At 66.2% G+C, this 45,101-nt stretch carries 37 protein-coding genes, 3 tRNA genes and 1 other RNA gene (1 of these 41 only partly in view); 23 read left to right on the top strand and 18 right to left on the bottom strand.

The window, feature by feature from the left end; genetic code table 11:
- Together F466_RS0112305 and F466_RS0112300 are read left to right on the top strand one after the other, a co-directional pair.
- The coding region (locus F466_RS0112305; RefSeq protein ID WP_018994257.1) for an integrase core domain-containing protein at positions 1 to 286 on the top strand (286 nt) is incomplete at its 5' end.
- Positions 287 to 401: 115 nt separating this feature from the next.
- Positions 402 to 833, top strand: coding sequence for a restriction endonuclease (locus tag F466_RS0112300; RefSeq protein ID WP_018994256.1), 432 nt, complete (start codon positions 402 to 404; stop codon positions 831 to 833).
- Positions 834 to 1,114: 281 nt separating this feature from the next.
- Here F466_RS0112300 and glgB read toward each other — a convergent pair whose 3' ends face one another.
- Positions 1,115 to 3,325: a 1,4-alpha-glucan branching protein GlgB gene (gene glgB / locus F466_RS0112295; RefSeq protein ID WP_026296463.1), complete on the bottom strand. Its 2,211-nt coding sequence runs from the start codon at positions 3,323 to 3,325 to the stop codon at positions 1,115 to 1,117.
- A gap of 68 nt (positions 3,326 to 3,393) precedes the next feature.
- On the opposite strand from glgB, the gene glgC reads away from it, so the two are divergent.
- The 5 genes from glgC (at position 3,394) to F466_RS0112270 (ending at position 8,545) form a co-directional block, all read left to right on the top strand.
- Positions 3,394 to 4,659, top strand: a complete 1,266-nt coding sequence (gene glgC / locus F466_RS0112290; protein ID WP_018139590.1) for a glucose-1-phosphate adenylyltransferase — start codon at positions 3,394 to 3,396, stop codon at positions 4,657 to 4,659.
- 52 nt (positions 4,660 to 4,711) lie between these two features.
- Positions 4,712 to 6,391 carry a glycoside hydrolase family 57 protein gene (locus tag F466_RS0112285; RefSeq protein ID WP_156820971.1) on the top strand — a complete coding sequence of 560 codons (1,680 nt, stop codon included), beginning with the start codon at positions 4,712 to 4,714 and terminating at the stop codon, positions 6,389 to 6,391.
- The gene (gene malQ, locus F466_RS0112280; protein WP_018139592.1) at positions 6,391 to 7,860 is read left to right on the top strand and encodes a 4-alpha-glucanotransferase; all 1,470 of its coding nucleotides are present in this window, start codon (positions 6,391 to 6,393) and stop codon (positions 7,858 to 7,860) included. Before F466_RS0112285 ends, malQ begins: the two co-directional genes overlap by 1 nt.
- Positions 7,861 to 8,153: 293 nt before the next feature.
- Positions 8,154 to 8,243, top strand: a tRNA-Ser gene (locus F466_RS0112275).
- Positions 8,244 to 8,470: 227 nt separating this feature from the next.
- Positions 8,471 to 8,545 (top strand) — tRNA-Val (locus F466_RS0112270).
- A 368-nt stretch (positions 8,546 to 8,913) separates the two neighbouring features.
- Here the strand turns inward: F466_RS0112270 and F466_RS13570 are convergent.
- The 3 genes from F466_RS13570 to pdxH all read right to left on the bottom strand — a co-directional run bounded on the left by F466_RS13570 (position 8,914) and on the right by pdxH (position 9,910).
- Positions 8,914 to 9,044, bottom strand: a non-coding RNA gene (locus tag F466_RS13570) — RtT sRNA.
- 53 nt (positions 9,045 to 9,097) lie between these two features.
- Positions 9,098 to 9,187 (bottom strand) — tRNA-Ser (locus F466_RS0112265).
- A 78-nt stretch (positions 9,188 to 9,265) separates the two neighbouring features.
- Positions 9,266 to 9,910, bottom strand: coding sequence for a pyridoxamine 5'-phosphate oxidase (pdxH, locus tag F466_RS0112260; protein ID WP_018994253.1), 645 nt, complete (start codon positions 9,908 to 9,910; stop codon positions 9,266 to 9,268).
- 129 nt (positions 9,911 to 10,039) lie between these two features.
- Here pdxH and F466_RS0112255 point away from each other — a divergent pair, with 129 nt between their 5' ends.
- The 4 genes from F466_RS0112255 to F466_RS0112240 all read left to right on the top strand — a co-directional run bounded on the left by F466_RS0112255 (position 10,040) and on the right by F466_RS0112240 (position 14,988).
- Entirely contained in the window at positions 10,040 to 11,596 is a 1,557-nt protein-coding gene (locus F466_RS0112255) for a glutamate synthase-related protein (protein ID WP_018994252.1), read from the top strand.
- Positions 11,597 to 11,696: 100 nt separating this feature from the next.
- Positions 11,697 to 12,125, top strand: a complete 429-nt coding sequence (locus F466_RS0112250; RefSeq protein WP_018139595.1) for a hypothetical protein — start codon at positions 11,697 to 11,699, stop codon at positions 12,123 to 12,125.
- A gap of 66 nt (positions 12,126 to 12,191) precedes the next feature.
- The gene (locus F466_RS0112245; protein WP_018994251.1) at positions 12,192 to 12,590 is read left to right on the top strand and encodes a globin; all 399 of its coding nucleotides are present in this window, start codon (positions 12,192 to 12,194) and stop codon (positions 12,588 to 12,590) included.
- Between the two features lie 121 nt (positions 12,591 to 12,711).
- Positions 12,712 to 14,988, top strand: a complete 2,277-nt coding sequence (locus F466_RS0112240) for a YgiQ family radical SAM protein (protein ID WP_018994250.1) — start codon at positions 12,712 to 12,714, stop codon at positions 14,986 to 14,988.
- A 367-nt stretch (positions 14,989 to 15,355) separates the two neighbouring features.
- Here F466_RS0112240 and F466_RS0112235 read toward each other — a convergent pair whose 3' ends face one another.
- From F466_RS0112235 to hpnD, 3 genes are read right to left on the bottom strand one after another with little or no spacing between them, the layout of a single operon-like run.
- On the bottom strand, positions 15,356 to 16,165 hold the full coding sequence (locus F466_RS0112235; protein ID WP_018139598.1) for an SDR family NAD(P)-dependent oxidoreductase: 810 nt from the start codon (positions 16,163 to 16,165) through the stop codon (positions 15,356 to 15,358).
- Positions 16,162 to 17,496, bottom strand: a complete 1,335-nt coding sequence (gene hpnE, locus F466_RS0112230; RefSeq protein ID WP_026296461.1) for a hydroxysqualene dehydroxylase HpnE — start codon at positions 17,494 to 17,496, stop codon at positions 16,162 to 16,164. Before hpnE ends, F466_RS0112235 begins: the two co-directional genes overlap by 4 nt.
- A gap of 12 nt (positions 17,497 to 17,508) precedes the next feature.
- Complete coding sequence (gene hpnD / locus F466_RS0112225) at positions 17,509 to 18,366, bottom strand: presqualene diphosphate synthase HpnD (protein WP_018139600.1); 858 nt, start codon at positions 18,364 to 18,366, stop codon at positions 17,509 to 17,511.
- Between the two features lie 181 nt (positions 18,367 to 18,547).
- On the opposite strand from hpnD, the gene hemN reads away from it, so the two are divergent.
- Positions 18,548 to 19,936, top strand: a complete 1,389-nt coding sequence (gene hemN / locus F466_RS0112220; RefSeq protein WP_018994248.1) for an oxygen-independent coproporphyrinogen III oxidase — start codon at positions 18,548 to 18,550, stop codon at positions 19,934 to 19,936.
- Here hemN and hpnC read toward each other — a convergent pair.
- The 9 genes from hpnC to F466_RS0112175 form a co-directional block, all read right to left on the bottom strand.
- A complete protein-coding gene (hpnC, locus tag F466_RS0112215; RefSeq protein WP_018994247.1) occupies positions 19,933 to 20,811 on the bottom strand; it encodes a squalene synthase HpnC in 879 nt (292 codons plus the stop codon). The genes hemN and hpnC overlap by 4 nt on opposite strands.
- Positions 20,812 to 20,816: 5 nt before the next feature.
- A complete protein-coding gene (gene rmuC / locus F466_RS0112210; RefSeq protein ID WP_018994246.1) occupies positions 20,817 to 22,154 on the bottom strand; it encodes a DNA recombination protein RmuC in 1,338 nt (445 codons plus the stop codon).
- Positions 22,139 to 22,825, bottom strand: a complete 687-nt coding sequence (gene gph, locus F466_RS0112205; RefSeq protein WP_018139604.1) for a phosphoglycolate phosphatase — start codon at positions 22,823 to 22,825, stop codon at positions 22,139 to 22,141. Before gph ends, rmuC begins: the two co-directional genes overlap by 16 nt.
- Positions 22,822 to 23,565 carry a bifunctional 2-polyprenyl-6-hydroxyphenol methylase/3-demethylubiquinol 3-O-methyltransferase UbiG gene (gene ubiG / locus F466_RS0112200; protein ID WP_018139605.1) on the bottom strand — a complete coding sequence of 248 codons (744 nt, stop codon included), beginning with the start codon at positions 23,563 to 23,565 and terminating at the stop codon, positions 22,822 to 22,824. The genes gph and ubiG overlap by 4 nt, the downstream gene beginning before the upstream one ends.
- 11 nt (positions 23,566 to 23,576) lie before the next feature.
- Complete coding sequence (locus F466_RS0112195; protein WP_018139606.1) at positions 23,577 to 24,914, bottom strand: TRZ/ATZ family hydrolase; 1,338 nt, start codon at positions 24,912 to 24,914, stop codon at positions 23,577 to 23,579.
- Between the two features lie 83 nt (positions 24,915 to 24,997).
- Entirely contained in the window at positions 24,998 to 25,618 is a 621-nt protein-coding gene (gene wrbA, locus F466_RS0112190; protein ID WP_018139607.1) for an NAD(P)H:quinone oxidoreductase, read from the bottom strand.
- 99 nt (positions 25,619 to 25,717) lie between these two features.
- Positions 25,718 to 28,516: an EAL domain-containing protein gene (locus tag F466_RS0112185; RefSeq protein WP_018994245.1), complete on the bottom strand. Its 2,799-nt coding sequence runs from the start codon at positions 28,514 to 28,516 to the stop codon at positions 25,718 to 25,720.
- Positions 28,517 to 28,771: 255 nt separating this feature from the next.
- On the bottom strand, positions 28,772 to 29,164 hold the full coding sequence (locus F466_RS0112180; RefSeq protein ID WP_018173970.1) for a DoxX family protein: 393 nt from the start codon (positions 29,162 to 29,164) through the stop codon (positions 28,772 to 28,774).
- 75 nt (positions 29,165 to 29,239) lie between these two features.
- Entirely contained in the window at positions 29,240 to 30,097 is an 858-nt protein-coding gene (locus F466_RS0112175; RefSeq protein ID WP_018994244.1) for a phosphate/phosphite/phosphonate ABC transporter substrate-binding protein, read from the bottom strand.
- Positions 30,098 to 30,331: 234 nt separating this feature from the next.
- On the opposite strand from F466_RS0112175, the gene F466_RS0112170 reads away from it, so the two are divergent.
- Complete coding sequence (locus F466_RS0112170) at positions 30,332 to 31,435, top strand: hypothetical protein (protein WP_019592670.1); 1,104 nt, start codon at positions 30,332 to 30,334, stop codon at positions 31,433 to 31,435.
- Positions 31,432 to 32,193: an OmpA family protein gene (locus tag F466_RS0112165; protein ID WP_018994242.1), complete on the top strand. Its 762-nt coding sequence runs from the start codon at positions 31,432 to 31,434 to the stop codon at positions 32,191 to 32,193. Before F466_RS0112170 ends, F466_RS0112165 begins: the two co-directional genes overlap by 4 nt.
- 64 nt (positions 32,194 to 32,257) lie before the next feature.
- Here the strand turns inward: F466_RS0112165 and glnD are convergent, their stop codons facing one another.
- A complete protein-coding gene (gene glnD / locus F466_RS0112160; RefSeq protein ID WP_018994241.1) occupies positions 32,258 to 34,939 on the bottom strand; it encodes a [protein-PII] uridylyltransferase in 2,682 nt (893 codons plus the stop codon).
- A gap of 10 nt (positions 34,940 to 34,949) precedes the next feature.
- Positions 34,950 to 35,735 (bottom strand): type I methionyl aminopeptidase, encoded by a 786-nt coding sequence (gene map, locus F466_RS0112155; protein ID WP_018139614.1) that lies wholly within the window; start codon positions 35,733 to 35,735, stop codon positions 34,950 to 34,952.
- A gap of 292 nt (positions 35,736 to 36,027) precedes the next feature.
- On the opposite strand from map, the gene rpsB reads away from it, so the two are divergent.
- The 9 genes from rpsB to bamA all read left to right on the top strand — a co-directional run.
- Complete coding sequence (rpsB, locus tag F466_RS0112150; RefSeq protein ID WP_018139615.1) at positions 36,028 to 36,810, top strand: 30S ribosomal protein S2; 783 nt, start codon at positions 36,028 to 36,030, stop codon at positions 36,808 to 36,810.
- A 113-nt stretch (positions 36,811 to 36,923) separates the two neighbouring features.
- Entirely contained in the window at positions 36,924 to 37,793 is an 870-nt protein-coding gene (gene tsf / locus F466_RS0112145) for a translation elongation factor Ts (RefSeq protein ID WP_018139616.1), read from the top strand.
- Between the two features lie 122 nt (positions 37,794 to 37,915).
- Complete coding sequence (gene pyrH, locus F466_RS0112140) at positions 37,916 to 38,653, top strand: UMP kinase (protein WP_018139617.1); 738 nt, start codon at positions 37,916 to 37,918, stop codon at positions 38,651 to 38,653.
- Positions 38,646 to 39,203, top strand: coding sequence for a ribosome recycling factor (frr, locus tag F466_RS0112135; RefSeq protein WP_012982883.1), 558 nt, complete (start codon positions 38,646 to 38,648; stop codon positions 39,201 to 39,203). Before pyrH ends, frr begins: the two co-directional genes overlap by 8 nt.
- Before the next feature lie 14 nt (positions 39,204 to 39,217).
- Positions 39,218 to 39,970, top strand: a complete 753-nt coding sequence (gene uppS, locus F466_RS0112130) for a polyprenyl diphosphate synthase (protein WP_018994240.1) — start codon at positions 39,218 to 39,220, stop codon at positions 39,968 to 39,970.
- Between the two features lie 10 nt (positions 39,971 to 39,980).
- A complete protein-coding gene (locus F466_RS0112125) occupies positions 39,981 to 40,790 on the top strand; it encodes a phosphatidate cytidylyltransferase (RefSeq protein ID WP_018994239.1) in 810 nt (269 codons plus the stop codon).
- 20 nt (positions 40,791 to 40,810) lie between these two features.
- The gene (gene ispC, locus F466_RS0112120; RefSeq protein ID WP_018994238.1) at positions 40,811 to 42,016 is read left to right on the top strand and encodes a 1-deoxy-D-xylulose-5-phosphate reductoisomerase; all 1,206 of its coding nucleotides are present in this window, start codon (positions 40,811 to 40,813) and stop codon (positions 42,014 to 42,016) included.
- Positions 42,013 to 43,374, top strand: a complete 1,362-nt coding sequence (gene rseP, locus F466_RS0112115; RefSeq protein WP_018139621.1) for an RIP metalloprotease RseP — start codon at positions 42,013 to 42,015, stop codon at positions 43,372 to 43,374. The genes ispC and rseP overlap by 4 nt, the downstream gene beginning before the upstream one ends.
- 33 nt (positions 43,375 to 43,407) lie before the next feature.
- Positions 43,408 to 45,101, top strand: the 5' portion of a protein-coding gene (gene bamA, locus F466_RS0112110) for an outer membrane protein assembly factor BamA (protein ID WP_018994237.1). It continues 649 nt past the right edge of the window; 1,694 of the gene's 2,343 nt are visible here — the first part of the coding sequence; its start codon is at positions 43,408 to 43,410; its stop codon lies beyond the right edge, outside the window.

Here is a 45,101-nt window from a genome sequence, read left to right as displayed (position 1 = left end):
CTGGCGGCGTCTGCTGGTGCAGCACGGCGCCCGGGCCAGCATGAGCCGGCGGGGTAACTGCTGGGACAATGCGGTGGCCGAACGCTTCTTCCTAAACCTGAAGATGGAGCGCGTCTGGCGACGGGACTATGCCAATCACGGCGAGGCCACCCGGGACATCACCGACTACATCGTCGGCTTCTACAACGAGCGCCGAAGGCACTCGACCCTGGGCTACCTGTCGCCCAACGCCTACGAGCGAAAATGGACAGCCGAAACACCGATCGAGGTGTCCGAAATCACTTGACCACTACAATGTGTGGGAGATGAAGAGAGTGAGCCTTCGAAGCTTGCAGGGGGTGGGTGGTTTTGTGATGGGGTTTGGATTAGCGTGCGGGGAATTGTGAACTGGAGGGGTTGTGATGGATGAGTGGGTCGATCGGCTGGCGGGGTTGGGGACCGCGAGTATTGGGCGTGTGGTTGAAGGCTTGTTGCGCGGGATGGGGTATGTGCTGGTGGATGCGCCGGCGGATGGTCGCGATGTGTGGCAGGAGTATGTGGTGGCCCCGGCACGCGGCGGTGACGATGCGCCGCGCTTGATTGTGGGAGTGGCGCGCGATCGCGACAGCGAGGTGGAGCCGCCGGAGCTGGAGGCCTTTGTCTCGGGGCGCATGGGTAGTGATCGCGGGATGTATGTGAGCCTGGCCGGCTTTGCGCCGGAGGCGCGCGAGCAGGCGGCGGAGCTGGCGATGCCGGTGATTCTGCTGGAGCCGGCTGATCTGGCGGAGCGGTTGCGCAGCCACTGGGGTGCGCTGGATGGCGAGACGCAGGCGCTGGTTGAGGGGCGTGGTTAGCGGTTTGTGTTTTCTTGGTCGAGTGTGAGAAGGGCCTGTCCTGTTGGGATGGGCCCTTTTTTGTTGGGCGGGTTTGGTGCGGTATTCGGGCGTGGGTATCGCCGAGGGGGCTCGGCTCCTACAGGGGCGGGTGTTGGCATGTGGGTGGGTGGTCTTCTGGCTGATGGGGGTTATGTCTAATGCCGCATCGCGCAGGGGGCTGCGCTCCTACAGACGGGTTGTGGTTGGTGTAGGAGGCCAGCCCTCTGGCCGATTTGGGCCTGTCCGGTAGCAGCGTGCGATCAACCGGCGGGCTCCAGGAGGAGGGCGGTCAGCGGCGGCAGGTGGAGGTAGAGCGTGGCGGGGTGGCCGTTGCGCTCGATGGGTTCGGCGTGGGCGTGGGCGGGGCCGCGGGAGTCGCCGCCGTAGGCCTGGGCGTCGGTGTTGAGCACGACGCGCCAGGGGCCGGGGTGCGGCGCGGGGACCGGGTGGGCGCCGCGTTCGATGGGGGTGAGGTTGAGCACGACGATGCGTTCCTGGCCGTGGATGTCGCGGCGCAGGAAGCTGAGGGTGGAGTGCGAGGCGTCGTCGCAGTCCAGCCAGGAGAAGCCGTCGGGTTCGAATTCGCGGCCGTGCAGGGCGGCGTGGTCGCGGTAGACCTGGTTAAGGTCGCGCACGAGCTGCTGCAGGCCCTGGTGCAGCGGGTATTGCAGGACGTACCAGTCCAGTTCGCGGTCCTCGGACCACTCCGGGCCCTGGCCGAATTCCTGGCCCATGAACAGGAGCTTCTTGCCGGGGTAGAGCCACTGCCAGGCATAGAGCAGGCGCAGGTTGGCGTGCTGTTCCCATTCGTTGCCGGGCATGCGGCCGCGCAGGCTGCGTTTGCCGTGCACGACTTCGTCGTGGGAGAAGGGCAGAACGAAGTTCTCGCTGTAGGCGTAGATCTGGCCGAAGGTGAGCTGGTTGTGGTGATAGTGGCGGTAGATCGGGTCCATGCCGAAGTAGGTCAGGGTGTCGTGCATCCAGCCCATGTTCCATTTCATGGTGAAACCGAGTCCGCCCATGGACGGCGGGCGGCTGACGCCCGGCCACGCGGTGGATTCCTCGGCGATCATCACCACGCCCGGGTGCGCGGTCTGCACGGTCTCGTTCAGGTGGCGCAGGAAGTCGATCGCCTCCAGGTTTTCGTTGCCGCCGTGGATGTTGGGCAGCCAGTCGTGCGGTTCGCGGTCGTAGTCGCGATAGAGCATGGAGGCGACCGCGTCCACGCGCAGGCCGTCGAGGTGGAAGTCCTCGACCCAGCACAGGGCGCTGGAGAGCAGGAAGTTGCGCACCTCGGGGCGGGAGTAGTTGAAGATCAGCGTGCCCCAGCCGCGGTGCTCGCCGATGCGCGGATCTTCGTGTTCGTACAGTGCAGTGCCGTCGAAGCGGGCGAGGGCGAATTCGTCGCGCGGGAAGTGGCCGGGCACCCAGTCGAGCAGTACGCCGAGCCCGGCCTGGTGCGCCTGGTCGACGAAGTAGCGGAAATCGTCCGGGTCGCCGAAGCGCGAGGTGGGGGCGAAGAAGCCGGTGCTCTGGTAGCCCCAGGAGCCGTCGAACGGGTGTTCGGTGATCGGCAGCAGCTCGAGATGGGTGAAACCCATGTCGCGGGCATAAGGCACGAGGCGCTCCGCCAGCTCGCGGTAGTTGGGCCACTGGCCCTCGGGGCTGCGCTGCCAGGAGCCGAGATGCACCTCGTAGATGCTCATCGGGCGGTGCTTCCAGCCCTCGGGGTCGCGGTTCTGGAGCCATTCGTCGTCGCCCCAGGTGTAGTCGCTCTGCGGCTGGATGCGCGCGGCCGTCTCCGGGCGCAGCTGGTAGGCGCGGGCGTAGGGGTCGGTGCGGACGTGGATGGTGCCGTGGTCGCGGTTGCGGATCTCGAATTTGTACAGGGTGTCGCGGTCCAGCCCCGGGATGAACAGCTCCCAGATGCCGCTGCCCGGGTGCACGGTCATCGGGTGGCAACGGCCATCCCAGCGGTTGAAGTCGCCGACGACGGAGGCGCGCTCGGCGTTCGGGGCCCAGACGGCGAAGCGCACGCCGTCGATCCCGTCGCGGGTCTCCGGGTGGGCGCCGAGCATGCGGTGGGCGTGCCAGTGCCGGCCTTCGGCGAACAGGTGGCGGTCGAATTCGGGGATGTCCGGGGTGAAGCTCCACGGGTCAACGGCTTGTAATGTCTGCGTGCCACCCTCGGGCTTCCAGCGGAGCGCCGGGTGCGCGGGGAGGGCATTGCCCTTGCCCTGCCAGGTGAAGAGTCCCGGGATTTTGGTACTGGGCGTGAGCGGTTCTTCGGATCCGCCCGAAAGTGTGATCGAGGCCTCGCTGGCGTGCGGCAGCCAGGCACGGTAGCAGGCAGTCTCTTGATCCAGCGCATGAAGGCCCAGGACGCTGTGTGGATCATGGAGGCGCGCCTCCGGCAAACGCGCGAGGGTTTCGGCAACGGGTGTGATGCATTTGCTGGAGGCTGTTGTCATACTCGAATCACGCTCGGTGTTTGATCGGGGTCACAGCCCCGGAGAGGTTTAATGGCAAGGATGGGTGCATGAATCCGCAACCGCAACGTTTTGTTAGTCGTCTGACCCGCGAGACCCTGGCTCTGATCCTCGCCGGTGGGCGCGGATCGCGGCTGAAGCAGCTGACGCTCTGGCGGGCCAAGCCGGCCGTACCGTTCGGCGGCAAGTTCCGCATCATCGACTTTCCACTGTCCAACTGTATCAACTCGGGCATCCGTCAGGTGGCGGTGCTGACGCAGTACAAGGCGCATTCGCTGATCCAGCATATCCAGCGCGGCTGGAGCTTCCTGCGCGGGGAGTTCGGCGAGTTCATCGAGCTGTTGCCGGCGCAGCAGCGCATCGAGACGTCCTGGTACCAGGGTACGGCGGACGCGGTTTACCAGAACATCGACATCATCCGTCAGCACGCGCCAAGTTACGTGCTAATCCTGGCCGGGGACCACATCTACAAGATGGACTACGGCCAGATGATCGCCTTCCACGTGGAGAGCGGGGCGGACATGACGGTGGGCTGCCTGGAGGTGGAGCGTGAACGCGCCAAGGCCTTCGGGGTGATGGGCGTCGATGCCGCGAGCCGCATTACCTCGTTTGCGGAGAAGCCGGATGACCCGGCGAGCATCCCGGGCAAGAGCACCCATTCGCTGGCCTCGATGGGGATCTACGTGATCAACACGCAGTTCCTGTTCGAGCAGCTGATCAAGGACGCGGATGACACCTTCTCCACGCACGATTTCGGCAAGGACATCATCCCCGGCATCATCGATCGCTATCAGGTGATGGCCTACCCGTTCCGCGACGAGCAGGGCGTGCGCCAGGGCTACTGGCGTGATGTCGGCACGATCGACTCCTACTGGCAGGCGAACCTGGAACTGATCGGCGTGACCCCCGAACTGAATCTGTACGACTCCGACTGGCCGATCTGGACGTATCAGGAGCAGCTGCCGCCGGCGAAGTTCGTGTTTGACGACGACGATCGCCGCGGCATGGCGATCGACTCCATGGTGTCGGGGGGTTGCATCATCTCGGGCAGCACGATCCGCCACTCGCTGCTGTTCTCCAACGTGCAGGTGAACGCCGGTTCGACGGTGGAAGACTCGGTGATCCTGCCCAGCGTGAAGGTGGGCGAGGACTGCGTAATCCAGAAGGCGGTGATCGACAAGGGCTGCAGGGTGCCCGACGGGACCCAGATTGGTGTGGACGACGAGGCGGATGCCCGCGACTACTACATATCGCCCGAAGGTGTACGGGTGGTAACCCCCGAGATGCTCGGACAGGCCACGCATCATGTGCGCTAGTACTGCACTGGTGCCGATCCCACCCAAACTCGATGTGGTGCTGTGCTGGCACATGCACCAGCCACAGTACTTCGAGAGCGGCGCGGGTGAATACGCGCTGCCCTGGACGTACCTCCATGCGCTGAAGGACTACACGGACATGGCCGCCCACCTGGAGGCCTGCCCGAAGGCGCGCGCGGTGGTCAATTTTGCGCCAATCCTGCTGGAGCAACTGGCGGACTATGGCGAGCGCCTGGACGCTTGCGTGCGCGAGCGCCAGCTTGTTGGCGACCCGGTGCTCGACCTGTTGCACATGGATGCGGTGCCGACGGACTCTGCGCAGCGCGAGGAGATCCTGCGGGTATGCCTGCGGGCGCATGCCCCGCGCATGATCGAGCCGTTCCCGCTGTTCCAGCGCCTCGCCGATATCGCGCGCAAGGCGATGGAGGAGCCGCTGCTGCTGGGGCATCTGGATGACCGCTTTTTCCAGGATCTGGCTACCTGTTACCACCTGGCCTGGCTGGGCGAGACCATTCGCTGGGCCTATCCCGAGGTGCGCGGCTGGCTGAAGGCGGATACGAACTTCGAACCTGGCATGCGTCAGCGTCTGCTGACGCTGATCCGCGACGAGGTCAAGGGCATCCTGCCGCGCTATCGGGAATTGGCGGAGAGTGGTCGGGTCGAGTTGTCGTTTACCCCGTATGCCCACCCGATCATGCCGCTGATGATTGACCTGGCCTCTGCCCGCGAGGCGATGCCGGAGGTGGAACTGCCCAAGGCCCCCGCCTATCCGGATGGGGAGGCCCGGGTGCGCTGGCACATCGATCGGGGGATCGAGGTCTTCGAGAAGCATTTTGGCTTCCGCCCGCGCGGGTGCTGGCCCTCCGAGGGCAGCCTGAGCGAGGCGACCATACGCCTGCTGGACGAATACAAGCTGTGCTGGACGGCCAGCGGCCAGACGGTGCTCGCCAACAGCCTGGCGGCGGCGGGCGAGACGGCCGAGTCCAACACCGGCTCCGCCGAAGAGGAAGGCTGGCTGCACCGCCCCTATCAACTGCAGGGCAGTGACATCGAACTGTTTTTCCGTGACGACGGGCTGTCCGATGCGATCGGGTTTCGCTATGCCGACTGGCATGCGGACGACGCGGTGGGGGACTTCATCCACCACCTGGAGAACATCGCCGCCGTTTCGCCCCAGGGTGGGGTGGTCTCGGTGATCCTGGATGGCGAGAACGCCTGGGAGTACTACCCCGAGAACGGTTATCACTTCCTCAATGCGCTGTACGAGCGCCTGGCGCAGCATGCCACACTGAATCTTTGCACCTTTGCCGACGTCTGCCGGCGCAGCGGCAAGGATCGCGATCGTGGCGAGCTGCCAGGGCTGGTCGCGGGCAGTTGGGTATACGGGACGTTCTCCACCTGGATCGGCGACCCCGACAAGAACCGGGGCTGGGACAGCCTGATCGCGGCCCGCAAGGCGGTAGACCAGGCCGTGGCCGAGGACCCCTCGCTGGATACACCGGAACTGCGCGAGCAACTGGCCATCTGCGAAGGGTCGGACTGGTGCTGGTGGTTCGGGGCGTATAACCCGGCCGGTTCGGTCAGTGACTTCGAGCAGCTTTATCGTCGACATCTGGCGCGGCTTTATCAGCTTGCCAACCTCACGGTCCCCGAATCGCTGGGCGAGGTGCTCTCGGTCGGCGGGGGTGATCCGTCCGCGGGCGGCACGATGCGCAAGGGGCAGGGCGACTGATGGTCGGCGAGGGCCATGCCAACCCGCTGATGCAGCGCCGGCGGGCGGGCGTGCTGCTTCATCCCACCTCCCTGCCCGGCAGCGAGCCGGTCGGGACGCTCGGCGGCGAGGCCTACGCCTTTCTCGACTGGGCTCGTCGGGCAGGCTTCACGCTGTGGCAGATCCTGCCGCTACACCCCCCGCATGAGGATGGCTCGCCCTACGCGTGCATCTCCGCCTTTGCGGGTGATGCGCGCCTGATCGATCCCCGGTTGCTGGCCGAGCGGGTTGGGCTGTCGGCGGACAGCGGCACCGGGGAGGCCATGCTGGCCCGGGCGCATGCCCGATTGAATGACACCCCGGCCGTCTGGCGAGAGGCCTATCAGCGGTTCTGTCAGGAGCAGGGGCCGGTCTGGCTGGACGACTACGCCCGCTTCGTGGTGATCCGCGCACGCGAGCAGGATCGGCCCTGGTGGGAGTGGGACCCGGTGCTGCGCGACCGCGACCCGGACGCGATGGAGCGGATCGAGGACGAGGCGCGCGACGAGCTGGAGCGGGTGCGCTTCGCCCAGTTCGTGTTCTTTGACCAGTGGCAGGACCTGCGTCGTCAGGCGAAGGATCTGGATATCCTCATCCTGGGCGATATGCCGATCTTCGTGGCGCACGACTCGGCCGATGTCTGGGCTCATCGTGACCTGTTCGCCCTGGACGAGACGGGCCATCCGGTCACCGTCGCCGGTGTTCCTCCGGACTACTTCTCCGAGACCGGGCAGCGCTGGGGCAACCCCCAGTACCACTGGGACCGGCTGGAGGCCACCGGCTACCGCTGGTGGGTCGACCGCATGCGCTGGGCATTGGAAACCCTGGATGCCGTCCGCATCGACCATTTCCGTGGCTTCGAGGCGAGCTGGGGGATCCCGGCCGAGGAACCGGACGCGACCAATGGCCGCTGGGTGCCGGGCCCGGGCGAGCCGTTCTTTCGCCGCCTGGAAGACGAGCTGGGCACGCTGCCGCTGCTGGCCGAGGATCTCGGGGTGATCACGCCTGAAGTCACCGCGCTGCGCGAACACTTCGACCTGCCGGGTATGCGTATCCTGCAGTTCGCCTTCGAGGGTGGCGAGGACAACCCGTACCTGCCGAACAACCACAACGAGGCCAGCGCCGTCTACACCGGCACGCACGATAACGACACCACGCTGGGCTGGTTTCAATCGCTCGCCCCCGAGATGCAGGAGCACGTGATCAACACCCTGAACGAGGGCGGGGCCGAGGAGATCCCGTGGCCGTTGATCCGCGCCGCCTACCGCTCCGTGGCACAGCTGGCCATCCTGCCGATGCAGGACGCACTCGGCCTGGACAACCGGGCCCGCATGAACCGCCCCGGCACCATGGATGACGGCAACTGGCGCTGGCGCTTCTCCTGGAAGCAGGTGCCCGAGGACCGCGCCGCCGAACTGCAGGCCCTGGCGCGCGAAACGGACCGCCTGTAGCGACTTCCCGCCCGCCATTGCCAGCCCGCCCCACATCCCGGAGAATGCCGGCCACCGGAGGGGTGGCAGAGCGGTTGAATGCACCGGTCTTGAAAACCGGCAGGGATTCACGTCCCTCGTGGGTTCAACAAGGCGGCGCAGCCGCCGCAGGACGTCGCCGCGAGCGGCGACGCCCGAAGGGTGAGGGCGCGAGCCCGAATCAATCCCACCCCCGGGCGCCCGCAGGGCGCCGTGCGCGTACCCGGGCGCCATCATTGCCAGCTTGCCCCGTATCCCGGAGAATGCCGGCCACCGGAGGGGTGGCAGAGCGGTTGAATGCACCGGTCTTGAAAACCGGCAGGGATTCACGTCCCTCGTGGGTTCAAATCCCACCCCCTCCGCCATTTCCCAGGTGTTTCAAGCTTGTACGCGCCAGCCCGCCGCGGGATCGAGTGCGACACTCGTAGGGTGCGGTTGAGCACCGCGAAACGCACCATCCCCTGCGCCGAGCGAAACCCCGATGCGATTCGCTATGCTCATCGCATCCTACGGTGCTGCGGCGGGTTTACTCTCTTGGTAACTGTTCTCCCTTGACGCGGAACCCCGCTGGACGTAATCTTGCCGCCGTTCTGGGCGGTTAGCTCAGCGGTAGAGCACTGCCTTCACACGGCAGGGGTCACTAGTTCGAACCTAGTACCGCCCACCAGAAAATGACGCAAAAAAGGCGACCCACGGATTCCGGGGTCGCCTTTTTTGTGCGCAGGGGCTTCGCGGGCAAGCCCGCCCCCACAAGTCCCCCTCAAGATACTTCCCACAGGCTTCGGTTTCGAATTCCAGAAGGCTGGGGCCAGACGTGCGAAAGGGGCCACTTGGGCCCCTTTGCTTGAATCTGGCGGAGAGGGAGGGATTACGGCGACGTTGTCGCCGCCCTACGGGCCGCCTCCGCTGCGCTGCGGCGTTCCGATGTCGCGATGCGCCATCGGTCGAACCATCGTTTCGGATTCCTCGGGTTCGAATCCCGGAACGCTGGGGCTAGAAATGCAAAAGGGGCCACGCAGGCCCCCATGCTGAATCTGGCGGAGAGGGAGGGATTACTCGGCACGATGTGCCTCGCCCTGCGGGCCGTCGCCTGAGGCGACGTTCGGGTGCCGCTTCGCGTCACCCGTCGAACCATCATTTTCTATCCCTCGGGTTCGAATCTCGACACCTTAGGGGACAGACATGCGAAAGGGGCCACTTGGGCCCCCTTGCTTGAATCTGGCGGAGAGGGAGGGATTCGAACCCTCGGTACTCGCGAGAGTACAACGGTTTTCGAGACCGCCCCGTTCGACCACTCCGGCACCTCTCCGAATTGTTGCACCGTGCGGGGTCGAGCCGCGACGGCGGAGCGAATCCTAGCAGATTCGGAGGCCGTTGCGGTAGCGCGTCAGGGCATCAGGCGGGTGACGTGCCAGCCATTGTCCGTCCGGTGGTACTGGAAGCGGTCGTGCAGGCGGCCGGCGCGCCCCTGCCAGAACTCGAACAGCTCGGGCTGCAGGCGGTAGCCGATCCAGGCGGGATCGCGGGGGATCGCGCCTTCGGGGTACTGCGTTTCCAGCGTCTGGACACGGGCCTCGAGCTCGGCGCGCGTGCCGATGGGCTGGCTCTGGATGGAGGCCGCTGCAGCCAGCTGGCTGGCGCGCGGCCGCTGGGCGAAGTATTCGTCCGCGGCCTCGCCGGGCAGGGCGGTTACGCTGCCTTCGACGCGGATCTGGCGCTCGGTCTCGGGCCAGTAGAACAGGAGTGCGGCGCGCGGATTCTCGGTGAGGTCCTGACCCTTGCGGCTGCGGGAGTCGGTGTACCAGCAGAGGTCTTCGCCCTCCACGTGCTTGAGCAGAACCGTGCGCGCGGAGGGCTGGCCGTCGGCGTCGGCCGTGGCGAGGATCATCGCGGTGGGGTCCGGGTTTCCGGCTTCGCGCGCGTCGACCAGCCAGCGGTCCAGCAGGGTCAGGGGATTGTCGAGCAGGTCGCGGCGGTGGAGCTCGCCCTGGGTGTAGTCGCGGCGGGTGTGGCGGTGGTCGGTGGTGCTCATCGGGTCTCCCGGAGGCCTTTGTGTCCATAATAAAGGCTGCTATCGCGAACGGCACGGGAAATTTGCGGTGGCTTTGTTGTCACAGGGACAGTACACGACCTGTGTGCCCCATACAGCAAGGAGCGGATGATGGCTGGAGCGAAGATCGCGGCAGTGGAGCCCAAGGGTGTCGAGCTCAAGAAGGGGGAGGAGTACTACTTCTGCCGCTGCGGGCGATCCAAGGATCAGCCATTTTGCGACGGCTCGCACGAGGGTACGGGGCTGGAGCCCATCGCCTTTACTCCCGAGGAAGACGGCGAGGCGTTTCTCTGCCAGTGCAAGCAGTCGGGTGATCTGCCGTACTGCGATGGGACGCACCAGCAGTTCGACGAGGACGATATCGGCACGGAGCCGGAGGCGGACAAGGGTTCCAGCGAGGATGATAGTGACGGTGCACCGGACCCGCGTAACACGGAGACCGAGCCGCATGTCGAACTGATCCATCGCATGGCCCGTTCGGGTCTGGACGAGGTGGGCCACTACGGGCCGACAGTGGCGATGGGTGTGCCGCGCAGCCGGCTCCCGATCTGGGACGACCTGCAGTTGCTGGCGGCGCAGTTGGCGAGTCGGCCGTTGCCGGATGGCGCTCCGGTCGAGACGGGGCTGGTGATCGGGCCGGAGGCGAAGCGGCCGCTGCAGCTGGATATCCCGATGCTGGTATCGGACATGAGCTTTGGCGCGCTTTCGCGCGAGGCGAAGATTGCGCTGGCACGCGGGGCCGAGCAGGCCGGGACGGGAATCTGTTCCGGCGAGGGCGGGATGCTGGATGCTGAACAGGCGGAGAACTCGCGCTATCTGTTCGAGCTGGGGCCGGCGCGGTTTGGCTATTCCGACGAGGTGTTGGAGAAGGTGCAGGCCTTTCATTTCAAGGCCGGCCAGGCGGCCAAGACCGGTGTGGGTGGCGTGCTGCCCGGGGCGAAGGTGAGTGACGAGATCGCCCGGGTGCGGGGGATCGACGCGGGGCAGGACGCCATCTCGCCAGCCAGCCTGGACGGGTTCGAGACGCCTGCGGATTATCGCCGTTTTGCCGACGAGGTACGGGAGAAGACCGGGGGCATCCCCGTTGGCTTCAAGCTGTCGGCCAATCATATCGAGGCGGATCTGGCCTTTGCCCTGGAGGCGGGGGCGGACTACGTGATCCTGGACGGTCGCGGTGGCGGGACCGGGGCCTCGCCTGCGCTGCTGCGCGACCACATCAGTGTGCCCACGATCCCCGCCCTGGGCCGCGCGCGGCGATTCCTGGACGCCAATGGCGCCAGTGGCCGGGTCACGCTGCTGGTGACGGGCGGGCTGCGCACGCCGGCGGACTTTGTGAAAGCCCTGGCGCTGGGGGCGGACGGTATTGCGCTGGCGAATGCCGCGATCCAGGCGGTGGGCTGCGTGGGTGCGCGGATCTGCCACACGAATCGCTGCCCGTCCGGTGTGGCGACACAGGACCCGAAGCTGCGTGCGCGGCTGGATCCCCAGGAGGGTGGGGAGCGGCTGGGCCGCTTTCTGCAGGCCTCGAGCGAGCTGATGTGCGTACTGGCGCGGGCTTGCGGCCACAACCGTCTGGAGGACTTCGGCCCGAACGACCTGACGACGTTCGACCGCGAGCTGGCGGAACTGGCCGGCATTCAGTATGCGGGGGTGTATCCGAAGTCCTGACAGGGAGCACCCCGGCTGGCACGATGGGCCGCGTTAGCATGCGTTATCGCGGGGCATCGGCAGGCTGCGTAGCATCGCGGGTTTTGGAACGGAGTTCCGTATGTTCTTCCCCGATGTTCGCGCGAGCCATGATCGCTGCATGCGAACCGATGCCTTCCTGCGCCATTTCCGGCTGTTGTTGATGGCGGCGGACCCGCGGATCCCCGAGGTATTTGGCGACAGCGAACCCACGCACCAGGAGCATATCCTCAACGAGTCGGTGCTGGCGGCGCTGGATTTTGCCGAGCGTCGCAGCGACGGCCGGGCTCCGGTGCACACCATGGCCATGGTGCACGGCGCACATGGCCGTGTGCCCGTCGCGCCCGCGCTGAACGATTGCTGGGTCGAAGCCCTGATCGAGGCCGCCCGGGATACCGACCCCGAGTGGCAAGACGAACTGGCCTCGCGCTGGCGCGCGGCGACGGCGCCGACGGTGGATCTGTTTGCCCAGTTGCACTGGGTGGACGCGACGGCTGCCAGGGAAGCTTGATCTGGCTCAATCGCTCGGTCTCCGAGAGGCTCTATCCTTGCGTCTTCTTATGGCCCAGGGATAGTCATGAATTTCTCCGACGTGCACCAGAGCTACGGGCGATGCCGCCGGGCGGGCGACTTCGTTACACGTTTCTACGAACACTTCCTCCAGGCCGACCCACGGGTGAAGACCGCGTTTGGCTCGACGGATCTCTCGCAGCAAAAACGTGCACTCGGGCAGGCCATCTCGACGGCAATCAGCTATGCCGAGGGCGAGAGCTTCGTGGCTTCCACCATGGAGCGCATGGGCCAGGTCCATTCCCGCGAAGGGCGTGTACCCGTGGAGCCGGATCTGTACCCGATCTGGCTGGACTGCATGGTGCGCACGGCTGCCGAGATCGATCCGCGCTGGGAGCCGGATCTGGAACAGCGCTGGCGCGGTGCGATGCAGCCGGCGATTGATCTGTTTGTAAAGCTTTACTGAGGCTGGCCGTACTCGATGAGATTTCGGCCCCGCAAGCGCCGGGGCCGTTTGATTTGGCGGCGTTTCCGGCGTGTAATGCGCGGGTTTGAATCCACCGGCCCCGCGCCGGGAGCCCGAGCCCATGTCCGCTGTCCCTGATTTCCCGCCTTCGCTGTTTGCGCACAAGCCCTATTGGGCCAAGCGCTTCGGTACGGCCCCGTTTCTGCCGACCACCCGCGAGGAGATGGACGACCTCGGCTGGGACAGCTGCGACATCGTGCTGGTCACGGGGGACGCCTATGTTGACCACCCGAGCTTCGGCATGGCGATCATCGGGCGGCTGCTGGAGGCACAGGGCTTTCGCGTCGGCATCATCGCGCAGCCGGACTGGACCTCCGCCGAGCCGTTTCGCGCGCTGGGCCGCCCCAATCTGTTCTTCGGCGTCACTGCCGGCAACATGGACTCGATGGTCAACCACTACACGGCTGACCGGAAGATCCGCTCCAACGACGCCTATACCCCCGGGGATGTACACGGCCACCGGCCGGACCGTGCCGTGATTGTCTACGCCCAGCGCGCCCGCGAGGCGTACAAGGACGTGCCGGTGGCCGCCGGCGGCATCGAGGCGAGCCTGCGCCGCATCGCCCACTACGACTACTGGCAGGACAAGGTGCGCCGCTCGGTGCTGCTGGATGCGCGTGCCGACATCCTGCTGTTCGGCAATGCCGAGCGCGCCCTGGTCGAGCTGGCCCATCGCGTGGCCGCCGGCGAGCACCCGCGGGAGATCACCGACCTGCGGGGTACGGCGTTCCTGCGCGATGCGGTGCCGGGCGGCTATGTGGAGCTGGACTCCAGCGAAGTGGATACCCCGGGCCCGGTGGATTCCAACCCCGACCCCTACGCGATGGTCTCGCCGTCGACCTGTGCCGAGGCCGACACGAAGCAGGAATCGAAAGGTGCCGCCGAGGAGGGGGGCGCTCAGGTCGTTCGCTTCCACCGCGACATCCCGCGCGGGACCCCGCGAGACCAGACGGTCATCCGCATCCCGGCCTTTGAACAGGTCAAGGGCGATTCTGTGCTGTACGCCCATGCCTCCCGCGTGCTGCATCTGGAGACCAACCCGGGCAATGCCCGCGCCATCGTCCAGCGCCATGGCGACAAGGAGGTCTGGCTGAACCCGCCGCCGATCCCGCTGACCACCGCGGAGATGGATGCGGTGTTCGACCTGCCGTATGCGCGTGCGCCGCATCCCTCTTATGGCGATGCGCGTATCCCGGCCTGGGAGATGATCCGCTTCTCGGTGAACATCATGCGGGGCTGCTTTGGCGGCTGTACGTTCTGCTCGATCACCGAGCACGAGGGCCGCATCATCCAGAGCCGCTCCGAGGAGAGCGTGCTCAAGGAGATCGAGGAGATCCGCGACAAGGTCGACGGCTTTACTGGCGTGGTCTCCGATCTCGGCGGGCCGACCGCGAACATGTACCGTCTGGCCTGCAAGGACCCGGAGATCGAGCGCAGCTGCCGCCGGCTGTCCTGTGTCTATCCCGGGATCTGCAAGAACCTCGATACCGACCACACGCCGCTGGTGAACCTCTACCGCAAGGCACGGGCGCTGCCCGGGATCAAGAAGATCCTGATTGCCTCGGGCCTGCGCTACGACCTGGCCGTGGAATCACCGGAGTACGTGAAGGAACTGGTTACCCATCATGTGGGAGGTTACCTGAAGATTGCGCCGGAACATACGGAATCCGGGCCGCTTTCTCGCATGATGAAGCCGGGCATGGGCGCCTACGACCGCTTCAAGGCGATGTTCGAGAAATACTCGAAGCAGGCGGGCAAGGAGCAGTACCTGATCCCGTATTTCATCGCCGCGCACCCGGGCACGTCGGACGAGGACATGCTGAACCTCGCGCTGTGGCTCAAGCGGCACAACTTCCGCGCCGACCAGGTGCAGGCCTTCCTGCCCAGCCCGATGGCGCTCGCGACCGCAATGTGGCACTCCGGGCGGGACCCGTTGCGCGGCATCAAGCGCAAGGCGGGGGACCGGGTGCCGGTCGCGCGCGGCGCACGGGCGCGGCGCCTGCACAAGGCGTTCCTGCGCTACCACGATCCGAACAACTGGCCGCTGCTGCGCGATGCGCTCAAGCGCATGGGCCGCGCGGATCTGATCGGCAATGGCAAGCAACACCTGATCCCCACCTGGCAGCCCGCCGGCACCGGCAAGGGCACCGGTGGTGCGAGGGCGGCCACCGGCGGCCGTGTGACCCGCGGCGGCAAGGCCCTGCAGAAACGCGGCCAGACCTTCCAGACCCAGCACAAGGGCGTGGAGACCGCCGCCCGCCCGGCCGGGCCCGGGCCGAAGAAGGGCCCGCCCCGGGCCAAATCCCGCCCGGGCAAGCGCCGCCCGCAGCGTCCGTAGAGCTCCACCTCCGCTACCTGAATTGCGTAGGAGGCCAGCCCTCTGGCCGATGGGGCATGTCCGACACCCGATCGGCCAGGGGGCTGGCCTCCTACAGGGGGTGATGGCCGGGCCGGGGAAATGCGCTTATTCTGGCCGTTGGGGGTGTCCACCCTTGCCATCCTGCCGCCATGACCCGCGGTCCTAGTCATCGTGTTGCTCTGCCTCCCTGGCATCCCGGATAGCCGCTGCACGGTTGTTGGGGCGCCGGGAGAAGCAATGTCTTGTAGGAGGCCAGCCCTCTGGCCGATGGGGTCTGTCCGGCATCCAATCGGCCAGAGGGCTGGCCTCCTACAGGGGGGGCGCCCCGGGTTGTCAGGGGCGGTGGTTAGCCCTCCTGGGGCTGGCGGTGCGGGCGGGGTGCCGGCTCGGGTACGTGGCCTTCCAGCGACAGGTGCAGGCCGGTGTGTTCCGGGTCGGTGGTGTCGAGGAGGTAGAGGTACGGGCCGACGACGTCTTCCGGGCGCGGTAGTTTCTCGGCGTTCTCGGCGGGGTAGTGGCCGGCGCGGAAGCGCGAGCGCACGGGGCCGGTATCGATGCCGTTCACATGGATGAAGTGCTTCTCGTTGCGGTGCTCGCGCGCGAGGATGTCGATCATCGCGTCCTGCGCGGCCTTGGCCATGCCGAACGCACCCCAGAAGGCCTTGCGGCAGTCCTGGGTGGAAACGACCAGGCTGCCGTGCGGGCTGTCTTCCAGCAGCGGGAGCACGGCCTGAGAGAGGAAGAACGGGCCGTGCAGGTTGCTGTTGATGACCTTGAACCACAGCTCGGGGTCGTATCCCTTCATCGGCGTCAGCGTCCCGGCCCAGCCGGCGTGCAGCACCAGCCCGTCCAGGCGCCCGAGGGAGTCGCGGATGTTCTCGGCGAGGTCGCCGTAGTCCTTGACCGTGGCGCCCTCCAGGTTGAGCGGATAGATCGCCGGCTGCGGGTGGCCTTCCTGCTCGATCAGGTCGTAGGTCTTCTCCAGCCCCTTGATGTCCTTGTCCAGCAGCACGACGACCGCGCCTGCCGCCGCGCAGGCCTGCGCGATCGCACGTCCGATGCCCGCGGCCGCGCCGGTCACCAGGACCACGCGGTCGTTGAAGGCGCCCGGTTCCGGGCGATAGTCCAGCAGGGCGGGGATGTCGAGATCGGTCAAGGCAGCGTCTCCAGTAGCTTGTGGGCTGATTCTAATCCAGACCGCACGGCGGCTTCGAGGGTCGAGGGCAGGCCCGGCGTCACATAGTCGCCAGCCAGGAACAGTCCGGGCCAGGGGGTGCCGGCCACCGGGCGCAGTGCGTCCAGATCGACGCGGGCATCGATCGTGGCGCGTCTCTCGCACACGACATGACCGGTCTGGGGGATTCCCAGTTCGGGGAAGGTCCGTTCCAGTTCTTCCGCGACGCGACGCCAGCGCTCCTCCGCCGTCATCGCCGGCAGGTCGTCCGCGGTGGAGATCACGACGGCCAGCCAGTGCGGCTCGCCGGCCACCCGGCGGGGAATGAGCCATTGTCCGTGCTGGTCGATGAGCCCCTGTAGCGGCGGGCGTTCCAGGATCGGGCCGGGGTAGCGCAGGTACACCGTGCAGATGCTGCGCTCGCCCATGGCCACCAGGGCCCGATGGTGGGGTTGCAGCTCGGGGGCCTCGGGCAGGAGTCGGGCAGCCGCGCTGGGCGCGGTGGCGAGGATCACCGCGTTGGCATGGGTGACGCGATGGTTGCGGTCGCGGAGCTGGTAGCGGGCCTCCGTGCCCCCGGATTCGATGGCCACAATGCGCCGCCCGGTCTCGATCGTGGCGCCGCGTTCGCGCAGTTCGCGCAGGGCCGGTTCCGGGTACAGCGATCCCAGTGGCCGGGTCGGGATGAGCAGCCGGGCGTCGTCCGGCCCGTGGTTGAGGGCCAGACGCAGCACGTTCTGGAAGATCTGTGCCGAGGCGCTGCGGGTCGGCGTGTTCATGACTGCGAGGCACAGCGGTTCCCAGAGCTGGCGGATCAGCGTGTCCGGCTGATGCCGCGCCTGCAGCCATTCGAGTACGTCGAGGTCCTCGTCCAGCGGCCGATGCAGGATCGAGGCCGCCCCCAAAAGGGCCGGGAGGCGCCTGTGCAGCGCGGTGCCCGCGAGGCTTTGCCACAGGCCCCTGGCGAGGGCGGGCAGGCGTGGCGACCGGGGCTCCAGGCCAAAGGCCGGATGAGGGCGGCCCGGCGCATGCATGCGCAGTCCGAACGGCAGGGCCGCAAAGGCGCGCTCCGGGTCGGTGCCGACCGAGCGCAGTTGTTCCAGGGTGGCGTGACAGGCGCCGACCAGCACGTGCTGGCCGTTGTCCAGTTCGGCGCCATCGCGGTTCAGGCTGCGGGCCCGCCCGCCCGCGGTGGCGGCGGCCTCGATCAGGTGGACCGCGATGCCGGCCCGGGCCAGGGTCAGCGCGGCGGTCAGACCGGCCCAGCCGGCGCCGAGCACGACGACCGGATGCGATGCGGGAACGGCAGCCATGGGGCGGGCCGGTCAGCCCGCGCGGCGGTAGTCGCGCTTCAGTCGGCGCGCAGTGCGCCAGGCGATCCAGAGCTTGCGGATCGGGGTCAGCCGCACGCGGTGCTCCAGCACGCGATAGCCATCGTCCTGGATCTCGTCGAGCAGGGTGCGGTAGATCGCGGCCATGATCAGGCCCGGGCGCTGGGCGTAGCGGTCCTCGGCGGGCAGGTGCTCCTCCGCGCGCTGATAGTAGCGGCGGGCCCGTTCGGCCTGCTCGGCGAACAGGGCGCGGTGGCGGTCGTCTGTAACGTTAAGCTGGAATTCCTCGGGCTTTACGCCGTGCTTTTTCAGCTCGTCCAGCGGGATGTAGACCCGGCCGCGCATCGCGTCTTCGTGGACGTCGCGCAGGATGTTGGTCAGCTGCAGGGCCATCCCCAGGTCATGCGCGTATTTCAGCGTGCGCCGGTCCGAGAAGCCGAAGATATGGGCGGACAGGATCCCGACCACACTGGCCGCGCGGTAGCAGTACAGCGACAGCGTGGTGAAGTCGGGATAGCTGTCGTAGTCGAGATCCATCTGCATGCCGTCGATGATCTCGTCGAAATACTCGCGGCTGAGATCGAACGGCGCCAGATGCGGTTGCAGGGCCTGGGTGATCGGGTGGCGCGGCTGATGGTCGAACAGACGCTCGATCTCCTCGCGCCACCACTGGAGCTTGGTGCGCGCCACGCTCTCCTCGCTGACCTCGTCGACGATGTCGTCCACCTCGCGGCAGAACGCGTACAGCGCGGTGATCGCACGGCGCCGGTCGGGCTCCAGGAACCGGAATGCGTAGTAGAAGCTGGAGCCGCTCTTCGCGGCCTTCTCCTCGCAATATTCGTCGGGGGACATACGCGCTCGGGATCGGGGTTCCGTCTTGGGACGGCAAGGCTAGCACAGCAGGGCCGGGATGCGGATGGCGGCGGTGATCGAAGCCACGTTTGACATACATCAACCGTACCCGGCTGGAGGCCGCGTAGGGTGGGGGTGTCAGGGTGGCGCAAGGGCCCGCCCTCCCGTTGCGGAGAGTCGTATGGAACAACGTCTGGTATTCGATCCCGAGGTGCTGCGCCGCTATGACGTGAGCGGGCCTCGTTATACGTCCTACCCAACGGCTCCGCAGTTCCATGAGGGGTTTGACGCGCAGGCCTATGCGCGGGTGGCGCGGGCGACGAATGCCGAAGGTGCAGCGCGCCCGTTGTCGCTCTACGTCCACGTGCCCTTCTGCGACACGGTGTGTTTCTACTGTGCCTGCAACAAGGTGATTACCGGCAATTATCGGCGCGCGACGAGCTATCTCGACTCGTTGGAGCAGGAGATCGCCCTGCAGGGCGGGCTGTTCGATCGCGATCGGCCGGTGCGCCAGCTGCACTTCGGGGGCGGGACGCCGACGTATCTGTCCGACGAGGACCTGACCCGGGTCATGAAGGCCCTGGGCCGGCATTTCACGCTGGAGACCGGTCCGGAGCGGGAATTCTCGATCGAGATTGATCCCCGTGCCGTACGCCCCGGCACCCTGCCGCTCCTGGCGTCGCTGGGCTTCAACCGCATCAGTGTCGGGGTGCAGGATGTCGATCCGGCCGTGCAGAAGGCCGTCAACCGCATCCAGCCGTTCGAGGTCACCGAGCAGGCGGTACGCCAGGCGCGCGAGCAAGGCTTTACCTCCACCAACCTGGACCTGATCTACGGGCTGCCCCTGCAGACGGTCGACACGTTCTCCGCGACACTGGACCGCGTGCTGGAACTGCGCCCGGAACGGCTGGCCGTGTACAACTACGCGCACCTGCCGGAGCTGTTCAAGACGCAGCGCCAGATCCGCGACGGCGACCTCCCGCCGGCCACGGAGCGGCTCGCGATCCTTGAGATGACCATCCAGCGACTGACCGACGCGGGGTATGTGTACATCGGCATGGATCACTTTGCGCTGCCCGATGACGAACTCGCGATCGCCCAGCGCGCGGGCACACTGCAGCGAAACTTCCAGGGCTACTCGACGCGCGCGGAGTACGACCTCGTGGCACTGGGGCCGACCGCCATTGGCAAGGTCGGGGACAGCTACAGCCAGAATCTGCGCGAGGTCGATGCCTATCAGGAACGGCTGGCATCCGGCCGGCTGCCCGTGTTCCGCGGCCTGGAGCTGAGCGCGGATGACCGCCTGCGGCGCGCCGTGATCAGCGAGTTGATGTGTCACTCGAGGGTCGATTTCGGCGGCATCGAGGCCGCATTCGGCATCGACTTCCGGGAGACCTTTGGCGATGCCCTGGACCGTCTGGCCGAGATGGAGGCCGACGGCCTCGTCACCATCGGCAGCGACTGCCTGGAGGTCCAGCCACGCGGCCGGCTCCTGCTCCGCAACATCGCCATGGCCTTCGACGCCTACCTGAACCGCGAAGCGCAGCGCCGCTACTCCAAGGTCGTCTAGCTTGTGTTACGCCTGCGGCGGCGGGGGCGCAGGCTGTGGGCGAGGATGATCCAGGCGTCGCGGGTGCGCAGGCGTGGGCGGGCGAATACGTCGTCCTGCTGGCGCAGGCGCCAGAGTACGCGGGCGCCGCCGTTGATGATTGCGCGGATCTCCAGGCCCATGCGTCCGCGCAGCATGCCGCCGAGCGGTGCCCCGGCGCGCAGCAGGCGATCGGCGCGTGCGTACTGGAACTGCATCAGGTTGCGTAACTGAAAGGTCGTCTGGCCGCCCGTGATCATCTCCTCGCTGACGCCGTACTGTGCCATCTCGTTCTGCGGCAGGTAGATCCGGTTGTTCTCGGTGATGTCCTGGTGCAGATCCTGATAAAAGTTGATCAGTTGCAGGGCCGAGCAGACCGCGTCGGAGTAGCCAATCATCTCCTCGGTCGGGTTGCCGTCGAGGTACAGCATCAGCCGCCCGACCGGGTTGGCGGAGCGGCGGCAGTACTCCATGACCTCGCCAAAGGTCGCGTAGCGCTTCTGTTCCAGGTCCTGGATGAAGGCGTCGACCAGATCGACGAACGGGGCGGCGGGCAGGCTGAAACGCTGCCGCGCATCGGCCAGCGCGATCCATTCCGGCTCGGATTCCGCGGCCGGGTCTTCGAGGATCTGCACGCGTTCCTGCATGGCGATCAGGTCGGCACGCCGCTCGTCGACCGGGCGCTGGTCCTCGTCGGCGAGGTCGTCGGCATCGCGAGCGAAGCAGTAGATCGCGGCGACCGGCCCGCGCAGGCGCGCGGGCAGCAGCCAGGAGGCGACCGGGAAGTTCTCGTAGTGCTCCGCCGCACGGCGCTGGCAGTGGCGGTACGCGGCGCGGATGTCGGGGCGGCCCGCCATGCGGCTCAGTCCCGCGAGCCCGTGTCCGGAGCGGTGTCGCCGTCCGGGTTGTCGTCCGGGAGGTTCGCGTCGACGGGCTGGCGGGCGTGATTGTTCAGGGTATCCGGCGCCTCCGGGTTCTTGCGCGCGCGGATACCCAGCTCCTGGAACCGTCGGGCGCTCGGCATGACCTGGCGCTCCAGGCTGCCTATGGTTTTGTTGAAGGCGTCGGTGCTCTGGTCCAGCGCCTTGCCGAGGCGCGCCAGGTGTTCGGTCATGGTGCCCAGGCGGTGGGAGAGCTCCGCCCCGAGATCACGAATCTCCAGCGCGTGCTCGGTGAGCTGCGCCTGTTGCCAGCCGTACTCGACCGTGCGCAGCAGGGCGATCAGCGTGCTCGGGGTCGCGAGCAAAACCTGGCGTTCCAGGGCGTATTCCAGGAGACCGGGTTCGTGTTCCAGCGCGGCGGCCAGGAACGGGTCGCCGGGCAGGAACAGGACGGCGAACTCGGGGGATTGCTCGACGCTGGCCCAGTACTGCTTGCTGGAGAGCTCGGTGACGCGCGAGCGCAAGTGCTGGGCATGACGCTTGAAGGCCGCTGCGCGCGGTTCCGGGTCGGCCGCGGCGACGGCGTCGAGATAGGCATCCAGCGGTGTCTTGGCATCCACGACCAGGGCGCGATTGCCGGGCATGTGCACCAGCAGGTCCGGGCGTTGGCGGCCGCCGTCGCCGTCCAGCGGCGGCTGTTCGGTGAAGTCGCAGTGCGCCGAGAGGCCGGCCAGCTCCACCGCGCGCTTGAGGGTGAGCTCGCCCCAGCGCCCACGCACGCCGGGACGTGACAGGGCCTGCACCAGGTTGTGGGCCTCACGCTGGAGCGTGGCGTTGTCCGAGCTCAGGCGCTGGATCTGTTCATTCAGTGCGGCGAAGGCCTGTGCCCGCGAGCGCTCCATCGCGTTGATCTCGGCCTCGGTCTTGCCCAGCGTCTCGCGGATGGGCTTGAGCATCGCCTCGACCTTGTTCTCCGAGCGCTCGATCTCGTTCTGACCTTCGCTGAGCTTCTGCGACAGGATTGACTGGGCCAGGCGCAGGAACTGGTTGGAGTTGGCCTCCAGCGCCTCGCTGGCGAGCGCCGAGAAGGAGCGGTCGAGTTCCTGGCGCGCGGTCTCGAAGCTCTGGCGCAGGTCCTCGCGGCGCTGTTCCGCGGCTTCGAGCTCGGCCTCCAGGCGGGCATTGCGCGTCTGCAGATCGCCTACGCGGCGATTCAGGCGCAGTCCGGCCAGGGCATAGCCGAGCACGAGGCCGACCAGGAGGGTCGCCCCGAGCGCGGTCCAGGCGGTGAGGGGGAGTGCGGTCAGCTCGCCAGCCATTGCGGGCCTGCCTTGGCCTGGTGCCAGTCCCAGAAGTCGCCCGGTTGATCGAGGGCGCCATCGGCGCCCCAGCGGTCCGGGTCCTGGGTGGCGTCGATGTAGCCCCAGCGCGCGATCAGCGTGGCCATGCCGGCGGCGCGACCGGCCGCGATATCGCGTTCGGCGTCACCCCAGTAGCAATGTTGTTCGGGCGGGAGCCCCGTCTGGCGTGCGGCCAGCCACATGGGCTCGGGAGCCGGTTTGCGTTGCGGGAGGGTGTCGCCGCTGACGATCGCGGCCAGCCGGGGCGTCAGGCCCAGGGCCTCCAGGAGCGGTTCGGTTAGCCAGGCGGGCTTGTTGGTCACCACACCAAGCGGCCAGCCGCGCTGCTCGCAGGCGTCCAGCACCTGGTCCAGCCCGGGGAAGAGGCTGGTGTCGATGCACAGGTCGCGGGCGTAGATCTCGAGGTAGCGCTGCTTGAGGGCCTCGCGGCGCGCACCCTCGACATCCGGAAAGCCCAGCTGCACAAGGGCCTGGGACCCGTGCGAGACGTGATTGCGCACGGCGTTGAAGGGCAGCGGCGGGCGATCGTTCTCGGCCAGCAGCACGGTGAGCGCGGCGTGCATGTCCGGGGCCGTGTCGAGCAGGGTCCCGTCCAGGTCGAACAGGACCCCGCGGATTTCGCGGCTCATGGGGTCTCGCTGTCGCTGTCCGGGCGGCGCGCGGCCATCAGGTAGTTGACGTCCGTGCGCGGGGCCAGCCGATAGCGGCCGGACAGTGGCGAGTAGGTAAGCCCCGTCATGTCGACGACTTCGAAACGGTGCTTGCGCAGGACCGCGCCCAGCTCCGAGGGGCGGATAAAGCGGCTGAACTCGTGCGTGCCGGTGGGCAGCAGTCGCAGCACGTATTCGGCGCCGACGATCGCCTCGGCGAACGCGCGGGGGGTGCGGTTGATGGTCGAGAGGAACAGCCAGCCACCCGGGCGTACCAGCTGGACCAGGGCGTCGATGACCGCCTCGGGATCGGGCACGTGTTCCAGCATCTCCAGGCAGGTGACCACGTCGTAGTCGCCCGCATGATGCTCGGCATGGGCCTCGGCGGTGGTGTGCAGGTAGTGGATCTCCAGCCCGGAGTCGTGTGCGTGCTCGCGCGCGACCTCCAGGTGTTCGGCCCCGGCATCCAGTGCGGTCACCTGTGCACCGCGCACCGCCATCGCCTCGGACAGGATGCCCGCGCCACAGCCGACATCCAGCACCTTCTTGCCGGCCAGATCGGCGTGCTGGTCGATCCATTCCAGACGCAGGGGGTTGATCGCGTGGAGGGTGGCAAAGGCACCGTTCGGGTCCCACCACTCGTGTGCCCGATGCGTGAACTTGTGCAGTTCGGCGTGATCGACGTTGTCGCCAGTGCTGCTTTGGGATTCGCGGGTCATGGTTATCTCGATTACGCGGCCAGTTCGCGCTGGATTTCCAGCACGCGCGCGCCCCATTCGCGGGCCTCGGCCTGGAGCTCGTCCAGGTCCAGCGTAAGCAGTTCCCGGTCCCTGAGCAATGGCCGTCCTGCGACATGGACGTCGGTTACCGCCTCGCGGGTGGCGGCGTAGACGATCTGGGCGGCGGGCTCGTGCATGGGTTGCAGCTCGATGGCGCTAAGATCGATGCTGACCACGTCGGCCTGCTTGCCCGGTTCCAGGCTGCCGATGCGGTCAGCCAGGCCCAGCGCACGGGCGCTGCCCAGCGTGGCCATCTCCAGCGCGGCGGTGGCGGGCAGGGCCGAGGCGTCGCCACTGACGCCCTTGGCCAGCAGCGCGGCCGTGCGCATCTCCCCGATCATGTCGAGATCGTTGTTGGAGGCGGTACCATCGGTGCCCAGCCCCACGGTCACGCCGGCGCCCAGCAGTTCCGCGACCGGACAGAAGCCCGAGGCGAGCTTGAGATTGGATTCCGGGCAGTGTGCGACCGACACCGGACGCCCTTGCAACAACTCGCGGTCCTGTGCGCTGACCTGGGTCATATGCACGGCGATGAACGGCTGGTCCAGGAGTCCCAGGCGTGCCAGCCGGGCCAGCGGCCGCTCCCCGTGGTCACGTTCGGCATCGGCGATCTCGCCGGCGGTCTCGTGCACATGCATGTGGATGGGGACGGCCAGCTCGCGGGCACGCTCCGCCACGCGCTGCAGGCTCTCGTCCCCGACGGTGTAGGGCGCATGCGGTGCCACGGTGTAGTGGATGCGGTCGTGGTGCTGCCAGTTCTCCACGACCTCGGCGCCCCGCTGGAAGTACTCGTCCGTGGTCTGGGCCCAGGGCGTGGGGAAGTCGAACACGGTCAGCCCCAGTGCGGCACGGATGCCGGATTCGTCGACCACGCGCGCGGCATTGTCGACGAACAGGTACATGTCACTGAAGCAGGTAGTGCCGCCGCGCAGCATCTCGGCGACCGAGAGGCGCGTGCCCGCGCGTACGAACTCGGGTGACAACAGGCGCCCTTCGGCCGGCCAGATGTAGCGTTTGAGCCAGTCCATCAGCGGGCGGTCGCTGCCTACACCGCGCAGCAGACTCATGCCGGAGTGGGTATGTACGTTGACCAGGCCGGGGGTCAGGGCATGGCCCTCGCGGTGCAGATGTTCGGCATCGGGGTACTGCGCGAGGGCTTCTTCGCGCGGCAGCAGGGTCTCGATGATGCCGTCGCGAATCACCAGTGCGTGATCGACGAGCACCGTGTCGCGCGGGATCACCGGCAGAATCTGCGAGGCACTGAGAACCAGAGTTCGGGTTGTCGACATGGGAGGCCAGACCGAGGGAATTCGGCCGCGCATGGTACCGCAAAGGGGCGGCGAAGGCCGCCCCTTTGGGCAGGCCGATCCGGTTAGCTGGCCTGGCGTCCCAGGACCTGGGCGCGTGTGACCTCGGCGACATGTCGGCCCTGGGAGGCGGCCATCGCAAGTTCGTTTTCGCTCGGCTGACGCGAGCCGTCGCCATCGGCCAGGGTAGTGGCACCGTAGGGTGTGCCGCCGCTGATTTCGCTCATATCCAGCAGCCGCTTCTCGGTGTAGGGCAGCCCGACAATGGTCATGCCGTAGTGCATCAGGTTGACGATGGTCGAGACCAGCGTGGTCTCCTGGCCCCCGTGCTGCGAGGCGGTGGAACCGAATACAGAGCCAATCTTGCCGACCAGTTTGTCGCCAAACCACAGCGCACCGGTCTGATCGAGGAAATTGGCCATTTGCGCGGACATGCGGCCAAAGCGGGTCGGGGTGCCGATGATGACCGCGTCATAGTCCGCCAGTTCTTCCGGTCTGGCGATGGGGGCGGCCTGGTCCAGCTTGGCCCCGGCCTGCTTTGCGACATCCTCGGGCATTAGTTCCGGGACGCGCTTGATCGTGACCTCGGTGCCAGGGATCTCGCGGGCGCCACGGGCGACCGCCTCGGCCATCTGCTCGATATGGCCCCAGGTGGAGTAGTACAGGATCAGGACTTTGGTGCTCATGGGAAGGACCTCCGGGTTTAATCGAGGTCCAGCTTAATTCGCAGTAAACCGAACAAAAATGGCCTTTTAATGGCTTTATTGTTCGATTAAATAGAACCGTTAATGGGGCGACTGCGCGGCGCTTTGTTGCGCGGGTGATGTCCCGAGTACCGCCCTTTCCAGGTCCGACAAGTCACCCGGGTAGCCGTACAGGAAGCCCTGGAAGTGGCGGCAGCCCAGTCCGAACAGGAAGGCCCGCTGCTCGGCCGTTTCGACCCCTTCGGCAATCACGTCCAGGTCCAGCGTGTGGGCCAGATTGACGACCATCTGCGCAATCGCGGCGTCGTTGGGGTCGTCCAGCACATCGCGCACGAAGGACTGGTCGATCTTCAGCTGTGCCAGTGGGAGCTGTTTCAGGTAGGCGAGGGACGAGTAGCCGGTGCCGAAGTCATCCAGGGCGAATTCCACGCCCAGTGTGCGCAGTTCGTCGATGTGGGCGACGACGGTGTCGATCTCCTCGAGCAGCATGCTCTCGGTCAGCTCGAGTTTCAGCCGGTCGCCCGGGGCGCCGGTCTCCTGGAGGATCTCGCGCAGCTGCTGGACGAAGTGCTTGTTGCGGAACTGCCGGGCGCTGATATTGACCGAGAGGGTCAGTTCCCGGAAGGCGGCGATGTGCTGCCAGGCAGCGAGCTGGGCGCAGGCGGTGCGCAGCACCTTCCGCCCGATGGGAACGATCAGGCCGGTCTGCTCGGCGATGGGGATGAACTCGCCGGGGGAGATCGCGCCGCGCTGCGGATGCGGCCAGCGCAACAGCAGCTCGGCGCCGATGACTCGGCCGTCGGCTTCGACCTGGGGTTGATAGACGATGGTAAATCGATCCTCGTCAAGGGCGTGGCGCAGCTCGTTTTCGAGTTCGAAGCGGGCCTCCACCGCGCGATGCAGCCCGGGGTCGTAGAAACGCACGGTATTGCGCCCGGCGTTCTTGGCCCGATACATGGCGAGGTCAGCCTGCTTCAGCACCTCTTCCACGCCGAGGCTGTGGCCGCTGAACAGGGTTGCACCAATACTGGGGGTGACGTGGCGGTTCTGGCCGGCCAGCTCGAAGGGCTCGCGCAATAGATTGATCAGCTTGCGTCCTACCGCCTCGGCCTCGGTGGCAGCGCGGGCCGGATCCGGGTGGAGGTCGTTGAGGATGACCACGAACTCATCGCCGCCCAGGCGGGCGAGCGTATCGGCCTCGCGCACGGAGTCCTCCATGCGGCGGGCGACCTGGCGCAGCAGATCATCTCCAACCGCGTGTCCCAGGGTGTCGTTGATGTCCTTGAAGTTGTCCAGATCGATGAACAGGACCGCGCCGTGGTGGCGCGAGCGCGCCGTGTTGGCGAGGGCCTGACCCAGACGGTCGTGCAGGAGCGTGCGATTGGGCAGCCCGGTCAGGCCATCGAAGAAGGCCAGGCGACGGATTTCCTCTTCGGCTTCCTTGCGGTCGGAGATGTCCATCATGGTGCCAAAGGTCGCCATGATCTGGCCGTCTTCATCGAAGCGCGCACTGGCGTAGATGCTGACCCAGCGATGACTGCCGTCGTGCGTGCGCAGGCGGATTTCCTCGGACTGCGCGTGGGTGCCCCCTTCTAGCAGGGTGTCACAAAAGTTCTGTGCGTCGTCTTGGTCCTCGGGATCCACGAAGGCACACATCGGTTTGCCGAGGGTCTCTTCGACCGGGAATCCTGTCAGGCTCTCCCAGGCTGGATTGAGCAGCGTCCAGCGGCCCTCGGCATCGGTGCGGAAGATCACCTCGGAAATGTGGTTGACGACATCCTGGTAGCGGTTCTCGCTCTCCTTCAGGGCCGCGGTGGCCCGTCGGTGGGCGGTGACGTCGAGGGTCAGGCCGCGCAGGCTGCGAGGGCTGCCCGTGCCCTCGGCCCAGGAAAGGATGTCGCGCAGCCAGATCCACTGCCCGTTGCGGTGCGCGAAGCGGTAGTCGACGACCTTGGGTTCGTTGCCGGGCTCGCGCGCAGCATCGCGTACACGGGGCAGATCGTCCGGGTGAATATGCCGGGCACGCAGTTCCCCCCGCCCCAGGTTGCGCGAGGGGAAGCCCAGCAGCTTTCGGGTGTCTCCGGCGACGAACTCCCATTCGTGGTTTTCGGGGTTCGCCTCCCAAAGGATGGCATTGGCCCCGCCCAACATGGACTCCAGGCGGGCGACGGAGCGATTCAACTGCAGGTTTTGCTGGAGCAGTGTGGACTGTGTGGTGCCCAGGTGGGCCGCCATGTCGTTGAAGGTCCGCGCCAGGTCGCCGAACTCGTCGCGGGAATCGATGCGTACCCGATGGTCAAGCTGCCCGGCCTCCAGGGCCCTGCCCCCTTGCAGGAGCAGACGCAGGCGGCGGGTCGTCATCAGGGCGAACAAAATGGCCGCGAGGATCGAGAGCCCCAGCACGCCCAGGGCCAGCAAGACATTGCGTTCCAGCAGGTTGGTCGAGAGCTGGTCGATGGCATCGGTCGAGTAGCCAACGGCGACGGTCCCCAGGGACTGACCGGAAAGCTCGATCTGCCGGGCAATCTCGACCTGGCCGGATTCACTGCGCACGCCCGCTTCGGCGGCCGGGAGGGTGTCCGGGGCGACACCGACCGAGGCCATAGGGCGCTCGCTAGCGTCGAGTACGACCGCGTACAGGACGTTGGAGTCGTCCCCCAGCAGGTCGAGGAGATCCTGGAGCATCGCGGGGTCGGCGTAGGCCAGGCCGGGCGTCAGGGCGGAGCCCAGCAGCCGGCTTTGTTGTTCGGCTGTGCGCTCCAGAACCTCCTGTTGGTTCTGCTGGACCTGGGTGATCCCGCTAAAGAGCAGCGCCGCGACCATCACGACCTGAATCGCGACGGTGCCGATGATGATCTGCCAGGCGACGTTCAGGCGCATGAAAGCGCCACAGGCCGGCCAGAGCGGGCAAGGAACGGCGGGACGCGGTGCGGCTTTGATGCGAGCAAGAGACGAAACATTGGCGTCCGGGGCAACCCGCGCCGAGCGGGATCATCGTAAAAAAGTCTTGCTACTCTACCTTAACGGGGGGTTGGTTTCTTCAATGCGAGACGGCGGACACGCTTTAGGTCGAGCGCCTCAATCGCCGCACCGCAGTGGGCTCGTGCCGCAAGGTCGGCACGAGCCTTGGCGACTCTAATAGCGGTTGATCGCGAGGCGACCCGGGCCGGTAAGGGCGAGAGCGATCGCCGAGAACAGGAACATGGCCTGCAGTTCGATGGCCCAGCCGCCGTGCTGGGTCAGCTGGACGACCTCGTCGGCATGCGCCAGGCCAATGGCGAACAGCATGTTGACCGCGATGAGTACGGCGCCAATCCTTGCATACAGGCCAATGATCAACAGGACGGGTGCTAGGACCTCCCCGATATACGCGCCATAGGCCAGCACGCCGGGTAGCCCGGCCCCGGCCAGCATCCCCTCGATATGTCCCACGCCTCCGGAGATCTTGTCGATCCCGTGCAGCAGGATCATGACGCCCAGCGCCAGTCGCAGGATCAGCTTCCCGGTGTCGTCCAGCATGTTATCCATATCGTTTTCTCCTGGTTCCCTGGTCAAGGGGAGGGTGTAGTTGATCGGTGTGGCCAACCTGTCGAGCGATCACATTCATAGGTCGTCCATAAGACTCTTGAAGGCCTGATAGTCCTCGGGGCTCGCCGGTTCAAAGCCACGGGGGTGGCCAAAGGTTCTGAGCCGTTGTTGCCCCTGAGTGGTGTCGGAGAGCTGCAGGAACAGCGTCTCCAATTCTAGAACATCCCTCTGCACGCGTTCGTGCAACACGATGGTCATGCCGGGGAAGGGGTCCGACTGGGCCAGGATGCGGGCCAGGCTGCCATCGGCAAGAGCGATGGTGCGGGGTTCGTCCCGGAGCGGGCGAGGAGGGTCGAGGGCGCGGGCATCGATCACGAGCACGGCGGCTTCGGCAAGCCCCCGCTGCATGGCCGACACGGCGGCATTGTGGTGCGGGAACTCGAGGAATCGGACGGGTGGATCTTCGCTGTCGAACACCGCGCCGACTCGCTCTCGAGCCAGCCGGGTGCCCAGACTGTGACGGGCGGGGGTTGCCAGCGTCGTGTCCTCCAGGTCCGCCAGTTGCCGGGGGGAGGTGTCCATGGGCACCACGATGATCATGGCCAGTTCGTCGCGTGAGCGTACGAGCGGTCGGTACGGGCTGCTCTCTCCAAGCGCGGGCACGACATGCGGGGCGACAATCGCCACGTCGTAGCGCTCAGTCTGCAGGCGTTCGAGAAAATGCAGGAAGTCCCGTGAGGCCTCCAGACGAACGGGCGCTTGCCGTACCTCCGCGAACCAGTCGCGTAGTGGTGCGTATCGCTGAAAGAGGTCGTGAGGGCTCGCGAATGGCTGCAGCCCAAGCTCCCAGGTGTCGTCCGCGAGCGCATGCCCGGTGAGTAGGGCGAGAGCCAGTATCAGTCCCGGCCCCCATCGGCGGGGCCGGCGACTCATGGCGGCTGGAGGGGGCGCTCCGGCACTGGCTTGGTCCATCGGGTGGGATCCCGGCGGCAGGGCTTACAGGTGTCTATAGTCAACCGCACTCGGTGTGTCCATGCGTCAATAAATCGGCGCCGCAGCCGGACGTTCGTTCGTGCTGCTGTCGGGAATCCGTTGAATCCGCCCGGGCGCGTCTCATCGGGCGGGTTGCGAGGGGGCTGGCGTCGAATTTGCATGAAGCGGTCTCGCATGCAGATGACCGCGTCGACGGGCGCGGCCGGAGGAATCAAGATGACCATTTTCGACCGGGTAGCCGAGGCGTTGCTCGCCACTTTGCAGGGGCTGACCCCGCTCACCGTTATCGGGGCCTTTTCGCTGTTGCTGTTCGCGCTCTTTCTGGTGGCCCTGATGGCGCTGACGCTTCGCCGGGCGAACGCGTTTCAGGGTGCCGCGCCGGCGCTGCTGACCACGCTCGGGGTTCTGGGTACGTTCCTCGGGGTGGCGATCGGCCTGATCGACTTCGATGCGGCGCGGGTAGAGGCGAGCATTCCGGCGTTGCTGGAGGGGCTGAAGCTCGCGTTCGTGACCAGCATCGTCGGCATCCTGCTGGCGTCGGTATTGCGCGTACTGCAGGTGATGATGCCGGCGCCGGTGATGGCAACGGATGACGGGGGCGATCCCCAGGTCAGCGGTGATCCCGAGCGCGTGCTGGCCGAGCAGCGTGATGCGACGCGAGCCCTGCTGCAGGCGGTGCAGCAGATGGACCGTCGCCTGGACCAGCGTCTCGAGACCCAGCACCACGAACTGAAGCAGAGCCTGGAGGGGCTGGCGGATCGTATGAGCGAGCTCAGCAGCGGGCATCTAGTGGCCGCGCTGGAACAGGTCATTCGCGACTTCAATGATCGCCTGGGCGAACAGTTTGGCGAGAACTTTCGTCGGCTGGATGACTCGGTGGCGCGGCTGGTGGACTGGCAGGATCGCTATCGCGAGCAGATGGATACCCTGCACCGGGCGTTCGATCAGGCACGCGAGGGCGTCGAGCAGAGCGAGGGTGCCCTGGAGCGTCTGACCGGGCAGGCGCTGAAGATTACGCGGCATGTCGAGGAGCAGGATGCGACGCTGGCCAGTCTGCGCCGGGAGACGGTGGAGCTGGAAGCCCTGCTAAGTGCGATCGCCGCGCTGCGTGATCGAGCCACCGAGGCCTTCCCGGCCATGGATGCGCGGCTCGAGGCGATGCTGGAGAGCATCGAGAACGCCGTGCAGTCCGGGCGCGCGGCCGAGTCGCGCTGGCGGGGTGACGCGTTCGCAGTGGGGGTTGCGACGCCGGCGGATACCGTGGGAGCGCGGTCGTGATCCTGCGCTGGTTGCTGCGACGCCGTGCACGCACCGGCGGCGCAGCGCACGAGGCGGATCAGGGGTCGCACTGGCTGGCAGTGGCGGACCTCATGGCCGCGTTGATGATGATCTTCCTGTTCCTGGCGCTCTTGCATATGGTCCAGGTCGAACGCTCGAGCGTGGCGCATGTCGAGGTGCGTAACGAGGCCGCCGCGTTGCGGGCGGCAATCTACTCGGTGCTGGAGGAGGAGTTTCGCGAGGATCTGCCCCGCTGGAATGCGGAACTCGACCGCGACACCCTGACGCTGCGCTTTCGCGAGCCGGAGGTCCTGTTCGAGCGGAGTTCCGCGAGCATCCGCCCGCGCTTCGAGGCGATCCTGGACGATTTCATGCCGCGTTACGCCGAGCAGCTGCGCCCGTTTGCGGACGTGATACGCGAGGTGCGTATCGAGGGGCATACCTCCAGCGAGTGGGCCGGAAGCGACGATGCGATCGATGCCTATTTTGGCAACATGGACCTGAGCCAGCGCCGCACCCGAGCAGTGCTGGAGCATGCCTACCGGCTTGAGCCCCTGCAGGAGGACGACTGGTTCCGCTCGCGCGTGGCTGCGGTCGGCTTGTCCTCGTCGCGGCGGGTGCTGGATGCCGATGGGCAAGAGGACCGCGAGGCCTCGCGGCGAGTGGAGTTCAGCGTACTGACGGACTTCGAGGCGCGGCTGCTGGGCAACGCCGAGGCCCGCCCGTCACCGGAACCGCTGGAGGCGCGTTCACCCTGATCGATGCACTGCGGACTTTTGACGCCGGTGGCCGTTAGGGAAACGCTGATTGTTCGGCGCTTCCTTAGATGCGTTCCAACAGGGCATCGCGCAGGCGGTCCTGCTGGTCTTCCGTGAGGGGGCCGCCGGCGTTGCATTCCAGCAGAAAGCTGTCTTCCACCTGCTCGCCGGCTGTGGCGATTCGGGCCGTGCGTACGTCGATGGCGTGCTCAGCCAGGATGTGGCCGATGGTCGACAGGAGTCCGGGGCGGTCGAGCGCGCGCAGCCGCATGCGTGTCGCCTGCCCACCGGAGGCGGGTTCGAATTCGATTCGCGTATCGACATCGAAGTGCTTCAGGCGGCGTGGTAACTGGCGGCTTACCGGGGACTTTTCGCCATCGGTGCGGGTGAGTTCGTTGGCAAGGTACTGGCGAATCTCGTCGCTGCGGTAGCCGGCATCCACAGTCTGGCCGCCGCCGCTCTCCAGCACCATGAAGGTGTCCAGCGTACGTCCCCCCGCGGTGGTGATGATGCGGGCATCGACGATGTCGAGACCCAGCTGGGTCAACGCGCTGGTGATGCGGGCGAACAGGTAGGGGTGGTCTTCCGCATAGACGAAGATCTCGGTGCTGCCACGCGAGGTCTTGGGCCTCACGAGAATCAGCGGCAGTTCGTCAGCCTTCAGTGGCAGCAGGGCCTGTCCGTGCCAGGCGACCTCGTCGGCGGAGTGGCGCAGGAAGTACTCGTCTTCGAGTTCGTCCCACAGGGCCTCGGCGTCGTGGGCCCCAAAGCCGCGCCCCTGGAGCAACTGCAGGGCCTCGCCGCGAGTCTCGCGGATCTGTGTGTCCATATTCGGGGCCGCGTCGAGCCCGCGTTCGAGGAGGTTGCGCGTGGCGTGATAGAGCGTCTGCAGCAGCGAGTCCTTCCAGCTGTTCCATAGCTCTGGGTTGGTGCCGCGGATATCGGCGATGGTCAGCAGGTACAGGAAGTCGAGGCGTTCGCGGGTGCGCACCTCGCGGGTGAAGGCCAGCACGACATCGGGATCGGAGATGTCCTTGCGCTGGGCGGTCAGCGACATCAGCAGGTGGGAGCGCACCAGCCAGGCCACCAGGCCGGCGTCCTCGTCCGACAGGCCGTGCTGCTGGCAGAAGTGCAGGGCATCGTGGGCGCCCAGCTCCGAGTGGTCGCCGCCGCGACCCTTGGCGATGTCATGGAACAGGGCCCCCAGTACGAGCCGTTCCGGGCGTTCCAGCTCGGTGTAGATGCGGTGAGCGAGCGGCTGTTCGTGGGCGAATTCGGGCAGGGCCAGCCGGCGCGCGTTGCGCACGACGTTGAGGGTGTGCTCGTCGACCGTGTAGGCATGGAACAGGTCGTACTGCATGCGCCCGATGATGCGTCCGAAGGCCGGCAGGTAGTTGCCCAGCACGCCGTAGCGGTTCATGCGGCGCAGCTGGCTGGTAATGCCGCGGGGCGCGCGCAGGATATCCATGAACAGGGTGCGGCAGACGGGGTTGCGGCGGAAGTGGCCGTCGATCAGATGGCGGTGGGCGCGGATCAGGCGGATGGTCGAGGCGCGGATGCCCTGGATCTCCGGGTGCTCCTGCAACAGGCGAAAGACCTCCAGCAGGGCCGGCGGGTAGATCATGAAGACCTGGTCGTGTGCCACTTCCAGATAACCGCCGCGAACCTGGAAGCGCTGATGGATGCGCACTGGATCCTGCAGGGCCTCCGGGTCGTCGAGGATGGCCTCGTTGAAGTGCTGCAGCAGGAGTTCGTTGAGCCGCTCCAGATCGCTGATCGTGCGGAAATAGCGCTGCATGAACTGCTCGACCGCGCGATTGTGGTTCTGGTCCACGAAGCCAAATGTGTTGGCCAGCTGGCGCTGGAGGTCGAACAGCAACCGATCCTCGCGGCGCCCGGCGAGCATGTGCAGGGCGAAGCGCACGCGCCAGAGAAAGCTCTGGCCCTCCAGCATCTCGTGAAGCTCGCCCTCGCGAAGGAAGCCCAGCGAGACCAGCTCCTCGATACGTTCCGCGCCGTAGTGGCGCTTGGTCACCCAGCCGATCATCTGGATGTCGCGCAGCCCGCCGGGGCCTTCCTTCACGTTGGGTTCCAGGCGGTACCCGGTCTCGCCGAAGCGGCGGTGCCGGGCCTGTTGTTCCGCGAGCTTGGCCGCGTAGAAGCTACGCGAGTCCCAGATGCGATCGGAGTCGATCGCGGATCGAAAATCGTTGAAAAGACTTAAATTGCCACTTAAATAGCGCGACTCGATCAGGTTCGTCGCGACCGTGATGTCGTCGCGGGCCTCGCGGGTGCAGTCCTCGATGCTGCGCACGCTGTGCCCGACCTCGATCCCGATATCCCAGAGGAAGGTAACGAACGCGCTGATCCGGTCGAACACCTCTCGGTCCGCCGTGCCATCGATCACGATCTGGAGGTCGATGTCGGAGGCCGGGTGCAGCTCGCCGCGCCCGTAGCCGCCCACCGCGACCAGGCACAGGCGGTCGTCGTCGGCCAGGCCCTGCTGGGCCCAGATCAGCTTGAGCATTTCGTCGATGCGCCGGGCGTGACCGAGGATCAGGTCCTCGATCGGCATGCCGTCGCGAAAGCCCTGGTATTGCTGTTCGAGGATCGCATGCCGACGGTCGCGGAACAGGGCGATATTCCCGGGATTGCGGCTCAGACGCTGGTAGTCCTCGCCCCAGTCGGGCGAGAACGCGGGCGCGTCGGCCTCGCTGGGCGTGCCGCCGGCGGGCAGGGTGCTCATGGGCACCTCCTCAGGCCGCGAGTTCCTGGGGCGGTGTCTCGTCCTTGCGCAGGGTCAGGATCTCGTAGCCGTCGGCCGTGACCAGCAGGGTGTGCTCCCACTGTGCGGACGGACTGTGGTCCTTGGTGACGGCGGTCCAGCCGTCGGCGAGGATCCGGGTATGCCGGCGCCCGGCATTGATCATCGGCTCGATGGTGAAGCACATGCCTTCCTCGAGCTTGAGGCCGGTACCCGGCTTGCCGTAGTGGAGCACCTGCGGGTCTTCGTGGAAGCCCCGCCCGATGCCGTGGCCGCAGAATTCGCGCACCACCGAGCAGCGCTGACCCTCGGCGTACTGCTGAATCGCGTGCCCGATGTCGCCGAGGGTCGCGCCGGGGCGTACCTGCTGGATGCCGAGATACATGCTGGTGCGCGCGACGTCGATCACGCGCTGGGCCTGGATGCTGGGCTTGCCGATCACGAACATGCGGCTGGTGTCGCCGTGAAAGCCGTTCTTGATCACGGTGATGTCGATATTGAGGATGTCGCCGTTCTTCAGCTTGCGATCGCCCGGGATGCCGTGACACACCTGATGGTTGACCGAGGTGCAGATCGACTTGGGGAAGCCGCGGTAGTTGAGCGGCGCGGGGATCGCGTCCTGGGTCTTCACGATGTAGTCGTGGCAGATGCGGTCCAGCTCGCCGGTGGTGACCCCGGCCTGCACATGCGGCTCGATCATCTCCAGGACCTCGGCGGCCAGGCGGCCGGCGACGCGCATGTGTTCGATCTCTTCGGGGGTCTTGATGGTTACGGACATGGGGGCTCCGGTCGAGACCTGTGAGGGCTCGCGCGACGGGTTTCGGGAGCCCGCGACACGGCGCCAATCAGGGCCCGGATAGTTGGTTCAAGTCAGCGTCCTATGCTATAAAGCGCGCGCCTCGCTGGCAATTCGGCGGGGCCGGGAGGCGGCCAACAGCCGGCGGTCTCGCGAACTTAAATCCACACACGCATCGACACGGTCTGTCGGGTGCCCGCCAGGAGGCTACGGTCTCGTGCTCGGGTTTCAGATCGGGATGCGTGGAGGCTCAACCCGTTACAGGAGAAACCTCATGTCCCTCGTGACTATGCGACAGATGCTGGAAGCCGGTGTGCATTTCGGCCACCAGACGCGTTACTGGCATCCCAAAATGGCCCCGTACATCTTCGGGGAACGCAACAAGATTCATATCATCAACCTCGAAAAGTCCCTGCCGATGTTCAACGACGCGTTGAACTTCCTCGGCAAGATTGCCGCGGACGGCGGCAAGATCATGTTCGTGGGCACCAAGCGCTCGGCGCGTGAAGTGGTGGGTGAAGAGGCGCGCCGTTGCGGCATGCCGTTCGTGTCCCATCGCTGGCTGGGCGGCATGCTGACCAACTTCAGCACGGTCAAGCAGTCGATCAAGCGCCTGAAGGATCTGGAGACCATGGACGCCGATGGCAGCTTCGAGGTGCTGAACAAGCGCGAAGCGCTGACCCGCCGCCGCGAGAAGGACAAGCTCGAGCGCAGTCTGGGTGGCATCAAGGACATGAACCGCATGCCCGACGCGATGTTCGTGATCGATGTCGGCTACGAGAAGATCGCGGTGGCCGAGGCCAAGAAGCGCGGTATTCCGGTCGTCGCGGTGGTCGATTCCAACCACTCGCCGGAAGGCGTGGACTACGTGATCCCGGGCAACGATGACGCGATGCGTGCGATCCAGCTCTACGTGGCTGCGATCGCCGACACGATCATCGAGGCCAAGGGCGCGGTGACCACGGGCGGCGTGTCCGAGGACGAGTTCGCGGGTGCAGACGCCGCTGCTGGTGGCAGTGCCGAATCCAGCGAGGCGGCCCCGGCCAACCCGGCCTGAGTCGGCATCGGGCCCGGTGCGCGATACCGCGCCCGGGCCACTTGAACCAAAGAGCCGGCCCCGGTTTGTTGCGTGGCCGGCTCGATTGACGAAATTTTCAGGAGTACTTCCCGATGCAGATTACTGCTGCCCAAGTGAAAGAACTGCGCGAGCGCACTGGCGCCGGCATGATGGAGTGCAAGAAGGCACTGACCGAGACCGGGGGCGACCTGGAAGCCGCCGTGGAGGCCATGCGCAAGTCCGGCATGGCCAAGGCCGACAAGAAGGCCGGTCGTGTGGCGGCCGAAGGTCGCGTCGAGATCGTCAGCGAGGGCAACAAGGCCGTGCTGGTCGAGATCAACTGCGAGACTGACTTTGTTGGTAACGACGACAACTTCCGTGCCTTTTCCGCGCAGTGCGCCCAGATTGCCCTGAGCTCCGGCGCGGGCGACGTGGAAGGCCTGATGGCCGAGACCGTCGATGGCCAGACCCTCGAGGAGCAACGCACCCAGCTGATCGCGAAGGTTGGCGAGAACGTGCAGGTCCGCCGCTTCGATCGCCTGCAGGCCGAAGACGCGCTGGGTTTCTACCAGCACGGCACGCGTATTGGCGTGGTGGTCAGCCTGAAGGGGGGCGACGAGGCCCTCGCGAAGGACGTTGCCATGCATATCGCGGCTTCGAAGCCGGTATGCGTGGACGAGTCCGGCGTGCCGCAGGAGCTGCTCGACAAGGAGCGCGCGATCTTCAAGGCGCAGGCCGAGGAGTCCGGCAAGCCGGAGAACATCATCGAGAAGATGATCGAAGGCCGCATTCGCAAGTACCTCGCCGAGATCACCCTGGTGGGTCAGCCGTTTGTGAAGGACCCGGATCAGACCGTTGCCCAGCTGCTGGAAGCGAAGGGCGCCTCGGTCACGGGTTTCCTGCGCTACGAGGTGGGTGAAGGGATCGAGAAGAAAAAAGAGAACTTCGCCGAAGAAGTGATGGCCCAGGCCCGCGGGGCCTGATTCGCCGAATCGCTTTGGCGTAGACTCCCGATGCGGGCGCAGGACGCGCCCGCATCGCTCGCCGGCCGGCATTCACGGCCATTGATGACAGGTGCAGGACCCGAGCCCGATAAAGGAGCCCAATGAGTCAGGACAGGCAGCCCGCGTACAGGCGCATCCTTCTGAAGTTGAGTGGGGAGGCCCTGATGGGCCAGCAATCCTATGGGGTGGACCCGGATGTCCTGGCGCAGGTCGCCGAAGAGGTGTCGGAGCTTTCGAGCATGGGTGTCGAGGTCGGCATCGTGATCGGAGGGGGCAACATCTTTCGTGGCGCCGGTCTCGCCCAGGGTGGCATGGACCGGGTTACGGGCGACCACATGGGCATGCTGGCAACGGTCATCAATGCCCTGGCCATTCAGGATGCGATCGAACGCGCAGGCCGCTTCTCCCGCGTGATGTCGGCCATCCGCATCAATCAGGTCTGCGAAGACTACATTCGCCGCCGCGCTGTGCGGCATCTGGAAAAGGGCCGGATCGTGGTGTTCGCCGCGGGAACCGGCAACCCATTCTTTACCACCGACTCCGCCGCCTCGCTGCGCGCCATCGAGATCAATGCCGAGTTGATGATCAAGGCCACAAAGGTGGACGGGGTCTATGATTCGGACCCGATGAAGAGCAAGGATGCCCGCCGTTATGAACGGCTGACGTTCGACGAGGCGCTGGAACGCCGTCTGGGTGTAATGGATACGACCGCGCTGGTGATGTGTCGTGACAACGGCCTGCCAATCCGCGTGATGAACATGTTTGCAAAAGGGGACCTCCGCCGGCTGGTGATGGGCGAGCCGGTGGGAACCCTGGTCGAGGGATCCCGAGATGACTGACGCCACGATCAAGGACGCGCGCCAGCGCATGGACAAGAGCATCGAGGCCCTGCGCAACGAGCTGGCCAAGATTCGCACGGGTCGCGCGCACCCCAGTCTGCTCGAGCATGTGCATGTCGACTACTACGGCATGGAAGTGCCGATCAATCAGGTCGCGAACATCAACGCCGAGGACTCGCGCACCCTGGCCGTGGTGCCGTACGAAAAGGACATGGTCGCGAAGGTAGAGAAGGCGATCATGACCTCGGATCTGGGGCTGAACCCGGCGAGCATGGGCACCGTGATCCGGGTGCCGCTGCCGGCGCTGACGGAAGAACGCCGCCGCGACCTGGTCAAGGTGGTTAGGGCGGAGGCCGAAAATGCGCGTGTTGCAGTGCGCAATATCCGGCGCGACGCCAACAATACCTTCAAGCAGGCGGTGAAGGACAAGGAGGTCTCGGAAGACGAAGAGCGCAAGGCACAGGAACAGGTGCAAAAGCTCACCGACGACCACATCGCCAAGATCGATGCATTGCTCGAGGACAAGGAAGCCGAGTTGATGGAAGTCTGACCGGCCACCCCTGTATGCCGGTTTCCTCCGCCACCGACCCCGCGCTGCCCGGCCACGTTGCCATCATCATGGATGGCAACGGGCGCTGGGCCCAGGCCCGTGGCTTGGAGCGCTCCGAAGGCCACCGCGAGGGTCTGGAGGCGACTCGCCGGGCTGTGCGTTTCTACGCCGAACACGGCATTCAGTCCCTCACGGTATTTGCCTTCAGCAGTGAGAACTGGGGGCGCCCCCGTTCCGAGGTCGAGGCGCTCTTTGAACTCTTCGTCACGGCCATCGAGGGAGAGCTCCCCGAGCTGGTCGAGCGCGGCATTCGCCTGAGATTCATCGGCGATCGCGCCACTTTTCCCCCAACGCTACAAACCCGCATGTGCGAGGCCGAAGAGGCCACGGCCGGCAATGAGGGGATGTGCCTGGTGGTTGCGCTGGGGTATGGCGGCCGCTGGGACATCCTGCAGGCGGCCAGGAAGTGGGTGGCCAAGGGGGGGGCGGAGGCCGATGGTGATGCCGAGTCCGCCTTTGCGGCCGAGTTGAGTACGACCGGTCTGGCCGACGTGGACCTGCTGATCCGCACCGGTGGCGAACAACGCATCAGCAACTTCCTGCTGTGGCAGGCGGCCTACGCCGAAATACTGTTCATCGAGACCTACTGGCCGGATGTCGGCGAGAAGGATTTCGAGCGCAGCCTGGCCTGGTATGCCCAACGCCAGCGGCGTTTTGGGCGAGTGTCGGCCGGGGCCTATTCAGCGACCGAGGTCCCCGGTGCTTAGAACCCGTGTAATGACCGCCGCGGTAATCGGGCTGCCCGCGCTGGCACTGATCGCGTTCGGGCCCAACTGGGCGGTGCTGGCGTTGATGGCATTGGGAATTGGGCTGGCCACCTGGGAGTGGGGCGAGCTGACCGGACTGCACGTCGCCTGGGAACGTGCGGTGCTGGTCGTGCTGGTGCTGGTGCCACTGGTGGCCCTGGGGCTGACGCTGGCGCAGCCCATGCATTTATTGGTTCTCCTGTTTGCGGTTGTCTGGTGGCTGCTGATTGTGCTGGCGCTACCGTTTTACCGCTCGGGGATCGATGGGCGTGGTCCGCGCCCCAAGCTGCTCACCGTCGCGGCGGTGTTGACGCTGGTGCCCGCGGGGATGGCCGTCGTCTGGCTGCATGCGCTGGCGCCCTGGCTCGTGGTGTACCTGATCGTTCTGGTGGGCTTTGCCGATACCGGTGCCTATTTCGCCGGAAAGGCCTTCGGGCGTACCGCACTGGCTCCGCATATCAGTCCGGGGAAGACCCGCGAAGGGCTGCTCGGCGGTCTGGGCGCGGTGTTCGCTCTGGCCGTAGTGGTGGCCGGTGTCTGGGGGCTGGCGCCCATGGATGCGCTGGTGTTCGTGCTGCTGTCGATCCTGATTGCGCTGGTGTCGGTGGTGGGCGATCTGTTCGAGAGCATCCTCAAGCGCCAGGCGGGAGCCAAGGACAGCGGTTCCTTGCTACCCGGTCACGGGGGTATTCTGGATCGCATCGACAGCCTGATCGCGGCGGCCCCGATCTTTCTGGCCGGCTTGCTCTGGCTGGCCTTGTTGCCCGTCCCCGGGGCATGAGAATTCGCAGGTAACACGTTATGAGCCCCACGCGGATCACCATTCTCGGTTCCACCGGCAGTATCGGCGTCAGCACGCTGGATGTGGTGTCGCGCCAGCCGGATCGCTTTCACGTCTATGCGCTGACCGCGCATCGCAATGTCGAGCGTCTGAAGGCGCAATGTCTGCAGGCGCGACCGCGCGTGGCCGTTGTTGCGGAGGATGCGGCCGCGCACGCGCTTCAGCGCGAGCTGGAGGCGGCCGGTTGTCCCACGGAGGTGCGAGCGGGGCCGCAAGCGCTGGCCGAGGTGGCGGAGGCGCCGGAGGTGGATGCCGTGATGGCCGCCATTGTTGGCGCGGCCGGGCTCCTGCCGACTCTGGCGGCGGCCGAGGCCGGCAAGCGTGTGCTCCTGGCCAACAAGGAGGCACTGGTCATGTCCGGGGCGCTATTGATTGATGCCGTGCGTCGTTCCGGGGCCTGCCTGTTGCCGATCGACAGCGAACACAACGCCATTTTCCAGTGTCTGCCGACGGGGTACGTCTGCGCGGACGAGGTGGCGCCGCATGGCGTCGAGCGCATCTGGCTGACCGCCTCGGGTGGCCCGTTCCGCGACCGGCCTCTCGATACCTTTGGCGACATCTCGCCGGACGAGGCCTGTGCCCACCCGAACTGGGATATGGGGCGCAAAATCTCGGTCGATTCCGCGACGATGATGAACAAGGGCCTGGAAGTGATCGAGGCCTGCTGGCTGTTCGCGGTGAAGCCCTCGGCCATCCAGGTCGTTCTGCACCCGCAAAGCATCGTGCACTCGATGGTGGCGTACAACGACGGCTCGGTGCTTGCCCAGATGGGCAATCCCGATATGCGAACGCCGATCGCGCATGCGCTGGCTTGGCCCGACCGGGTGGCGTCCGGAGTGGCGCCACTGGATCTACTGGGTGTGGGGCCGCTGGAGTTTCGCGAGCCGGAGGCCGAACGGTTCCCGGCGTTGGGGCTGGCCTATCGGGCCCTGGACCAGGGCGGTACCGCTACCGCCGTGCTGAACGCGGCGAACGAGGTCGCGGTGGAGGCGTTCCTCTCGGGTGGCCTGGCCTTCAGCGACATCGCGGTGGTTATCGAGCGGACGCTGGACGCTCTGCCGAAGCAGGCCGCCGATTCCCTGGAGCGTGTGCTGGCGGCGGATGCCGAGGCACGCGCTCATGCCGGTAGCGAGATCGGGCGTCTGCAACGCCGGGCGGTGTCATGACGCTGTTGACCAGTCTGCTGGCGTTTGCCGTGGCCATCGGTGTGCTGGTGACGGTGCACGAGTACGGGCACTACCTCGCGGCGCGCGCGATGGGAGTCAAGGTTCTGCGGTTCTCGGTCGGGTTTGGGCGGCCGTTGCTGAGCCGCCGGATCGGGCGGGATCGGACGGAATTCGTCGTGGCGGCTCTGCCGCTTGGCGGGTACGTGAAGATGCTCGACGAGCGCGAGGGTGATGTCGCGCCTGAAGAACTGGATCGGGCCTTCAACAACAAGGGTCTGAAGGCGCGCACGTTCATCGTGTCCGCCGGCCCGCTCGCGAATTTCCTGTTCGCGATCGTCGCTTATGGTGCGATGTTCATGATTGGCGTGGGCGGGGTGCGACCGGTGGTGGGCGACATCACCGCGGACAGCCCGGCGGCGGTCGCGGGCCTGGAGCGTGGCGAAGAGATTCTTGCGGTGGACGGGCGGGCCGTACGGGACTGGGAGCAAACGAACCTTCGGCTCCTTGACCATGCCGTACGGGGTGATACGGTGCCGGTTCTCGTGCGCGACCGCGATGGCCGCGAGGTGGAGCGCACGCTGGATCTGCGCGATCGTCAGGCGATCCTGGGCCAGGGGCAATTCCTGGAGCAGGTGGGGCTCGCGCCTTATCGCCCGGCACTGGTGCCGCGCATCGGCCAGGTCGAGTCGGGCAGTCCCGCGGCGGCGGCCGGGCTTGAGCCTGGCGACCGTGTTCTTGCCGTGGACGGTGATGCGATCGACGACTGGAACGACTGGGTCCGCCGCATTCAGGCGAGCCCGGAGCGTGAACAGGTCGTGCAGGTGGAACGTGGTGACCAAACGGTCGAGCTGAGGGTTACGCCGGAGGCAATCGCCACCAATGGCGAGACCATCGGGCGCATCGGTGCCGGGGTGGATCCGGACCAGCCCGCGGCGCGCGAGATGGCGGTACTGGTGCGCCAGGGCCCCGTGGAGGCGCTGGTTTCCGGGGCGGCCCGTACCTGGGATGTCTCGATACTGACGGTCGGCATCCTCTGGCGCATGGTCACCGGCGAGGCCTCGGTCAAAAACATCAGCGGACCGGTTACCATAGCCGAGTTTGCGGGCACCACAGCGGTGATCGGGATCTCGGCCTTCCTCGGGTTCCTGGCGCTGGTGAGTGTGTCGCTGGGGATCATCAATCTGTTGCCGATCCCGCTGCTGGATGGTGGCCACCTGCTGTATTACGCGGTGGAGGCGGTTAAAGGGAGTCCGGTGTCCGAGCGCGCCCAGATCATCGGGCAGCAGTTCGGCATCCTCGCGATCGCCGGGTTGATGTTGCTGGCCCTCTACAACGATTTGACACGTCTGTTCGGGTAACCCCGAAACAGCCCTTCTGAATTGGCGGAAAGCATGTCGCGAAACAGCTTGAGAGCAATAGCCCTGGTCGGTCTCCTGGGTCTGGCAGGTACGGCCTGGGGACAGACCTACCAGATCGAAGATATCGAGATCGAGGGGCTGGAACGGATTACCGCGGGTACGGCGCTCAGCTATCTGCCAGTCGAAGTGGGCGACACCTTCGACGAAAGCCAGAGCCCGGACATCATCCGCGAGATGTTCCAGACGGGGTTTTTCGACGACGTGGAGATTGCCCGGCGCGGGAATGTGCTGGTGGTGATTGTCTCCGAGCGTCCGGCGATCAACGAGATCAATTTTTCCGGGAATCGTGACATCCCGGACGATGGCCTGCGCGAGGCCCTTCAAGCGGCCGGCCTGCGCAGCGGTCGCGTGTTCAACCGCACGATGCTCGACCGGATCGAGAGCGAACTGCGACAGCAGTACTTCGCTCGCGGCCGCTACAACGTCGAGGTGGATGTCGAGATTATCGACCTGCCGCGCAACCGCGTGGATATCGAGATCGATATCGCCGAAGGCCCTGTGGCGCGTATCCAGCAGGTCAATGTGGTGGGCAACGAGACCTTCACCGACCGCGAACTGACCCGCCGGTTTGATTCGGGCGTACCCCGCTGGTGGGCCTTCTTCAGTCGGCGGGACCACTATTCCCGCGAGAAGCTGTCGGGCGACCTTGAGCAGTTGCGTTCGCACTACCTGGACGAGGGCTTTCTCGAGTTCGATATCGATTCCACCCAGGTGACCCTGACGCCGGACCGCCGCGATCTGTTCATCACGATCAACGTGGATGAGGGTGAGCGCTATACCGTCACCGGATTCGACCTGGCGGGTGATTTCGTGGTGTCGCGGGACGAGTTGGAAGAGCTGGTCGAGATTGATGTGGGCGAACCCTTCTCGCGCAGCCAGGTGACGCAATCCGCCGAGCGGATCACCAATCGCCTGATGCAGGACGGCTATGCATTCGCCAACGTGAATCCCGTGCCGGATGTCGATGAGGACAGCCGCGAGGTCGATATCACCTTCTTTATCGACCCAGGCCCGCGTGTATACGTTCGGCGCATCCAGATCACTGGTAACGAGAATACGGAGGAGCGCGTCTATCGCCGCGAGCTGCGGCAGATGGAGAGCTCCTGGTACAACGGGGCCCTGATCGAGCGCTCCCGCGTGCGGCTGCAGCGTCTGCCATTCGTGCAGAGCGTGAACGTGGAGACGCAGCGAGTCCCCGGTACTGACGACGAGGTGGACCTGAACATCACGGTGACCGAGCAGCAATCCGGGGCGTTGACGCTCGGGGCGGGCTTCTCGCAGAACCAGGGCGTGCTGCTGACCGCGGGGTTGCAGCAGGACAACTTCCTGGGTACGGGTAACCGCTTTAATGCGGAGGTCAGTACCAGTCGGGTGAACCAGATCTTCCGCATGAGCGTGACCAACCCGCACTACACCCCCGCCGGGGCCAGCCGTGGGTTCTCTGTCTTCTACCGCAAGATCGACGCCGAGCGGGCGAATATCTCGCGCTACTCCTCGAACCGCTATGGGTTTGACGTGAGCTACGGGATCCCGCTGTCGGAGTTCGACCGCATCCGGATCGTGCCCGGTTTCGAACATATCGACATTGACACGATCGATCGTGACGGCCGGCGGGGCAGCCCGGACGAGATCTTTGACGAGGTCGACGAGTTCGGTAGTTCGGCAAA

Source organism: Thioalkalivibrio sp. ALgr1 (assembly GCF_000378285.1).
Classification (GTDB): domain Bacteria; phylum Pseudomonadota; class Gammaproteobacteria; order Ectothiorhodospirales; family Ectothiorhodospiraceae; genus Thioalkalivibrio.
This window is presented reverse-complemented; position numbering and strand designations above follow the sequence as displayed.

What these genes read in the sequence shown, in the direction of transcription:
- F466_RS0112245 (WP_018994251.1), top strand. Translation starts at nt 12,192, where the DNA reads ATGAATTTCTCCGACGTGCACCAGAGCTACGGGCGATGCCGCCGGGCG.
- F466_RS0112175 (WP_018994244.1), bottom strand. Translation starts at nt 30,097, where the DNA reads ATGAGTCGCCGGCCCCGCCGATGGGGGCCGGGACTGATACTGGCTCTC.
- rseP (WP_018139621.1), top strand. Translation starts at nt 42,013, where the DNA reads ATGACGCTGTTGACCAGTCTGCTGGCGTTTGCCGTGGCCATCGGTGTG.
- hemN (WP_018994248.1), top strand. Translation starts at nt 18,548, where the DNA reads ATGGAACAACGTCTGGTATTCGATCCCGAGGTGCTGCGCCGCTATGAC.
- F466_RS0112250 (WP_018139595.1), top strand. Translation starts at nt 11,697, where the DNA reads ATGTTCTTCCCCGATGTTCGCGCGAGCCATGATCGCTGCATGCGAACC.
- ubiG (WP_018139605.1), bottom strand. Translation starts at nt 23,565, where the DNA reads ATGACCCGCGAATCCCAAAGCAGCACTGGCGACAACGTCGATCACGCC.
- uppS (WP_018994240.1), top strand. Translation starts at nt 39,218, where the DNA reads ATGCCGGTTTCCTCCGCCACCGACCCCGCGCTGCCCGGCCACGTTGCC.
- pyrH (WP_018139617.1), top strand. Translation starts at nt 37,916, where the DNA reads ATGAGTCAGGACAGGCAGCCCGCGTACAGGCGCATCCTTCTGAAGTTG.
- rpsB (WP_018139615.1), top strand. Translation starts at nt 36,028, where the DNA reads ATGTCCCTCGTGACTATGCGACAGATGCTGGAAGCCGGTGTGCATTTC.
- F466_RS0112185 (WP_018994245.1), bottom strand. Translation starts at nt 28,516, where the DNA reads ATGCGCCTGAACGTCGCCTGGCAGATCATCATCGGCACCGTCGCGATT.
- F466_RS0112300 (WP_018994256.1), top strand. Translation starts at nt 402, where the DNA reads ATGGATGAGTGGGTCGATCGGCTGGCGGGGTTGGGGACCGCGAGTATT.
- gph (WP_018139604.1), bottom strand. Translation starts at nt 22,825, where the DNA reads ATGAGCCGCGAAATCCGCGGGGTCCTGTTCGACCTGGACGGGACCCTG.
- hpnD (WP_018139600.1), bottom strand. Translation starts at nt 18,366, where the DNA reads ATGTCCCCCGACGAATATTGCGAGGAGAAGGCCGCGAAGAGCGGCTCC.
- hpnC (WP_018994247.1), bottom strand. Translation starts at nt 20,811, where the DNA reads ATGGCGGGCCGCCCCGACATCCGCGCCGCGTACCGCCACTGCCAGCGC.
- hpnE (WP_026296461.1), bottom strand. Translation starts at nt 17,496, where the DNA reads ATGGCTGCCGTTCCCGCATCGCATCCGGTCGTCGTGCTCGGCGCCGGC.
- pdxH (WP_018994253.1), bottom strand. Translation starts at nt 9,910, where the DNA reads ATGAGCACCACCGACCACCGCCACACCCGCCGCGACTACACCCAGGGC.
- F466_RS0112240 (WP_018994250.1), top strand. Translation starts at nt 12,712, where the DNA reads ATGTCCGCTGTCCCTGATTTCCCGCCTTCGCTGTTTGCGCACAAGCCC.
- rmuC (WP_018994246.1), bottom strand. Translation starts at nt 22,154, where the DNA reads ATGGCTGGCGAGCTGACCGCACTCCCCCTCACCGCCTGGACCGCGCTC.
- ispC (WP_018994238.1), top strand. Translation starts at nt 40,811, where the DNA reads ATGAGCCCCACGCGGATCACCATTCTCGGTTCCACCGGCAGTATCGGC.
- glnD (WP_018994241.1), bottom strand. Translation starts at nt 34,939, where the DNA reads ATGAGCACCCTGCCCGCCGGCGGCACGCCCAGCGAGGCCGACGCGCCC.
- malQ (WP_018139592.1), top strand. Translation starts at nt 6,391, where the DNA reads ATGGTCGGCGAGGGCCATGCCAACCCGCTGATGCAGCGCCGGCGGGCG.
- F466_RS0112195 (WP_018139606.1), bottom strand. Translation starts at nt 24,914, where the DNA reads ATGTCGACAACCCGAACTCTGGTTCTCAGTGCCTCGCAGATTCTGCCG.
- F466_RS0112255 (WP_018994252.1), top strand. Translation starts at nt 10,040, where the DNA reads ATGGCTGGAGCGAAGATCGCGGCAGTGGAGCCCAAGGGTGTCGAGCTC.
- tsf (WP_018139616.1), top strand. Translation starts at nt 36,924, where the DNA reads ATGCAGATTACTGCTGCCCAAGTGAAAGAACTGCGCGAGCGCACTGGC.
- F466_RS0112180 (WP_018173970.1), bottom strand. Translation starts at nt 29,164, where the DNA reads ATGGATAACATGCTGGACGACACCGGGAAGCTGATCCTGCGACTGGCG.
- F466_RS0112285 (WP_156820971.1), top strand. Translation starts at nt 4,712, where the DNA reads ATGCACCAGCCACAGTACTTCGAGAGCGGCGCGGGTGAATACGCGCTG.
- F466_RS0112170 (WP_019592670.1), top strand. Translation starts at nt 30,332, where the DNA reads ATGCAGATGACCGCGTCGACGGGCGCGGCCGGAGGAATCAAGATGACC.
- frr (WP_012982883.1), top strand. Translation starts at nt 38,646, where the DNA reads ATGACTGACGCCACGATCAAGGACGCGCGCCAGCGCATGGACAAGAGC.
- map (WP_018139614.1), bottom strand. Translation starts at nt 35,735, where the DNA reads ATGTCCGTAACCATCAAGACCCCCGAAGAGATCGAACACATGCGCGTC.
- glgC (WP_018139590.1), top strand. Translation starts at nt 3,394, where the DNA reads ATGAATCCGCAACCGCAACGTTTTGTTAGTCGTCTGACCCGCGAGACC.
- wrbA (WP_018139607.1), bottom strand. Translation starts at nt 25,618, where the DNA reads ATGAGCACCAAAGTCCTGATCCTGTACTACTCCACCTGGGGCCATATC.
- F466_RS0112125 (WP_018994239.1), top strand. Translation starts at nt 39,981, where the DNA reads ATGACCGCCGCGGTAATCGGGCTGCCCGCGCTGGCACTGATCGCGTTC.
- glgB (WP_026296463.1), bottom strand. Translation starts at nt 3,325, where the DNA reads ATGACAACAGCCTCCAGCAAATGCATCACACCCGTTGCCGAAACCCTC.